Genomic DNA, 57671 nt, shown 5'->3' with positions numbered 1-57671 from the left:
TCTAAAATGACTAAGTCAAAATGATGCTCAAGCGCGAGTTCAAGCCCTTGCTCACCTTGGCTAGCAAAATCAAAGCGATGTCCTTTTTGCTCCATGTAATCTGAAATATTTTGCGCGATACTTTGTTGGTCTTCAACGAGTAGTATGTTAAGTGAGGTTGCTTGAGTGGTCATATCATTTTCCAAAGTTCTATATTTGGCTCTATCTCAATTACGATGAAAAAGCGGAAACAGTGGCTGTTTCCGCTGGATGTTAAACGCATTATAAGGATATTGTCTTTAACATGTCTAATGCGGGTTTGTAATCAGGTTTTGAGGCTAATAGTTCATTCAATGTCGCTTTAGCTGCCAGCTTGTGACCTAGGTGATGTTGTGTTTTCGCTATTTTTAAATCTAACACCGGATTGTTGATAGCTTTTTGTGCGACCGTCATTAACGCCAATGCGTTTTCCAACTGAATATCGGTTTCGGCTATTTTCAAGTAATAAAAGCCATAGGTACCCACCAGTGGTAGGTGGTATTGCTCAGTGTGATTTGCCAGTGTTGTTATTGCTGATTTATCACCGGCTAGAAACTGAGCGATAATAGCTAAGGTGTGGTCGTCTTTATCCAGTTCGTTCGCAATAGGTGTTAGCCCTAACGCTTTGACTAATGCAGTCGCAACACCGACAGTGGAAGCCGGGTTTTGTCCGGTAATTAATCGCTCGTCAACAGCGACATGACTCAACATAATCTCACTTGATTGAAACTTAGCGCCGCGTTCGATTAATTTATCTTGCAACATAAAATCAAACTGGCTAATCCATTTTTTGCCAAAAAGGTTTTCTTCCTGATTAGTAAAACCATTCACCGCCTTATTTGCGACTAAATAGCTACCATCATTTAACGTAACATCGACTAATGCTGCTGGGCCGTGACAGACGGCTGCAACTGTGCCTTGTTGTTGATAAATATCAGCAATTAATGATTGAAGTGCTGTGTCCTTTGGTAGGTCAAACATTGCTCCTTTACCGCCAACAATAAAGATGGCGTCGTAAGCTTTAGCCTCTAAGTTTCTAATTGATAAGGTATTATTTAACTTGGTCATTATCGCTTTATTGGCCAACACTTTTGCGTTGAATGGCTTTTTTGCGTCGAACTTGTCGGCTTCTACTTTACCGCCTTGTGGACTAGCAATATCGACACGAATGCCATTGGTGTTAAAAACGGTATAGGCTTTGGAAAACTCGTCAAATTCATAACCGGGCTTTTCTTCTCCCTGTTGTTGACCATAGCCACTGAGAACCATCAGCACTTTCTTGTCGGTCACAGAGGCTGCGACCTGACTCGACAGTGTGATTAATACCAATAAGCTCATCAGTTTAGTTAATGTTTGTTTAATGTATTTCATTGCTTTCCTCCTAGTAATTACACACATGATGACAACGTCGTTGTGAAACAGATGTGAAATGGTTATGTCTCAGCCATTAATTGTTTAATTGAGCTGCGCAGGCTGTTTCTACTGGCATAAATACCTAAGCTAGTCACCAAGGATAAAATGAGTGATAGGGTGAGTATCAACCAAACAAGATCAGGTTTATAGGTTAAAGAAAACTGTGATTGGTAGATTAATAAGCCCGCGATATAGGTCCCTAATATAGCGCCCATCGCTGTTATACTCGCGGTAACTAGCCATTCAATGATATTTAACTTAAGGCATGTTGAGCGGGTAAAACCAAAACTCATGATGATACTATTCTTTTTCTTTTCCTTAGGCTCTAACGCATTGATAGAAGCTAAAATGACGATGGCTGCGAGTATCACAATCATCACTGAGAAGCCGCTAATGACTTTGGTGATCATGGCTAGGATACTGTCAAATCGCTCTGTCATTTCCTTTAGTGAAATCATGCGTAATGTTGGGAATTTTTGCCACAATGTGGCGAGCGTTGGCCATTGCTTGTCATCGAGTTCAATGCTCGCCATGTTGTAGTGTGGCGACTGCACGTGCTTTAACGCGCTAGGCGGCATCTGAACCCAAAAGGTAATAGACCCTGCACCCGGTTTGAACGCGTGACTAGCGACTATCTGAAACTTGGTTGTTGACCAATAAAAAATGTTAACCAATCTCCGAGCACCAAGCCCAAATCTGTCATCACTTCTTGTTCTATTGATATTTGTTGCCACTTCGGAGTGTTAGTCTCCCACCACGTGCCATCAACTACTTGATTATTTAACGGGATAGCATCAGTCCAATGTAAGCGAATAGAACGACTGAAGGTGGCAAGACTGTCGCTAGGTTTGTCAGTAAACTCAGCTAAAGATTGGTTGTTGATTGCGATCAATTTTGCGTGCATATACGGCTTAGTTTGACGTATGGCAATATCTTTATCACTAGCCCAGTGCTCAATAAACTCCATTTGAGGCTGTGTCGCTTGAGACACCATGACATTGCCGTCGTGCTGGCGTTGGTAAGACGACATTGTTTGGCCAAGATCTTTTAATAGCATCAGGGTAAACAGTAATAGAAAAGCGCATAGGCCAACGCCTAATATCTGAGTACTTTTGTTGATTAAGCGTTGCTTCATCATGAACAACGAAAAGGGCACTAAACCTGAGATGTTTTGGGTTAATTTTTCCCCTAGGGTTAACGAACTCCAACTGATGACAATCATTAGAGCAATGGTGATCACTGTAGCTGTCACCATCATTAAGGTTAATAAGCCATTATCAGAATAGGTCAGTGTGACCCCGGTCAGAACCGCGATACTGCTTAGTTTGCTAAACCAGTGGCTAAAACCTTTGTTAACGCCGCTAAATAACTTAGCAACGGAGTTATTTTTCAATGACAGCCACACAGGGGCATGAAAGATAGCGAATACAGCAAGCAATGCAGTCAATGACTTAGCTATTAATGGGTAATTGATTTGCCATTGCAACGCGGAAAATGTTCCACTTAACCAATCAATGATTAGCCAGTGGAATAGGGCTGATAATATCAATACGACTGGAACTAATAACAATAGGCTGATTAACCATTTAAACAGCGACACTTGAATTCCTGTAGTATTTGAAGCTCCAAGACTCATGCAGATGGCTGAGAAGTATTGATCTTTTTTCATGTGAACTTGAGTGAGCTGTTCAATGGCTATTGCAGCCATAAAAAATAAGATAATCGAGGCTAATCCCATGAAGTTTTCTGTTCTTTTCCAGAACAGTGACAGAGGGTGGTTTCCCTGTTTATGAAATATTTCTGCAGCAGGTAATGTCTGTTGCTGCCATGTTGTAAGCTGCTCTATTTGCGCTGAACTTGCAGCGATAAGGTAACGAAAGTGAATCAAATCCGATGAAAAGTTTAGGCGCTTCATATCAAGCTGATTAATCATGGCGCGCATGTCAACGGTATGACCTTCCATTAATCTATCCGGCTCATGTTGTAGAATCCGAGAAACAATTAGTTGTTGATTGGCTACTTGAAGGGTCTCGCCCATCTCAACTGATAAGCTGGCAAACAATCTGGCATCGAGCCAAATATGGCCTTGCTGTGGACCTGAAGCGGTGACTTGTCCCTTATCTTGTAAACTCGCGGAGGTTAGCAATTCGCCTTGCAGTGGGTATTGCTGGCCAACCGCTTTAAGTTTGACCAGTTGCCATTGGCCATTATGGGTCAGGGTTGTTTTTACTTGTTGGGTGGTAACGACTTTGCTAGATAGATTTGCTATGTCATTATGCTGCTCTGCGGTAAGTGCTTGCTGTTGACTGAGCACGGCATCAGCCCCGAGTAGCCCTTGTAAATTATCGTTTAAATAGGTTTGGATGTTAGCGCTTGATTGGCTTAGCGTGATAATAAACAGCATTAAAGCGCCCTGAGTCCAGCGCAATAATCGCTGGTGGGAAAAACGGTACTCTTGTTGGTAAAAATGCCAAGCAAGCTTTACATTGTTCATTAACATGAAGCCACCTCTAACGTTTGATTCGATTGTTGGTTGAACTGGCCATCGATCAATGAAAACTGATGTGTTGCCCGATTAGCTAACGCGTCACTATGGGTGACGACCACTAGCGCGGCATTGTTCTCTTGACAACAAGTAAATAAAATATCGGCGATTTCGATGGCGCACTTTTGGTCTAAATTGCCAGTAGGTTCATCGGCAAAAATAAACTTGGGCTGAAAAACGAGGGCCCGTGCTATGGCCACGCGTTGTTGCTCACCACCACTTAACTCACTTGGTTTATGGTTAATGCGATCATTTAGTCCAACCTTGCTTAGCCAAGCGGTTGCTTTTTTTATCGCATCTTTATCGCCCCGAAGTTTTAGCGGCAACGCAACATTGTTTAATGCGGTTAACTCGGGTAATAAATGAAATTGTTGGAATATAAAACCAATATCACTTCTTAATTCACTTAATGCTTTGCTTTGACCCGCATTTACATAAACACCATGTCCCGTTGACGGTTGCTCTAATCCTGATATCAGCGTTAACAAGCTCGATTTTCCTGCTCCAGAAGGTCCAGTGATAGCATATGACTCACCTTGGTGAACGGTTAAATTGAGGTTGTTAAATAAAGTGACCTGGGTATCGTTGGTTTGAAAGGACTGGCTGGCGTTTTTTAACTCAATGTAACTGGGCATAGTGTTTACTCGTGATTATCCAATGTATGGTTTAATTTAATCGACGAGGTGTGAAATAGATGTGAAACGGTGAAGTAATGAATTTGGTTAAGAGTGTAAAAGGCATGCGTGACGGCGACAGGTATAAGTTTAATATCAAATATATAGACTGTTTTGTAAAGCTAACTTGATAACATTTTTAGCTTATCTTTTAATCTGGTTACTCGCTCAACCTAGCATTAATTGTTAATTTGAAGTAAAGTTAAATGATAGCGCTGTCATTTTTGTTTGATTGCGCCTGACTATATAGTGCTCAATAGCGGTTTTTAAGTACTAAGATAGTTACAATAACTACAACTAACACAAGAAGAATTTTATGGAAGCGACAGCGGAAATCGAACAAAAACCACAACATAGTATATGGCTACCTATGGTATTAGCCGGCTCGATGTTCTTTATTTTAGGGTGTATCACTTGGCTTAACGGTGCCATTACTCCCTTTTTACAACAGATGCTTGAATTAACACCACTGCAAGCCTCTTTTATTATTTCATCGTTTTATATCGCGGTAACTATCGCTGGTATTCCTTCTGCGATGTTGATTAAGCGTGTCGGCTATAAAAATGGTATGGCAATTGGTTGTACTATTATGGCTGCCTCCGCTTTGCTATACATCCCAGCTGCTAAAATGCAGATGATTGAAATTTTCTTATTTGCACAATTGCTCATTGGTGTTGGTCAAACGGTTTTACAAACAGCGGTAAACCCGTATGTGGTTAAGATGGGCTCAGAGAAATCTGCTGCGGTACGTGTTTGTATCATGGGCTTATTAAACAAGTTTGCTGGTGTTATTGTACCAATCGCTTTTGCTGCTGTTGTAGTAAGCGGTGTGGTTGCTGACGGAGAGCAATTATCGCAAGCGCAAAAAGATGCGATGGCAAATAGCTTAATTTTACCTTACATTGCGATTGCTGGTTTGATTTTTGTATTTGCTTTATTTGCTAAATTTTCACCACTACCTGACCTAGTATTTGATGAAGGTGAGAGCAGTGGTAAAGGTGAAATTAAAGAAGCATTATCACATCCACACTTAGTATTAGGTGTAATCGGTATCGCGCTTTATGTAGCGGTAGAAGTTATTGCAGCCGATACAATCGGTTCATACGCTTTAGCGATTGGAATTGCGGATTATTCTGTCATGACCTCATACACAATGGCGTGTATGTTAATTGGTTATGCCATTGGTATTGCTTTGATCCCTAAATACATGTCACAACAAAATGCTTTAGTAATGTCTGGTATTGCCGGACTTGTTACAGTGGCGGCTGTTATATTGGGTTCAAATGATTCATTTGTCATCGCTAACTTAGTCTTAGTACCATTTGGTGGTCCACAATTACCAGACCCATTACTGTGTATTGCTCTACTTGGTTTTGCTAATGCGATGGTATGGCCTGCAATTTGGCCACTAGCGCTTGCTGGTCTAGGTCGTTTAACTGGTACTGCTTCTGGTTTATTAATCATGGGTATTGCTGGTGGTGCATTAGGCCCATTGCTTATCGGTTTAGGTAATGTTGCTGGTTTGGGCGCTCAAGGTGCTTACGCAGTGATGATCCCAAGTTACTTATTCATCTTATTCTATGCACTTAAAGGTCATAAAATGAGAAGTTGGAAATAAGTTAAGGCTTATTTCATAAAGAAATATTAGGCCCCGTTAGTTAACGCTAGCGGGGCTTTTTTATTATATATGGAGGTTCTCACTTCAAAGCCAGCTTTTCAATGAGATCATCGCATATTTGAACAGATGGACTATACTTTAGTATAAAGGTTGATTTTGGAGCAGTGAATGGGGGCGAAACAACTTAAACGTTTGAGAAAGTTAAACAGTACTTTGCACCCTTGCAAGGTTGTTGGTCGTAGAGCGTTTGGCGTATTTAATAACGATAATTTGTCTAAGGGATGTGACTTTGCTGGTCAATTATCCCGATGTTTAACCTAGGGCGAAAATCCACTTACCTTAAAGGCTGTGTTGTTGTCTTTATTGTACTCAGCTTGTTTCATCATCAAACAAGTTCAGCCTTTAACCGACCAATCTATGAATATGGACAAACACTTGATCAACAAGAGACTATAGATTGGTTGTGGCAACAGGCTCAGAAATTGTCTGGTATCGAATCGATTTACGATAGCCACAGTCCAACACACCTGCCTATCTACATTGTATCCAACCACTTCATGAGCTCTGAGATTTGTCCTACAGATCCTGAAAACTGTCGAAATTTGATGGGAGCCTATGATACTCAGGCAAAAAGGATTTTATTACTCAGCAGTTTGGTTCCGATAGAGGAAGAAATTTCAGCCTCCTTTTTAGTGCATGAATTTATGCACGCGCTGCAAAATGAAAAACGTACCGATGATGAAATGTTTGGTGATTGTTCACGTTTAAAACATTCGGAACAAGAAGCTTACCATGTACAAAATGCCTTTTTAAAATCCCAGGGAGTACTATTTACAGCAGGTTCTGGCTTGCGGATGATGTTTTGCCCGACAGAGAAGTAATGACCTCGGTAGCTTTTTCCCAGTTCACTCATGGCTTTAAGCTGTGCTTTTTTTAACTTTTGGGGGGTAATGTTACTGACCATTGAACTCGCAGGGAGATTGTGTGATTAAGGTAATGTTGCCATAACAACAGCATTTATCTTGAGTCAGCTTACCAATAGGGAAGGGTTATCAATAGAGTACAGATTAATCAGTACTAATGTGACTAACCATGTCATTGTTAATCCAAAATTGCAGACGTTTAAGTGCTTCAACAGGAACCTGCTCTTCATGACAATAGTCGGTTAATAATTCACAAGCATGGCTAAAGTCATTGCCATCGTTAAAACTTTGCCATAACACTTGGCTGATAGGGTCAATATTGGCGAACTCTGTCAAACGTTGCTCGTTACGCCACACTAACCAGAAAACTCCAAGCGGGTAATCTTGTGCTGGAGGGGGAGCTGTATCAGTTTTTAATGCTTGCCATGACTCAACAGCATTGGTGAGCTGAGTGAACAATCTACAACTGGGATGAAAAGTGAGTTTTATATCAGGCCACCGATCAATTTCAATGTTCGACAAAGCGTCCATTTTGGCTACCGGCTTATCTGCGGCGTCAAATGCATCTAAAAGGGTTCGTTCGAACTTTGCTAAATCAGTTAATATTGGGTGTGATGAAAATGGTCGCTGTGTGGCTAAATATTGAGGGATGTTGTGACAAAAGTGACGCAGCGATCTAACCTTGGACGGGTAAGTGGCTACATAACCATCCACAAGCGCATCATACAGTTCATCGCCTAAATATTTACCAAGTTGCGGATGATCGTTATCAATTGTTTCACGAAGGCGCATTTTATAAGCATTTTTATAAATACCAAGGCGGGTATCTATTGTCACAGGTGGCTGGTTTATGACGTTGTCAGAAAATGAATTACTCTTTCCTTGTAAGTAATCTAAAAATTGTTGCTGGATTAATGCTAAGTCAGGCATTGATGATTTCCTTATCAGAGAGCGCTAAGCTAGGGATGTGTTTCGCCGCAATTTTTCTAGCCATATCAAGTTCATTAACTAACTCATTGAGAGAAGGGATATTATCGTCACGCTCTATCATCGTGCTGACCTTCCCTAAGCGTTGAACAGCGCTTTCATAAAGTGACCAAACTGGGTCACAGATAGGGTGGTCATGCGTGTCAATCACATAGTCGCCGTAGTCCTGATGGCCAGCGAGGTGGATTTGTCGAACACGAGTTTTATCGATGGCATTTAGGTAATCTAAAGCGTTAAATTGATGATTACGTGCGCTAACGTAGATATTGTTGATATCAAGCAGCATGTAGCAATCGGCGCGTTGGCACACTTCGTTGTAAAAATCCCATTCTGACAATTCAGAGCTTTGATAGGTTAAATAGCTGGAAACATTTTCGAGTAGCATCTGTTGGCCAAGAGTGTCTTGAACTTGCCGTATACGCGCTGCAATATGGTCGATAGCCTCTTCGGTATAAGGCATAGGTAACAGATCATGACTATTGACATTGCCCGCTTGGCTAAAGCACAAATGATCGGAAATCCAACGGGGCTTTACATGGCTAATCAACTTTTTTAAGTTGGTTAGATATTGCTGATCAAGCGGGGTTACGCTGCCTACTGACATTGATACACCATGCATCACAATAGGGTATTGTTCCGCGATAGCGTCTAAATAATAGCGAGGCTTACCACCGTCAACCATAAAATTTTCGGAGATTATTTCGAACCAGTCAACCTTGGGCTTGCTCGATAATACATCTTCGAAGTGTTGTGTTCGAAGGCCCAAACCAAAACCTAAAAAGTGATCATGATGCGTCATAGTCGTTACCGATAATAAGCATAATATAAGAAAACGAGAGTACTTATATTATGCTAATAACTCCATTAATGTGGGTGGTGAATGTACTAGGCGTCAGTATTACCACCAATATCCTTACATGAAGCGGCGGTTGTTGCGACAAAACCTAGCCCTTGACATGATGCCATGCCTTTACATGCGTTGGTTGCTGTTTTGCAATCATTATGGCCTTTACAGATATTAACGCCGTAACAATGTACTAAATCGACTTTGGTTGTTTTTCCTATCCAGTTATCTTTAATGTTGCCACCGACGTCCATACAGGCTTGACTTGGCATAGCGACGAAACCGTGACCTTTACAGCTTGCCATACCTTTGCAACCATTACTTGCCGTTTTACAGTCGTTATGCCCTTTACAGGTGTTTACACCGTAGCAATGTACGAGTTCGACTGTACTACTAGCTGCTTTCGAGGCGGCGTTATTTGCAGTTGTTTCTGTAGTGGCTTGGCAGCCCATTAGGGTCGCTGCAGCCATAGCAAGGGTCGCACCACCAATTTTTGTCTTTAATTGTGAGCTCATTGAGGTATTCCTTTTGTTAGGTTCTATCATATAGACCGATTAAGCGATAAAAACTTTCACCGCTAAATAAAAAGCTTACTAGTTTAGTGTAATCGCTTTTTTTAAAATTGTAGTAATAACTCGCTACTGGTCTAGACTTTCCGTTATGGAAAATAGTAACTTGCCATGTTGGAAAGTCTGTATTACATTAGTTTCCAACATGGAAACTAAGGAAGCGAAAAAAATGACCATACCAGATAAATCAATTTCAGCAGCGGAAGCAAAGTCAGCACTCGCCGCATTAGAAAAAACAAATAGCAATTTAATCAAGACTTGTCGTCCTCCGATTGGCCTTGCGCTAGTGGCGGCATTTTTAATCGGATTAGAAACATTGGCGATTTCATTAGGCATGGCAAGCGATGGCTGGCGATTACTGATGTTTAGCTCAGCAATCGGTTTAGTGGTGACTTTATTTTTATGGGTCAAGTCTTTACGAAAACATGGCGTGGCCATGCAACTTTGTCCAAAAACGACAGCGGACCGAATTTTTGGCGCGTTGCAAGCGGTGTTTGTGATTATCATGATGATCGGCTCACAGCTTTTATTTAAACAAGGCATTGAGTGGCCAAGCTACGTTGCCGCACTGATTAATGCCGTGTTTTTATTGTATATAATGTATTATCATCCAACAGGCCGTTGGGTTGAGAAGCAAGGAGAGGGCGAATGAGCGAAGGATTTGATCCATTAATCCATGCACCAAACCGTTTAAAAGTTTGTGCGCTGCTAGAAGCAACTTCTGCGATGGAATTTAAAGCGGTTAAAGATCACCTTGAAGTGAGTGACTCCGTCTTATCTAAGCAGATAAAGCAACTGGAGGAAGTAGGTTATGTCATTGTCGAAAAGCGTCAACAAAATGGTCGAGTGTATACATGGTTACAGCTATCAACATTAGGCCGCAGCGCCTTTCGTGGCCATGTTCTAGCGCTGAAACAAATTGTTGGAGAGATGTAAGGGGCTAAATAAGATAAGCTAGCCCGAACGCGAATAAAATAGCGCCTGTCACCTTACTAAACGCTGCCCATGGCAGCGTTTTTTCTAATATAACCCAGAAGGTTAGAATGATGATGGCTGTTATGCTCATCACGCCAGTGACAAATAGCGATGACCATTGCTATAACCCTGCGCCCATCAGTAAAGCCCCGGTAAAATATTGGTTATTATTGACCATCATCGCAAATAACAGTGCAGCATGATGCAACCCCCACTGACACAAAGTGATAGCCGCTGAAAATAACAGGCACATGAATAAATAACCGACAAAAAAATAGTGGGCAGGGTTATATGTAGGCTTGTCTTTAGGCGATAGTCTACTGATAAATAGCGTGATCGAGGTTGCAGAGGGGAGCATCACACCTATCATCTCATCGTGTCCATAAAGTGTGTTAATGAGGAGGAGGCATTTCTTTATCGTCATCCTGAAAGTGTTTTATTCAGGATCTCGTTGTTTGGTTTGGGGGAGTGTTAGCAGTAAAGTGAAATCCTGGCTAAAAGCCTGCCGGACTGACAAAGATTGAGATATTAGCGTATAAAAAAGCCCTTATCACCAAGGTGATAAGGGCTTGTCGACGTAAAAAAGAATTACTTGTCTTTTTTAGCTGCTTCTAAATTACCTTTATGGTCAATTTCAAATGTTGGCATTTCTTTACCACCATTTTTCAGGTAATGATCCATCCAGCGCATCATACGGATAGTGTAATCGTATTTTGCTGCTACACGCTTGTTACCATGGCCTTCGCCTGGGTAGTAAACTAGACGTACATCTTTACCTTGCACTTTCATGTAGCGGTATAGCTCCATTGATTGTGCAGGGTGAACACGTGGGTCGTCTTTACCGTGCATAATTAATAGCGGTGTCTCTGACTGACCAGCCCAGTAGATAGGGCTGCGTTCTAGGTACCATTGCCATTTATCCCAAGGGTAAGAACGAGCGTGTACTAGATGCATTTCGTTTGAAATATCCGTAGTACCGAATTTTGATAATTGGTTAGTTACACCAACAAACATTACACTTGTTGCAAAGTGCTTAGTAAGTTTAGTTGCAGCCCAAGCCGATGCATAACCACCGTAAGAACCACCAGTAATACCAACACGCTTAGTATCAACTAAGCCCATGTCAACAAGGTGCTCTTTAAAATCAACTAGATCGTCGAATTCTTTACCAGCGTAATCGTTTTGACCAAGCTTAGAGTAGTCTACGCCTTTACCGGTACTACCACGGTAGTTTGGATAGAATACAGCGTAACCTTGTGTCGCAGCCATTTGACCCGGACGAGAGTAGTTTGTTACCCAACCGTCTTTGTCATGGCTTTCAGGACCACCATGCACTGACATAATCAGTGGGTAGCGTTGACCTTTTTTGTAATCGATTGGGTAAACTAATACACCACCGATCTCGACGCCATCACGTGCTTTAAGCGTAATTTCTTCTTGCTTAGCCAGTACTTCATCATTTAACCATTCGTTAGAGTCAGTTAAACGTGTTTGTTTGTGGCTACGACCGCGAAGCATATAAACTTCAGTTGGATGCTGTGAAGTATGTGCTTTAATTGCAATAGTTTTATCTGAATCAGAAATACTTAAGTTACTTGCGATGAATTTACCCGCACGTACGACTTCTTTGAATTTCTTTTTACCAGGCTTGATCGTTGCAACAATTGACTGAGCGTTAACGTTAGTCACTAAGTACAATTTGTTTTCGTCATTGGCCCATTCAAAATCAGCAACATGACCTAAGTGGTTCGGTAACCAATCAGTCACTTCGCCGGTCTTTGTATCACCTAAAAATAGACGACCTGTGGCAGGGTCGTGCTTGTCTTCAGCACCGTGAATAGCTACGTAACGACCATCGTGAGAAAACTCAGCTGCACCTAATTTACCTTCAGTAACAAACGATGTTAATTTCTCTTGGCTAGATGCATCAACAATATGCCATTGTGACTTCATGTATTTGTCATCAATGAGCGCTGTTGGTTGTGTTTTAACTAATAAGCTGTTGCCTTTAGGTGACCATTGAACGTCAGAAACGTATGTGTCAATGTTCCAAGCTTCTGGTGTTAGTGGCTTGTCAGCTGCTTTTAAATCAACAACGTATAATTGTTGATTAGTTAAATCTTCTTCATAAACTTCAGCTTTAAAACCAAGTTTCTTTAATTCTTTGATAGATTTATCTTTAGCTGGCTTCGCTAAAATAGCAATTTTCTTGTTATCTTCACTTAATGCGTAGCTTGAGATGCTAGTACCTTTAAGAGAGATAACTTTACTCGCTTGGCCGCCATTAAAAGGGATTTGATAAAGCGAAGTGAATTTATCGCCTTTCATTTTTGCTAGGAAATAAATAAGTGAGCTGTCAGCTGACCACTGCACTTTTCGAACGTTTACTTCACCTGTAATGTAAGGGCGCTCAACACCTTTATCATCGACTAAATGTAATTCGCCCCAGTTTAACCCATCTTTATCAAGGTATAATTTACGCGGCACAGAGCGAACAAATGCAACACTTTCGCCATCTGGGCTAACTTGAGCGCTGCTCACTTGTTGAATCGTTGCAACTTCTTCAGCAGTTAAAATGTTAGTTGCTGATGCAGAAAAGCTCAACAAACCAACCGCCACAGCTAAGGCATGCTTAACGTGTTTAATTTTGTTATTCATGTAATCTCTTACTCCAAATTATTTTTATTCCAATAGCGCTAATCCCACTTTTGATTAATAGACTTTTAGCGATATTGGAATAGCCCACCGATCCTAACCAGCATATAACCTATTGTCTAGTGTTAAACGATATTGGAATAAAGCTTTTAACAAAGTTCGGGCATCTCTTTTATAGATAAAATAATGACTTGTTAGATAAGTTTGTATAGTTGTTCAATGTTAGGTTAAATCTGATTGGGTGTTTTTACAGCAATTTAAGACTAGACAAAAGTTGAAGGCTGGTTTAGCTTGGATTGTATTAACAACGGACGATCTATTGTTATTACTTTATCAAGGAGATTACTATGGCGATTATTTACGGTGTTCCAGCATCACCATATGTTCGAAAAGTGATGTTGGCTCACGCCTTTAAACAGGTGAATTATGAATTAAAAGTCACGATGCCCGGTAGTGAGGATGAAGAGTTTCGTCAAGCTAGCCCGTTTGGCAAGGTACCTGGGTATCGAACCGATGATGGTTTTTCATTTTGTGATTCATCCGTTATCATCGCGTACTTAGAAAAGACAACTACAGACCATAAACTCTATCCCGACAATGCAAACCAACTCGCTAAAGCATTATGGATAGAAGAGTATGCTGACACTAAAATGATGGAAGCAACCGCCGCTCTTTATTATCAGCGTGTTATTGGTCCTAAATTCTTTGAGCACCAAACCGACCCTGAGCGAGTAAAAGAATTGATTGAAAAAGTTATTCCGCAAGCACTCAACTATATTGAATCTCAGCTGACTACTAGCTGGGTGATTGATGAGCTATTTAGCATTGCAGATCTAGCTGTTGCAGCCAATTTAATAAACTTGTTCCACGCAGACTTTGATATAGATGTGAATCAATGGCCAAAACTGTCAGCTTATGCAGACCGGATTCTTGAGCTTGAAATAGTTCAACAACAAATGGGCATTGAAACGAAAATGTTTAGTTAATTAGTGTTTCCTTAGCATTAGCCCCGACTTTAATCGCTCGATTTAATACACTTACAATGTGAGAAAGGGCGATTATATTTTTTAACTTACTAATTAAAAAGAGAAATAAATTAGACCCTTTACTCTTTTTATACTATTATCGCGCTGGATTTTGATTAACGATAATAATATAAAAGGAATTTATCGATGTTTAAGTTTACCAAAGTTGCTGTTGCAGTTACCACGTGTTTAGCATTAACGGCTTGTCTTGAAGTTGAAGACAATAGTAATGATGCTCTAGTTGAAGAGCTACGAGCACAAAACGAAATCTTGCAAAACCAACAAAAAGCAGAGCAAGGTTTAGTGTCGCTGTATGGCCAAATTGTCACCGCTGGAAGTGCAGACGGTATGGCTGCAACAATTAAGGTTAAGGCTGGGTCGACATGGTATCCGGAAGTCACGACGACAGATGGTCATTTCACGGTCCCCCAATTGCCACCTTACACAGAGTTTGTTGTCGTTATTACAGGTGAAAGTAATTACCTGGAACGGGCATACTACGGCCGCACATTAAATGCAGGGGCTAATCAGAGTTTTCAGCAAGCATTAGGTCAAATTGAGTTATACGAAGCTGAAGAGTTTACATTTAAGGTTGCAGATGAACAGTCAGGGGAGTTGTTAACCAATGCAACGGTAAGTGCTGATATCTCAGTTAACGCTGACGCCCATAGCTTATTTGCAGAGTTAAATTCATACAAACAAGAAGCGACTGTCAACCCCGATACTGGCTTATATACCATTCTCGCTGCAAAAGGGTTTGGTTTAGTACTAGAGTTCAATCTTGACTTGGATAAAGATGGGATTGCAGATCATGCATTGGCTAACCCAATGGACCCGTATTACCCGGGGCGTAATAAAGTACGCTTTGACAGTGTAAACTTAGACAAAGAACAGACTATTTACACGAATGAAAAAGCTGGCTTGCGTGAGCTTGAGATAAGAGTAAGTGTACTTAATGATGACTTAGAATCTCTTAATGACCTCGATTTTTTTGTAAATACTACTGACAGTACAAATAGTGCAAGGGAAAATTTTGTCTTTGATACAGACACACAGCAATATGTAGCAGTTGCAAAATCGAGTAATTACTTTTCTATTACCTTACCAGCTTTTATTGCCAATGGAATCAACTATAAAAGTTTGCGAACAAGCCTAGACCTTCAGGATGATGGCTTTTATAGAGTGTACTCAAACTATCATAACTCGTATGATGTTTATGAAAAAGATGGTGTGGTTGACATAGTCATAAAACCAGAAATAAATTTTAATATTTCAACGCTTTCAGTCGTCGCTAAAACAGAACGATTAAACTATTTGACTGATAGTTTTAAATTATTTTATTCATCGCCAATTGAGCTTTTATCTGATTCAGTGTTACTTTCGCAGGTCGATAAACTTTCTATTATTCCAGGAAACGCTGTTGCCGATGATAGTACTCCAAATGGAACGACGAGAGTAAGTTTTAATGAAGTCGAAGTTGAAGCAACGAGCAACTTAGGGCTCAATGATACCTTCCTTACAGTAACACCAAGTGCCCCAATGATTGCTGGTGAAGAATATAAATTATCGCTCGGTTACATCAATGACGCTATCTTTAATGTTCGAAAGGATCTTGCTCAAGATGATTTTTCTTTAAAAGCGCCATCGCAGGCAGTGTTTTCTATTGATGATGTCTTTGTCGATAATTTTAATTACTCAACCAACGGCCAACTAACGCACGCTACAAATACTGCTGGTGAGATGGGCTTTTCTCATGGTGAAAACCCTATCAGATTTGTATTTCCGAAATCAATTGATTCGCTTTATAATTTAACAATGACGATAACCGAGTCGACTCGTAATGGTGTTAAGAGCGCTCAGTCAGAATCCTATACCCCTGTGCATGACGGTTCACCTTATGGTTTAGAGAAAGCGATTACTTTAGCGTCTTCGAGTGCCGAAAATATATTTGTTGATCGTAGTGAACAGAATCAGTATTTTCATGTTTACTCAGGTACGGCTGAAAACTATGCGAAGAGCTATCTAGAGTATATTCATTCTATTCGTTTAAATGATCACACATCTTCATCAGAAAACAGTATTAAAGTCACATATAGCTATAATCTTGCTGGTGGCGAAGAAGTGACCGGTGAAAAAGTTTTCCTTATTAGGTGATAAGCGTTTTCACGGAAAAGATTGCCTTCGGTCGAATGATCAACAGCTAAGTAAATGGTTGTCGACGGAAGGTGATCATGAAAAATCAGTAGACTATGTTGACTACTGATTTTTTATCAAGCTAAGCCAAGTTTTGGCGCTTTGGACAGTTCTATCACTGAAGAGTTTGCTAGATAATTACATTACTCTCGCCAGATTTTATTCGAGAATGTTTAATTGATCCTACCATTAGGACAGCTTGAAATGCCGACTGCGATGGTATCGTTTGCGAACGCCCCATATCAACAACTTGTTGTGCTCCTTTAGCCGTTCGTATTACCGGAAAGTAGCTATTGTAATGGACGAGATACTAGTAATCCCCCTAGAGTTTTACAATTTTTTATAGAGTGAGAAAGGGGATATCCTAGAGCAGTAAAAGTGCTTAGTGATTACTTAACTAAAACACCGAAATTTTCAAAACACTCATACTGACAATATTATACCTGAAGACTACTTCCTAATTCACAACGAAAAAAAACACTATTATAAATAGATAATAAACTATTCTTAGCAGCTACAACTTGTTTTATAATTAAGTTTTAATTACTTGGGACGTTTTAATGTTGAGAAGTCACGTCATGATTAAGCGATATATTGTACTTTTGCTTCTCTGCAGCTGTGTTTGTTTCTCTGCTGTGCATGCTAGCGAAAAATATCCTACCTGGTTCCAAAAGGTTTTATCAAAAGCGGATAAATTGAATGATTTAAACCCTGAGTCCGCTCTCACTTATATAAAACAGTTTGAGCAAGACAATACTCAAGCATTAAGCCAAATGCAGCAGGCAGAAATAAGTTCGCGTAAGGCAAGCTATCTTTTGTATATTGGTAAAAGCGAAGAGTCTTTAGCGCTAATTAATCGTCTCTACTTATTGCTACCTAGCTTTGATAGTCAACTCGGCGTTGATGTCTTACTGACACATGCTAGTTTACTTGAAGGTAAAGCCGAGGTTGCCGCGGCAATGCTCAAGATAGAGCAAGCAATCACTATTGCAAAAACGCTTAATGAAAGTAACTATCTCGCCTATGCTTATACCGCGTTAGCAAATATTCATTTATCAAATCATGACGATATTGAGGCATTAACTTTTTACCAAAAAGCGTTTTATCTTATTCAAGAAGTAGGTGATGAGATAGAAATGGCTTATCTAAAATATCAGATGGCACGTGCCCATGCTTATTTAAAAGATAGAGACAGAGCTGTGGAGCTTTATAAAGAGGCGATAAAAACATTTAGTGACCATAAAATGACATTTGATGAGATGCGGGTACAAGATCTGCTTGGTTTAGTGTATCTGGAACAAAAGAAGTACCAGCAAGCAATCATTGCCTTTGAACGGGTATTAGCAATCTCAAAAACTTTTAATTCTAAAGCGCAAACATACTTGGCCTATTTTAACTTGTCAATTACATACAAAGAGTTAAAACAATTAGATAAGGCTTTCTCGCATTTTGAACTAGCACGGCCGCTACTTATTGAAGTTGATGATGTATTTACAAAAGGGACTCACCATTTAACAGAGGCTCAATTGTATATACATTTTGACAAGCCAATACTAGCGAAAGAGGCATTAGCCAATTCTCTAAAGTATTACAAAACCTTTAAAGTCGATGATATTTTGAGCTCTATGGTGGCTTATTACGATACCAACGCCGACTTGTTTGTGCTTACCAATAATTATGAACAGGCTTACCAAAATCAGAGCAAGGCTAGAAAATTAGCTGCAAGGTATAATAATGAAAATCGAGAAGAGGCTCGTTCAAAATATAAGGTCATGTTTGATACTGAGCAAGCTGAATTGAAAGCGAAATTCTTAAAGCAACAAGAACATTTAAACCAAGTTGAACTTGATAATATTAAGACAAAGAACCAACTACAGTTTTTATTAATTATTTCAGCATTGATTGCAATCGTGCTCTTGGGGTACTTCTTTTACCGTCAAGTGTTAACCAGCAAAACACTTAACAGATTAGCCAACTCAGACCCTTTAACTAGGTTAGCAAATCGTCGTTATATCTTTAATTACGCTAATATCGCTTTTAAACAGTCAATCATTGAACAAACATCGCTAGCTATTATTGTGTTTGACATTGATTACTTTAAAAAAGTGAATGACAGCTTTGGCCATACAGCAGGGGATGATGTGCTTGTCGAACTCGCTAAATTGGCATCAGAAATAGTTAGGAGCCAAGATAGTATCGCTCGGATCGGTGGAGAGGAGTTTCTGATTGTATTACCGCAAACGGAACGGCAACAAGCCATCGAAGTTGCAGAACGTATCAGAGAAGAAATTGAAAGGAAAACCATAAACTTTGATGATAGAAAGATTCAAGTCACTTCAAGCTTTGGTGTCGCGCAACGAACAACAACTGATACGGAGTTCTTAACGTTATTTAACCGAGCCGATATAGCCTTGTATCGCGCAAAAGATCACGGACGAAATCAAGTCATGGCTGACGATGTCTAATGCTGGCAATATTTAGAACGGATTTTGATATAGAACAAAGTTGGAGTGATTCACTACTTACTCCCTGCTAACTCAACTAAGAATCGACTACACTTTAGTTATATTATTAATTGATGGTCCTCGAAGGCGGTGTAATCAGGGGCAAAATTGAGAGGTGCAAGATGAGTTCCGGAAAATATATAGTTGGCGTTGATGGCAGTCAATGGAGTGAGCGAGCAGTTGAAAAGGCGGTACGTCTTGCTGGTGACACAGGCGCTCAAGTAAAAATATTGTATGTCCTTGACTGGTCCTCATTACAGCCGATCGTTGCTGAAGGCGTTGTTCCTCCACCTATTGATGCCAAAACAGAAGAGAAACGTATTTTTGAGGATGTTTTGCAGCCTTTGGTAGATAAGTACCAAGCTGGTAAAGTATCGGTTAGTACTGATCTGATTTGGGGGGAGCCTGTGGATGTACTTCATGAACAAATAAAACAAGAGCATGCCACAATGCTTTTTGTGGGGCGTCGAGGCCGCTCTCGCTTTGTCGATATTCTACTTGGCAGTGTTGCGAATAAATTGGCACACCGTGTCGGTGTGCCCATCGTGTTGGTTCCTTAGATGCTAAGCCTTATAGCTTAGTTGCAAAGAGACAGAGTCTGCGAACCTAAGTGCATGAGGTTTATCTATTTCGACCTCAGCATAGGTTACCCAATCGTGTTCACTGGCAATCGCGAGTACGTCATGAGTCATCTTTTCAAGTAAGCCAAAACGGTTGTTTTCAACAAGAGCAATTATTTTCTTTGTAATAGTGCGGTAATTGAGAGCATCGTCCATATTGTCACTTTGTTGCGCTTTGTCAGCAGGATAATGGATGACAACATTGATAATGACATCTTGGCGGTTGGCTATTTCATCATCGTTAATGCCAATGAATGTGCGTAAACGTAAATTTTTTATTCGAATAATAGCTAATTCACTACTCATGGGGCTTCCTTTTGTGTGTTATTGATTCTATTAACGCTGTTTGTTGTTGTTATTGCAACCATAACTGGTTAAATTACAGATAATTTCTTACTAGTGTGGTTTTATTGTGAAAAGTGCCCCCATGAGTTCTACCTTCAAAACGATGGTATTGTTAGCTGCAATTGTAATTGTACTGGCAGGAATAAAGGCAGCCAGTGTTGTATTAGTGCCTTTTTGTTTATCCGTATTTATTGCAATTATTTGTAATCCAATTTTATCTGCGTTGGTTAAACGCAATGTACCTAAAGGCGTTGCTATAACATCAATCATTGTAATTGTTGTCCTAGCAGGTATGTGGTTAACTAATCTAGTCGGTAAGGCTGTTAATGATTTCAGCAGCCAATTACCACTTTATCAGCAACAGCTGGGAGCACAATTTAGTGGTATTGCGCAGCAGTTAGCACAATACAACTTGCCGATCTCTGTTAATCAAGTGATTGAATATTTTGATCCAGGTGCAGCCATGGGGGTTGCAACTACGATTGTCGGCGGTTTTGGTGGGGTTATGGCTAACTTCTTCTTAATTTTGTTAACCGTTATTTTTATTCTAGCTGAAGCGGACACTTTTTCTCGTAAATTACACTTTGCGCTTGATGATCCTGACATGCGAATGGCACAAATTGATCAATTTCTAAGTTCAGTAAACCAGTATATCGCCATCAAAACAATGGTTAGTATTGCTACGGGCGTAGTGATAAGTTTAGCCCTCTGGCTTATTGGTCTGGATTATTGGGTGCTATGGGGTGTGTTAGCATTTTTGCTTAACTATATTCCTAATATCGGTTCGATCATTGCTGCGCTTCCTGCTGTTTTACTCGCTTTAGTTCAGCTTGGGCCTGCGTGGGCGGGCGGTGTTGTTGGCTTGTATGTCACAGTTAATCTAATCATGGGTAATGCGGTCGAACCCAGGTTCTTAGGCAAAGGGTTAGGTTTGTCTACTCTGGTTATTTTCTTATCACTGATATTTTGGGGCTGGTTATTAGGCACTGTCGGTATGTTGCTGTCAGTACCACTAACAATGATTGTCAAGATAGCTCTTGAGTCTAACAGCTCTTCACGTTGGTTAGCATTGTTATTAGCAGGAGATATTGAAAAACTGGAACCTGGTATTGACCCTAGTAATGTTGTTCCTCCTGTTGGCATGAATAACAATCGACTAGAGCAACCTCCTGAACGCTAATAATTATTGTCGAGTTCACCAAGAGAATTTTTGCTGATAGATAGAGAAGGGCGTTGATGTTCGCTATAATCAACGCCCTTTTTTCTTTCGGCGTTTAATTAATGCAACTATTGTTATCTATTTTACAACAAACCGAGTTAGGTTCTGACAGTAAACGTCTATTCCATGGTCGCGGAAAGTGTTACCCAAATTTTGAGCAGGTCACCATTGATTGGTTTTCCCCTGCAATATTCATTACTCTTTTTTCTGAACATAGTAGTGAGTTTGAGCAAGAGTTACTTGCTACAATTGGTCATGCTTACCCTGACTTTGTTGGTCCGCTATTGATTCAGCGACGTTATATTCACGGTGCGCCCGTTGAATTGGTACGGGGCGAATTACCCCAACCTCATTTAGTTCAAGAGCAAGGGTTAACTTATCAAGTGAAATTACTTGATGGACAAAACAACGGTTTGTTTTTGGATATGGCTAATGGTCGTCAGTGGGTAAGAGAGCATGCTTCAGGACGAAATGTTTTAAACTTGTTCAGTTATAGCTGTTCATTTTCTCTAGCTGCGATGGCTGGTGGTGCAGAGTCTGTCATTAATATCGACATGAGCCACGGCGCATTAAAACTTGGTAAAATCAACCATAAGAATAATGAAATCGCTCTGGATAAGGTGAAGTTTTTCCGCCACGATATTTTTAAATCATGGGGGAAATTGAAACGTTACGGCCCTTATCAAACGATTGTTATCGACCCGCCGAGTAATCAAGTGGGGAGTTTTGTTGCCGCTAAAGATTATCAGCGTTTATTACGGAAAATCCCAGAGTTAGCTTCTGAGCAAGCGGATATACTGGTTTGCTTAAATTCACCAGAGTTAGGCAAGGACTTCATTGAACAGCAAATGGGGGAATATGCACCTGATTGTCAACTAATTGCTCAAGTTAGGAATCCAGAAGTTTTTGCTGAAATCGATAGTAATAAAGGCTTGAAGGTTTTTCACTATCGCTATCTTGGCACAAAAGCATGCCAAGCGTAGAAAGGCTTGTTTATCAAAGTTTAAAAAACCGGTACACATTTTCAATGTACCGGTTCGACGAGTTCAAAATGTAGTTAACGAATTTTCGTTACTTATCATTCATCGCTTGAGATATCTTTTGGTCTGTTTTGTATTGACTTAATGCATAAACCGACCAAATTGCTGCCGGAATCCAACCGATCAAAGTAATTTGTAAAATCAAACACACCACACCTGCCATTGGGCGACCGATAGTGAAAAACTGTAGCCAAGGCAATAGTAAAGCTAATATTAAACGCATAATTATTTCTCTTTATCAAAACATAGCCATATTATGAGTCAATAGCGACTAAAAACCAATGGGTTAATCTGGCAATTTATAGTAAATATTGAGCATAACTAATATTTATTGAAATGTAGGCCAGTAGAATGAGTAACTGGAGTGAACGGGCACAACAGATTGAGTCCTTCAAAGTGATGGACTTATTGTCTAGAGCTAATGAGTTAAAGGAGCAAGGGCGAGATATTATTTCTATGGGGGCGGGGGAGCCTGATTTTTCGACGCCGCCGTTAGTTGCCAAGGCGGGTATTGATGCCATTGTTGCCGGTGAAACTAAATATACCCCATCGACTGGTATTCCTGCGCTACAACAAGCAATTGCTCATTTTTACCTGCAGCGCTATCAGCTCACCATCGCGCCAGAACGTATCGTGATAACCAGTGGTGCGTCAGCAGGGCTGTTAATGGTATTTTCCTTATTGACTGACGCAAACGATAACTTCTTACTCGCCGACCCTGGCTATCCTTGTAATAAACAATTTTTGCGAGTGATTGAAGCAAAAGCGAAAAATATTGCCGTCTCTAAAGAAGATAACTTTCAATTAACAGCTAAACATATTGATCTGGCCTGGGACAAAGACACTGCTGGCGTATTAATCGCCTCACCTGCAAATCCCACAGGGACTATGTTAACGAAAGAACAACTCAGCTCGTTAAGTGCAAGTGTTCGAGCAAAGCAAGGTTATCTTGTTGTTGATGAACTCTATCATGGTCTAACGTATGAGGAGGATGCCCATAGTGTGCTAGAAGTTGATGATGATGCCTTTGTAATTAATAGCTTTTCAAAATACTTCGGGATGACGGGTTGGCGTTTAGGCTGGGTTGTTGCTCCTAAAGGGGCAGTATCATCCCTTGAACGATTGGCTCAAAACCTCTTTATTTCGCCATCGACCATTGCCCAGCATGCCGCATTGGCGGCATTTCATCCCCAAACATTACTTGAGTTAGAACGTAGACGCTGGGAGTTTAAAGCTCGCCGGGATCTGTTAGTTGCAGGCCTTGAGGAATTAGGTTTTAAAATTGAAGCACAGCCACAAGGTGCATTTTATTTGTATGTCAATGCTTCACGTTTTACTGATGACAGCTATACGTTTTGTTGGCAGCTATTGGAAGACGATGGCATTGTGGTGACACCTGGGATTGATTTTGGTACGAATCAGTCGAATCAGTTCATTCGCTTTTCTTACACGACCAGTATTACCGATATAAAACGAGTGTTACGACGCTTAAGTATACGGCTTGATCAACCTTTACACTTGGAGTAATCGGCCCGTGTTGAATTAGACTAATACCACGTTTGGCTACTGCAAGCTTGTTAACATCGTGTTATATTCACTAGCCTTGATTTCACGATGTTTTGAAAAGTTATTAGTATGTTACCCAAGCTTAGTTATGACCAGTTAATTCCAGAAACTTACCTTAAATTTCTTACTCAAGTTGAGCAATCATCTTTCGCCGGAGATGTCGAGCAGGATTACGGTGCGCGACTTGCTGTGTCCACGGATAACTCAATTTATCAAAACTTACCACAAGGGGTGGTTTTCCCTAAATCAACTGCTGATTTATTAGTCTTAACAAAGATTGCTAATCAAGATGAATTTAAATCGATCACTTTTAGTGCTCGTGGTGGTGGCACTGGCACTAATGGTCAGTCACTGAATAATGGCGTGATTGTCGATCTATCACGCCACATGAACAATATTCTTGAAATTAATGAACAGGAAGGCTGGGTTCGTGTGCAAACTGGGGTGATTAAAGATCAACTCAACCAGTTCCTAAAGCCTTATGGCTATTTCTTCTCACCTGATTGTTCAACCTCTAATCGTGCGACATTAGGCGGGATGATTAATACAGACGCCTCGGGTCAGGGTTCATTAGTCTACGGTAAAACTTCCGATCACGTTCTTGAGTTAACCTCGGTATTAGTTACAGGTGAGCTTTTAGATACTAAAACTGAGAGCCATAACCACATTGGTGCTGATGAACAGGGACGCACAAAAGATATTGTTAGTGCTGTTGCTGGTATCTGTCGAGATAATCGTGAATTGATTGTTAAAAAGTTTCCACGCCTTAATCGCTTTTTAACAGGTTATGACTTAGAGCATGTATTTGATGACTCTCTGAGTGAGTTTAACCTTAGCCGTATTTTAACGGGCTCTGAGGGGTCATTAGCTTTTATTACTGAAGCAAAATTAAACCTAACGCCCATTCCTAAATTACGGACCCTAATTAATATCATCTACGACAGTTTTGACTCGGCGTTACGTGATGCACCACATTTAGTTAAAGCAAATGCGACTTCGGTTGAGACAGTAGATAGCAAAGTATTAGGTTTGGCCAAGCAAGATATTGTCTGGACTACCGTGAGTGATTTAATCCCTGAGCGAGAAGATCAAATCACGGACGGGTTAAATATGGTTGAATATGCAAGTAATGATGCTAACGAACAGCAACAACGTATAGAAGCGCTGACTCAACGCCTGGAACAGGATATCGAGCAAGGCAATGGCGGGATTTTAGGTTATCAAATCTGTAGTGAACTCGGCCAAATCAATCGTATTTACACCATGCGTAAAAAAGCGGTGGGTTTATTGGGGGCGACTAAAGGATTTACTAAGCCGTTAGCGTTTGCTGAAGATACTGCAGTGCCTCCGGAAAAATTAGCGGACTTTATCGTCGAATTCAGAGCATTATTAGATTCCCATAATCTGCACTATGGCATGTTTGGTCATGTCGATGCGGGTGTGTTGCATGTGAGACCTGCGATGGATATGTGTGATGAGAAGCAAGAGCTAAAGCTTACTCAAATCTCCGATCAAGTCGTGGCATTGACTGCAAAGTATGGCGGTTTAATGTGGGGGGAACATGGTAAAGGTTACCGAAGTGAATACGGCCCGGAGTTCTTTGGCCCAGAACTCTTTAAACAACTACGTGTGATTAAAGGCTTGTTTGATCCTGATAACCGCCTAAACCCTGGTAAAATATGTACACCAATCGATAGTGACGCAACGTTAGTTCGAGTTGCTGATACAAAGCGCGGTGCTTTTGACCGTCAAATCCCAATCGATGTTCGCACGAGTTTTATGCCTGCAATGAGTTGTAATGGTAACGGCCAATGTTTTAACTTTGATGTCGACTCACCAATGTGTCCATCGAGTAAAGTGACTCGCGATCGCCGCCACTCACCTAAAGGTCGAGCGACTATGGTTCGAGAGTGGTTACGCCTATTGAGTAACCAAGGCGTTGACCCTGTAGCACTTGAACAAAACGATTGCTCGGCAAGCTTACTCGAACGTGTTAAAAATTCATGGAAAAAATCACAAGGGGAGTATGACTTTTCTCATGAAGTGATGGATGCCATGAAAGGTTGTTTAGCGTGTAAAGCGTGTGCCAGTCAATGTCCAATCAAGGTTGATGTACCGGGCTTTAGAAGCCGTTTTATTAATCTATATCATCAACGTTATTTACGCCCAGTCAGTGACCATGTGGTGGCTAATGTTGAGTTGTCGTCGCAATTGATGGCTAAAGCACCTAAGTTGGCAAACTTAATCATTAATAACCCGGTAAGTAAAGCGCTTATAAAAGCGACCGTAGGTATGGTTGATAACCCTGAGCTTTCTGCTCCCACACTTAAAGAACGCGTTGAAACGCTGCCGAAATTAAGTGGTGTGTTACGTTTTGATTTGGACTATTTACGGAATCTATCGACCGAACAGCGTGAGCAGTATGTTTTGGTTGTTCAAGATCCCTTTACCAGCTTCTACGATGCGGCGGTGGTTGAAAGTTTATTATTATCGATTAAAAAATTAGGCTTTGAGCCAGTGTTATTACCGTTTAAACCAAACGGTAAGCCAGCCCATGTTAAAGGCTTCTTAACTAAGTTTGCCAAAATGGCGCAAGATGCGAGTGATTTCTTTAATCAACTAGCCGCACTTGATATTCCACTAGTGGGCGTTGATCCATCATTAGTGCTTTGTTATCGCGATGAATATCAGCAAGTGCTAGGTGATAAACGTGGTGAGTTTAATGTTCAATTGTTCCAAGAGTGGTTGGTGCCACAATTAGCGAACCTTGATGTGAAAGCAACTCAGTCGACACAAGATTATCAATTATTTGCACACTGTAGTGAAAAAACTGCTGTTGCTTCAACACATAATGATTGGAAAAGAATCTTCTCTGAACTTGGTTTAAAGCTAGAGACTCAAGAGGTTGGTTGTTGTGGTATGGCGGGTACATATGGACATGAAAAACAAAACTTAGATAACTCGGCTAAACTATATGAAATGAGCTGGCAACCTAAAGTTGATAAGCATATACCTGCGCAAGTCCTAGCGACGGGCTACTCGTGTCGTTCGCAAGTTAATAGACAGGCAGGGTTTAAGCCATTGCATCCAGTGCAAGTGATTGCTCAGGTTTTGCCATAATATAACTAGGTAGGCAGACCATGATAGATATCTCTAATCTAGAACAAGCGGTAAATCAACTATCAGGTGAAGCTTACCCTCTTGAGCAATGGCACCCTGAACATTGTGGTGAGATGGACTTGGTGATTAAAGCTAATGGACAGTGGATTCATCAAGGCAGTGCGATTAAGCGTGATAAGTTGATTAAGCTATTTAGCAAAGTGCTAATTAAACAAGGTCAGGACTTTTTCTTAGTCACACCAGCTGAAAAAGTTAAGATTAAGGTGGATGACGCGCCATTTTTGATCGTCGATTTTAGTCTCTCGGTTAATCAGCACAAGCAACAAGTCATTACATTGCATTCAAATATTGGTGATGATATCCCTTTGGCTAGGCCATATTCACTCGAATTAAGGGGAGGGGAACAGCGCCCTTATATTAACTTGTGGCGCGGCTTAGATGCGTTGATTGAGCGAAATACATTCTATCAATTAATTGAGTTAGCATTAGCTCAACAGGGGGAAACCTCTGATGATGTCGAGCTGTCGACACTGATGTTACATTCTGGTGATGAAAAGTTTAGCCTTGGGTGTATCGAATAGCTAGTAAAAGGTAAACATAACTTAATGACACAAAAAGATTATAAGTTCTGGGTTAAGTTTGCCAGCCGCGCAGCGTTGGTTATCGTTACTGTCATTGTATTGAGTAAAACGTGGGCTTGGCTCTTTTCTGGCTCTGCGGCGATGCTTGGTTCATTAACTGACTCTCTCCTTGATTTAACGGCCACTTCCATTAATTTCTTTGTCTTGCGTTACGCTTTACTCCCTGCTGATGACGACCATCGATTTGGTCATGGTAAAGCCGAGTCTTTAGCAGGGCTTGCTCAAGCAGCCTTTATTTCAGGCAGTGCATTACTTCTGGCGTTTCATGGAGTTGAGCGTTTAGTTCGCCCTGTAGAACTCTCCGTAAGTGGAAATAATTTAACGATCTATGTCAGTGTGTTGGCGATAGCGTTGACCTTTGTTTTACTTTATATCCAACGACTTGTCATTAGCAAGACTGGCTCTGTTGCGATTAAAGCCGATTCACTTCACTATCAAGGGGATTTATTGCTCAATGCCAGTGTCATCATTGCTATGGTTCTTGCTGGTATGGGCTGGCAAAGTGCAGATGCGAGCTTTTCGATATTAATTGCATTGTTTCTACTTTTTAATGCTTGGCAAATCGCGGTAGAGAGCAGCGAGCATCTGATGGATAAAGAGCTGGCAGAGACAGAGCGACAAGAGATTACGACTTTAATTGAGTCGCATCAAGCGGTACATGCTGTGATGGCTATGCGAACAAGAAAGTCAGGCCAAACTAAATTTATTCAATTTAATTTGGCCCTAGACGATAGCCTATCATTAGTTGATGCTCATCAGGTGGCCGATGAAATAGAAGCATTACTAAAACAACGCATTGAAGGGCAGCTTGATGTGGTGATACATCAAGAGCCTCGGTCACTTTGTTAGCTGTCTTTTTTACTTTCTTGATTATCGTTAAAACGCAGCCATAATTTTGACAGTTTCCCTTTAATCTTTATGGCATGCACAACAACAAAACCATAGTTATCAAATAAATATACATCTTGCTTATCAGGATAGTTAGCAGACGTTTTTAGCCATAACCCGTCTTGGTATTCAATGTTAAATTCAGCCGTTCTAACAACGGAGGTGGTTGATTTCTCCGATTGTTTTGTGTGTGAACAACCGCCTAAGTCAGTCATACATTCGAATGGGGAAAAGTGGTAATTAATAGCCGTAGTTAATACTTGTTCAGATCGCTTTAGCACCTTGCCATTAAGTGTGCGGTGCTCAAACATAGCACCTAAAACACGCGAACTATGGAGCGCGAATTTAGCTGTTTCACCTTCAATACCTTTAAACTCATAGTGTATGACTTTACGAGGCGTCGCTGCACTCATCAAGTAGAAATTATATGAAGAAGGTAATTGTCTGAGGTCAATGTTGCTTGCTTTTTTTGGAGTTAGATATTGTCCTTCAAGTTCTTCTTTACGTTTAGTAAATATTTCCTCAAGCTTATCGTTATAGTGAGATAATTGCTGTGAATTTATCTTAAATATGTTGTCGACCGCTTTGCCGATAGCTGCTGTTCGTTGGGTCGGAGAATTAACTCGGCTTAAATCTATTCCGTCTAAAATAGAGGTGTTAGGCGAACTATTTTGCTCCGTTTGATTGGTTGCTAAGGTTTTTTTTGTTTGACAGTCTGCGGGCTCAGTTTTTAAGAAACACTGTGTTTTGTTTTGAGAGAAGTCTGACAGGAATGTGACTTTTAACTCTTTGGGTTTTGCGCCTTTAATCACTTGCCCTTTAAAATAAGCATGAACGTTATCTTTAGCAAAATCTGAGTTCAAAGGTATAACTCTAAAATCCTTAACATTTGCATTGTTAATGAGCTTTCCTTGATAAAATACGTGTTGCTTATCCCGAGCATAATCTAATCTTAGGACTTTTAATTGCTTATGGTTGATACCAGTAATCTTTTCACTCTTATAGTAAGCGTTATTTTTATCATAAGCATAAGAGCGACTTTTGGTTCTAAATGACTTAGCATCAGCCCCTTCGATTTTTATTCCGTTATAAAACACACAGTGTTTATCTTTTGAAAACTGTTCATCACCAAGCACTCTAAAACTGTCTATAGCACAAGGTGTGAAGTTTTTAGCCCCATGATTAATGATGACTTTTCCTTGGCTTAGCGCATAATTGTTATCCCATGACCAATCACTAACCTCAAGCAGTTTTATATCTTGAGGTGAAGCGCCTTTCACAACCCTAGCGTTAAGGTAGACATGGTTTTTATCAGCATAGTATTTGCCATCAAGGTGTTCAAAAGTTGTGGGATCGGCGAAAGCAACAGTCTTTCCATGATAATACACAAAGTTTTTATCTTTAGCGTATCCAAGGTGATTTATTGACTCAAAGCTTGCAAAGTCAGCGTTTACGAGCGGCTTACTGACAACCTTTTGATTTAGAAAGCCAACACCTTTACCAAATAAGATACGGTTATGCTCTTTATCAATAGCGTAGCCATTTAAGGGGGCCGTTGTTTTGCAACCGGCAAGTAAGCTCACTAGCAGGATTGGTACAAATTTTTTCATGAATATTATCTCGAATTATATACTTTCGATAGGGTAGCATAGTAACTAAGTAGTTAATATTAAAGAAGTCACCGCTGTATGTATGCGATACAGCGGTGACTGTTGAAAAGAGGGTTTAGACTTTATAAGCATTGACTAAAGTAGCCAACTGCTCCGATAACACCTCGAGTTCATCACTTATCTCTGATGCCTGTTTAGCGGCTATAGTTGTATTTGAAGCTAAAGCGCCAATGTCGTTGGTGCTTTGTGAAATCGTTATTGCTGCTTCTTTTTGTTGTTGTGCTGCGACTGCTATGTGGTCATTCTTATCACTAATTGAGTCGATACTATTATTTATTTCGGTTAATGAGCGTGACGATTGCTCGATAGCATCTGTAGTTTTGTGCATGTTCGAACTGCTTTGTTCCATGACCAAAACGGAGTCATTAACGCCGGAAACAATTTTCTCAACAACTTCTTGTATTTCTAATGTTGATTCTTGCGTTCTTACCGATAAGTTTCTAACTTCATCGGCGACAACCGCAAAGCCACGACCCGCTTCTCCTGCGCGCGCTGCTTCAATGGCCGCATTAAGTGCTAGCAAGTTAGTCTGGTCCGTGATCGCTCGAATAACGTCAATCATGGAACTGATTTTTTGACTATCAACTTCCAGTTGCTTAATAACATCCGTTGCTCGTTCAATGTCTGATGATAGGTCGTGAATGATTGCACCTGTAGAGTCTGTTTGATATTTCCCGGTATGGGCAATATCTTGTGTGCTTTTCGCGTTTGCAGACACTTGCTCAACATCATCATTGACAGCACTAATTGAGCTGGCCATTTCCTCTACTGAGCTGGCGACGATATGTATGGCATCTAGCTGTGATTGACTGTTTTGTTCAGTGCATTTTGATAGCTGATTACTTTCTAATGCTGCTGTTTGTAGTTGATTTGTCACCTCAGTGACTTTAGTAAAGGATAAGCGTAGTTTTTCAACAAACGCATTAAACGAACGCGAGATGTCACTTAATTCGTCTTGACCTCGTTCGTCCAGTTTTACCGTTAAATCTCCTTCACCAGTGGCGATATTTTTCATGCGTCGGTTAATGCGTGATAAACGAAAACTAATATCGCGACTAACGAAAAATAGTGCGCCGAGCGTAAAAATAATAATCGCAACGGTGGAGATAACAGTGGTTGTTTTAATTTTTGTTTCGTAACTATCAATAATCGTCACGATCTCATCGCTGACTTGCTCGAGGATGATTTCTGATTGATGAATCGATTGACGAAGCTGACCATAGATGCCTTGTTCGTGTGTGAGTCCGAACTCTTGAAGAGCAACGACAATAGCTTTAAAACTTTGTTGGTAGTTTGTGACTGCTTGTTGCAGCTCAGGATTAGGTGTGGTTAATAAAATTGAACTGATGTTGTCTGACACTTGTTCAAAGTTTGTAACATATTTTAAATCGAGGCGAAGAAAAAAGTCTTTCTCGTGACGGCGCAGCTGTAGCAAGTAATATGAGAGCTCACTGGATTTATTATGTTTAGTGTATGACTCCGCTTGATGAGCAGCGGCTCTAAGTTTGCCAACAATACCACTGTCTTTATCTAAACCTATCTTTTGCATGATTTGGGACATTTGACCAAACTCAACAGCATAACTACCTATAATTTTTTTAAACTTGGATAGCTCGGCTCTAGAGTCGATATCATTTTCCAATAAAACATGCTCCAGTGAGGCTAGCAATTGATTTAGCCTGTTCATGCTTGCGTCAAAGTCTTTGGTATATTTTAAGTCTTTTCTGGCTAGAAAGTCTTTTTCGTATTTACGCAGTTTTAATTCTTCAATTTGAATTTGAGATACTAAATCACGGCTATGTTTTAGCGAAATGATTTTGTTTGTCGATAAATATGAAGAAAGCGATAGCAATACAAGAGACAAAGAAATTATTAAGGACAGGGCAAGTAGCTTTACTTTTATTTTCATCACTCTATTCCATTAGAAACACTGGTTAATTATCTAGATTATCATGTGAATTTTTTTGTTCAATGAGGATTTCGTTTCAAGATGTAACAAAAATGAAATATTAACCGGGGTTTCTGGGGCTAAACAAGATAACGCTGTCATTATGTGATGTTTTTTCTAGCAAATTAGTAAATAATGGTAGTTGTACAAATTCGTGAATAGTGACTGGTCGACTATAGAAAAAACCCTGAGCAAGCAGATCTGGGTATTGAGCCATTACTTGTTGGTGATGTTTACTTTCTATTCCTTCTACGATGACATGTAAACCTAATTTGTTTGCCATCGCGATAGTGGCTTCAACGACAATTTGGCTCTTATCAATATTGGTAATGAACGAGCGATCAATTTTAATCGTATTAATTGGCAGCTCATGGATATAGGCAAGTGAAGAATAACCAGTGCCAAAATCATCAATACATAACTTTACACCATGCTGGCAAATGGCTCGTAATCGCTTGACTATTTGGTGAATATTAAGCATGAATATAGATTCAGTAAGCTCTAAGCTTAAATACTTTGCGTCTAACCCCGTTTCTTTTAGGGTGCGACCTAGCATTTGGCTAAATTCATCGTTTAGCTGTGTTGCCGATACATTAACTGATAGCTTGAGTGGTTTTCCGGTTAGTTGTTGCCATTGGACACACTGCTGACAAGCCTTTTTTAAAATCCACTGACCAATCTCATTCATCGTTCCAGAGCGCTCAGCCTCTGGCACAAATTCGTGAGGGTTAACTGTACCAAGAATTGGACTGTTCCAGCTTAATAATGCCTCCATTCCAACGAGCTCTCCTGACTCAATATCAACAATAGGTTGATAAAGAGGGGTTAGTTGGTCATTGTTGATGGCATTTCTTAACCCTTGTTGAATAGCACTTTTTCGCTGAATTTCAATACTCATGGGTTCTATAAACTTTGCATATCCCGTTGAACCTTGCTCTTTTGCTTTATGCATTGCCGTATCGGCGTACATGATGAGTGATTCAACTTTGACTGCGTCATAGGGAAAGGTTGCAGCTCCAATACTGGTTGTAATTTGAATACTGTCGAGACATTTTATCGGCGTTGCAACCAGTTGAGCTATTTCGCTACTGACTTTATCGACTGAAGGTGACGTTTCAGTGATTGGAGTGATAACAATAAATTCATCCCCACCAAAACGGCAAATTGTATAATCTGGCGATAAGTCTTCAAGCAGTCGCTGGCTAATTACTTGCAGAGCTTTATCGCCTGCCACATGGCCAAGGTGATTATTAATAAATTTAAAACCATCTAAATCGAGTAAAAACAATCTAAATGCCAATTGCTCTTTACAATATTCATCCATGAAGTCCTTCAAGCCGTTACGGTTTAAGAGACCAGTGAGTTGATCATGAAAAGCTAAGTGCTTATAAGTGTTTTCACGTGTCTTGTGCTTAGTAATATCTTCTTGCGTCACTAAGTAGTGTGTGTCCGAATGTATCCATTTGACAATAAAATTAAACCAGCATATTCGCCCATTAACGATGACTTGACGTTCAACCTCAAGCACATTGGTATCATGCATTAACTCGGCAAGCTCGTTAAGCGGCATTTCGAGCAATTCAGCTAAGTCTACTTCCTCACTTTGATAGGTGGTAGTGAATTTTAAGTTTCCACTAAGAAATTGCCCGTGTTGGTCGAACAAGGAAGTGATGGTGTTCCCTTTTGCCACAAAGGAGGTGTCTCGTTCAGTGTCTTCTCTGGAGATGACAGACTCACAGAGTAATAAATTACGATGTAGAGTTGATGAGATATTACTAAAACGAATATAAACCTGTTTAGGTTGGTTATTCGGGTAAAGTGTCCACCACATTGCACTATGTTTTAGACGACTTTCTTTGGCTAGCTGTTGGAGTTGGTGATCGGTTGCTTTAGTTATATCGTGAGAGAGATCACGCTGACAGAGTTCATTGACACTTCGTGCATTCCACAGGGATAACGCACTTTGATTAGCCCAACAGACACGATAGTTTTCGACATCATATAGCCACATTGGCGTGACAATTAAGTCAAATAAAGACAGATCGTTGGGGATTAAATTGTTTGGTAAACTCACGTCACTAACATCCATATAGCAGATAAACCAAATTCCTAATTCATCTAACTATATGGTATTTTGTGAGATGTTTCAAATATCCTACTCGCGAGTTGCTTTTTTAGCATCAATAATAGAGCGAGCTAATTGGTCTGCAACAGTTGCTGTTTGTACATTCTGCGAATCAGCTTGTTTAAAGATATTTAATAACGTTGTGTAAATTTGTTCAACCTTCTCCGTTGATTTCTTAGCACAATAATCATTCTCAAAAGAAACGTTGATGATGCCGCCGGCGTTTATTACATAATCAGGGGCATATAAAATTCCCTTGTCACGTAACACATCACCGTGACGTGGTAATGCTAATTGGTTATTAGCACAACCAGCAATAATACTTGCTTTTAATTGTGTTATGGTTTGATCGTTTACAGTGGCTCCTAATGCACAAGGAGCATAAACATCGACGTCTTGGTGATAAATAGCATCGAGGTCAACAATAACCGCATTGAATTCTTCTGCAACTTTAGCGAGAGCTTGCTGATTTAAATCGGTCACAATAAGTGTAGCGCCAGCTTGGTGAAGGTGCTTGCATAGGTGGTAACCAACATGGCCAAGCCCCTGAATCGCTACGCGAATGCCTTGCAAACTGTCTTTTCCTAATTGGTGTTTTACCGCTGCTTTGATGCCTAAGAATGTTCCAAGAGCAGTGAAAGGAGATGGATCGCCACTTTTACCTTCTAGACCCGCCATATAAGGCGTTTCTTCATGTGCATACATTATATCTTGCGTATTAATACCCACATCTTCAGCACTATAATAACGACCACCTAGCGAATGAATTGCACGACCGAACGAGCGAAATAACGCTGGTGTCTTGTCACGGCGGGCGTCACCAATGATAACAGATTTACCACCACCCATGGCTAGCCCTGCAACAGCATTCTTGTATGTCATGCCACGAGAAAGGCGTAATACATCGGTTATCGCTTCATCATCCGAGGCATAATTCCACATACGGCAACCGCCTACAGCAGGGCCCAGTGTTGTGTCATGAATCGCAACAATTGACTTGAGGCCAGTTTGTTCATCGGTAAAAAATGTAACTTGTTCGTGGTTATCGAAATCGGCTAGTTCAAAAAACGCCATTTAACACTCCTTCGGTGCAGCTTTTATTATTATTTTTGGCTGAAACCAGTTTATAGACCAAACCCAATTCCGCGTATTTTTTTTCGCATTTTCACGAGTTAAATAAGTGTAATTGGTATATTTTTTCTGAACGATACCACTAGAAAAAAAATCAAGCTACAAAAAAACGGCAAAAAACTTTTGTGCCGTTGTAAAGATATATTGATAGCAGGAGAGAATGTTGCTTTAAAAGCGGACTTGGTTGATGTGGCAGCTTGCATGACGACGAGGAATGCCTGCTTTCATAAAAACTTGACCTTGAGGTTCAAAACCAAAACGAGTGTAAAATTCAAGGGTTTCTAATTTGGCAGAAAGAGTAATGGTTTCTAAATCATTACCTCTTGCTAGTTTAACGAGATTCTTTAACACTAAGGCACCAACGCCTTGCCCTCGGTAACCGGGGAGAACACAGATACGGCTAATGACACCCGTTGTCGTAATCCGGCCACAAGCAACAGGTTGCTCACCATCGGTGATCAAAATATGTTGTGATTGAGGATCTTTAACATCAAATTCTGTGCTACGCGGTGTGCGCATTTCCATGACATTAACTTTATCACGCAAAAATTCGAGTTGATGTTGGTGTTGCTGCCATGTGGCAGCAACTGCATGTAATGTACTGTTCAATGTTACTCCTGAAAATACCAGTACCCTGCATTTATTAAATCGACTAGCAACTGGCAAAACGATTGTTCGTGTAGCCATGGTGCGAGCTGTTCATATGATAATTCAGTATTATCAGCTAATAACGTTAATGCAGAGTGAAGCTCTCTTTGAAGAGTAAATTTTTCTCCATTAATGTAAATACTACCTATGGCTACATCAGAATCAAAATATAGACACCTTAAGCCGCCTAATCTAATGAGAACATCTTGTTGGTTCAGTATTTCGTTAAACTCTTCAAGGCTAATTGTTTCTTGTTCTGGGTCGATTGCTAAGTCATGCTTTGCCTGCGATAAATGTTGACCAAAGAAGTCAGTTAATTGGTCTTTATCTTCGAGCATTTCATGTAAGGCTGAAGTTAACTTATTTACATCACAATCGGCGATTAAGCCCGGCGTTGTTGTGATTTGACGCTCTGGATCAACGACCATCTCTTTACCTTGTTGATTATCAATCAGGTAATCAGCGAAATGACTAAATAGGTTGGCTTTTGCCGTGGTACGAAAGCCCACTGAATAACTCATTGAGGGCTCAACGGCAACCCCTTGGTGTGGGAACCCCGGTGGGATATATAAGATATCTCCTGGCAATAATTCAGCATCTATAATTGGGCTGAATCGTTCAACATGGAGCAGGGCAGAATGCGCAACAACTTCTTTTAATTCAGTATTACTACCGACTTGCCAATGACGCTTACCACTACCTTGGATGATAAAGACGTCGTAGTTGTCAACGTGAGGGCCTACACCACCACCGGGCGTGGCAAAACTTACCATCACATCGTCGATGCGCCAGTTGGGTAAAAAGCGAAATGGACGGATAAGTTCAGCGACTTGCTCGTCCCAATGATCTACGCCTTGGATTAATAATGACCAATCTTTATCGCCGAGGTGGCTATAATCTTCAAAAGGTCCATGTTCTGCTTGCCATTCGCCGTCCTCTTGCCAAACCAGACGGGACTCTATTTGCTCTTCCATGGCTAAACCCGCAAATTCATCTGGTGAAATAGGGTCGTCAAAATCACTAAGACCTTGCCTAATTAATAGCGGCTTCTTTTGCCAGTATTCATCCAAAAAATGTTGCGGGGTTAGGTCGTTTAAATTAATGCTATACATAAGCTCACTTAATAAAAAAGGCAATGATAATCTAATATTATCATTGCCTTGGAGACAAGAAATTGCGCTAGTTCAAACTAGTACAATAATTGTTGAATCGAATTATGCGATATCATCAACAAATGCAACAGCACGGCCAATGTAGTTAGCTGGTGTCATTGCTTTTAATTGCACTTTAGCGTGATCTGGTAACTCTAGACCATCGATAAATACTGCAAGGTCTTCACTGTTGATACGCTTGCCACGCGTTAACTCTTTTAGTTTCTCGTATGGCTTTTCGATAGCGTAACGACGCATTACTGTTTGTACAGGCTCAGCTAGTACTTCCCAGTTTGCATCTAAATCTGCTAATAACGCTTCTTCATTAAGTTGAAGTTTGCTTAGACCTTTAAGCGTTGACTGGTAACCGATTACTGAATGCGCTAGACCTACACCTAGATTACGTAATACTGTTGAGTCGGTTAAATCACGCTGCCAGCGAGAAACTGGAAGCTTTTGAGCTAGGTGAGACATGATTGCGTTACCTAAGCCTAAGTTACCTTCAGAGTTTTCGAAATCAATCGGGTTAACTTTGTGTGGCATAGTTGATGAGCCAATCTCACCAGCGATAGTCTTTTGTTTAAAGTGACCTAAACAAATGTAACCCCAGATATCACGATCAAAATCAAGTAAGATGGTGTTAAAACGTGCAACAGCATCAAATAGTTCTGCAATGTAATCATGCGGTTCGATCTGTGTTGTAAACGCGTTCCAAGTTAGACCTAATGACGTTACGAATTCTTGTGAGAACGTGTGCCAATCAACTTCTGGGTACGCACTTAAGTGAGCGTTGTAGTTACCCACGGCGCCATTAATTTTACCTAAAAGTTCAATAGCTTGAACTTGCTTTAGTTGACGTTCAAGACGCATGTAAACATTGGCAAACTCTTTACCCATCGTTGATGGAGAAGCTGGTTGACCGTGAGTACGTGATAATAATGGTGCCGCTTTATATTCAATAGCCTGAGCTTTGATTTCGTCAAGAAGCTGTTGACCGTATGGTAAGATTACATCGTTGATACCCGCTCGTAACATCAATGCATGAGATAAGTTATTAATGTCTTCTGAAGTACATGCAAAGTGGATGAACTCATTAACCGCATGTAATTCAGCGTTATTAGCAACTTGCTCTTTTAAGAAGTACTCAACCGCTTTTACATCGTGATTAGTGGTACGTTCGATTTCTTTACAGCGCGCTGCGTGCTCTTCGTTGAAGTCTGTCACGATAGCATCAAGGAATGCATTCGCTTCGTCACTAAACGCAGGAACTTCAGTAATTGCAGGAGTTGCTGCTAATTTTTGTAACCAACGTACTTCAACTTCAACGCGGTATTTGGTTAAACCAAACTCACTAAAAATAGCGCGAAGTTCTTTAGTCTTACTACCGTAACGACCATCGATTGGAGAAACTGCGGTTAATGCAGAAAGTTCCATGGGGGTATCCTCAATAACTGTATTTAAAATTGATTTAATTGTAGCTTGGCATTTTTAACCATATCTTTACGGTTAAAAAACAGGTGACGACGCTTGCCGCCTACTTGACGCCATAACACCGCGGCTCTAACACCTGCGAGTAACAATGTACGTATTTTTTGTTGAACGGCTTGCTGTTGCAACTGATTTGGCGAGCCACTGACTTGAATTTTGGCCCCAAGGGGGCTGATGATGTCGCTATAAATACTAGCAAAGTTGGCAATTACCGCGTCATCATTGATAGTGAAGTGATGTAATTGACGTTTTACTTGATCTAAACGTTGTCCCATCATCGACATAGAGTTACCTGATTTAGTGAGCTTACGCTCTAATGAAATCATACCCGCAATATATTTAGTGATTTCAACACTTCGGCCTTCACCACTATCTGATAATTGTACGATCAAGGTTTTAAAGCCTAAGGCTAACTCATGCTTGGGTGTATAAATATCCATCGCTGAATCTGGGTCGGTACAAACAAGGCTATTTACACAAACTTCCCACTTCGCACTATCGATTAAACCGGTACGTGCTATATCGTGTGCCAATTGAGCACACTGTGCGATGGCAGCAAACGCCATCACTTGATGATTAAGGTTATCAGTTGCCATAATAATTAATCTCGAATGACTTGGTCGATGATTGCGCCGCCAAGGCAGACTTCACCTTGATAGAACACTGCAGATTGCCCCGGCGTTACAGAGCTCTGTGGTTCGTCGAAAATAACTCGAACTTGGTCAGGGCCAGCAGGGTAAAGAGTACAAGGGATATCAGTTTGTCGGTAACGAGTCTTGACCGTTAACTTGGTGATTTGTTGAGGCCCTTGACGATCCGTCCAGTGTAATTGACTGGCTAATAAGCCATTTGAAAATAGGCGAGGGTGGTCGCTGCCTTGCCCAACGATTAATACATTACGTTCGAGATCTTTATCTACTACATACCAAGGGGCTTCACCATGATTAGCTAGTCCACCAATTTGTAGGCCCTTACGTTGACCAAGGGTGTGATACATCAAACCGTCATGTTTACCAATAACTTCACCTTCACAGCTCTCAATATTACCAGGCTGTGCAGGGAGGTATTTAGCAAGGAAGTCTTTAAACTTACGTTCACCGATAAAACAAATACCGGTTGAGTCTTTCTTATTATGGGTAACTAAGCCTTGTTCTAACGCAATTTCACGGACTTCTGGTTTATCTAGCTCACCGACAGGAAATAACGTTTGAGCGACGTGCTCACTTCCTAATGTGTATAAGAAGTAGCTTTGGTCTTTGTTATTATCTAAACCGCGTAATAGCTGCCATTGGCCATCGACTTCACGGCGACGAACATAATGGCCTGTTGCAATATAGTCAGCACCTAAAGCTTCTGCAGCAAATTCTAAAAATGCTTTGAACTTAATTTCTTTGTTACAGATGATATCAGGGTTAGGAGTTCGACCAGCTTTGTATTCTTCTAGGAAGTATTCAAAAACGTTGTCCCAATACTCTGCAGCAAAGTTAATACTGTGTAATTCGATACCTAATTTTTCACATACCGCTTGCGCGTCGGCTAAGTCTTCTGAAGCTGAGCAATACTCGTCGGTGTCATCTTCTTCCCAATTCTTCATAAACAAGCCTTCGACTTGATAGCCTTGTTGCTTTAGAAGATATGCTGAAACGGATGAGTCAACACCGCCGGAAATTCCAACGATTACTTTTTTGCTTGCCTTGTCTGACATGGTGTACCTTAATGCTAAACGTGATGTTCATCATGTTAATTGCTGTTACTGTTTAAAAGCTGTGACCAAGTTAACAGATGAATGGTATTTTTCGGGCGCAAAGTTTACCACAGTGTCGCAGTGAGTGGTAGTGATGTTTACTGGCTACAGGGCTGTTAAATTTAGACTATTGTGTGACGTAGTATGATGAGAGCAGCGCTGCGGCTTGAACGGTTCCGTGGTTGAGGTAATCAGTGATTGATTGAATAACCAATGGACTGCGTAATGACGCTGTTTTTTGTTTAATTTGATCGAGCGTCAGCCAGTGTGCGGCGATAATATTTGGATCGTGGGGACGTAACTGTGGTGCAGCAGTTAAGGGTAAAGCGAAAGTAAAACGCACATATTGCTTATCGCCAACGAAATATTGGTAGATAGCAATCAATTCGGTTAACTCGGCTGATATTCCTGTTTCTTCGCGTAATTCCCGTTGCGCAGCTTCCGTGATGGTTTCATTAGCTTCAAGATGGCCTGCTGGTTGATTAAAAGTGATGACTGGCTCATTTCCAACGGCCCTTTCTTCAACCAATAGATATGTATCTTGATAGTTCACAACTGTCGCTACGGTTACAAAAGGTTGATAGCGATTTGTCATGGTTAAACCCTCTCTTTAATTTTTCGCCACTCACCATTGGCTAGACCATCAAGTGTCCAGTTACCTATACGATAACGAATCAATCGTAATGTAGGGTGGCCTATATGTGCTGTCATACGGCGAACCTGACGGTTTCGGCCTTCTGTGATAGTTATTTCAAGCCAACTAGTTGGAATGGCTTTTCGCTCCCTGATCGGGGGGACGCGCGGCCATATTTGGTTTGGCTCATCAATCAATTTTACTTGTGCAGGTAAAGTAACCCCATCTTTTAACACTACGCCTTGGCATAAATCCTGGATAGCCTTGTCTGTAGGAATTCCTTCTACTTGCGCCCAATACGTCTTAGCGGTCTTTTGTTTGGGTTGGGTTAGCCTAGCTTGGAGTTTTCCGTCATTGGTTAATAAAAGTAACCCTTCACTATCACGATCAAGGCGACCTGCAGCATAAACTTCTTTTTCACTAATGAAATCAGCTAGAGTCTGGCGACCTTGATTATCGCTAAATTGACATAGTACATCGAACGGCTTGTTAAATAGTACTATTTTTTGTTCAGTGACGGCTGATGAAGGCTTGTGCTGTATCTTTTGTTTTTTTTTGGCGCTTTGCTGCTTTTTTGTGCTGTGACGTGCTGATAAAGAAAGTGTTTTTGTTCGACGTAATGAGGACATAAAGCGTAAGGTCAGTGGTTAGAGAATTAATGTACGATTATAACAACGATTAGAATGGTGGGGAAATAAGTTTTGGAATAAAAAACCGCAAGATGAATTGCGGTTTTACAACATTGTTCTCTTAAATACTGAGATGGGCGTTAAATAACGGGGCTGATTTTCTCTGCGTGAGCACCTTTAGGGCCGCTCTGTAGTTCATACTGCACTTCTTGGCCAGCTTTTAGGGTACGATAACCTTCCATCTCTATCACTGAGTAATGAGCAAAAATATCTTCACCACCACTATCAGGGCAAATAAAACCAAAACCTTTTGCGTTATTGAACCATTTTACTGTGCCTGTTGCCATATTCTGTATTCCCTTAACTAAATTATTATGAAGTTCCGTCTCAATCAAATATATATTAATATAATAACAAAGACAGATTGTCTCTTTACCAAGAATTAATAGTAAAATATTTAAACAATTTAAATAAACAGTCAAGAACAATTATTGCTAATTTATATAAAAATTGTTCTTTCTGTCACACGACGAATAAATAGGGTCTAAAATTAAGATATGAGTGATTCGATAGATTTTGATTTTGTACTTGAGAAAAGCACTCAAAAACAAGCACTAAAGCCGCCTTCCTTGTATAAGGTTGTGCTAAATAATGATGACTATACACCGATGGATTTTGTTGTTGAGGTGCTGAAAGTTTTTTTCGCCAAGGACGAGGAAGCAGCATTTCAGATAATGATGACAATTCATCAGCAAGGCAAAGCGAATTGTGGTACTTATAGTCTTGATGTTGCTGAGACTAAAGTTCAGCAAGTGAATGAATGTGCAAGGGATAATGAGCATCCACTTTTGTGTACAATGGAAGAAGTTTAACCGTTTAGCGGTGGTGAAGTTACATTAAGGGGAAACTTATGTTGAATAAATCACTAGAATTAACGCTCAATAACGCATTTTGTGAGGCGAGAGCGAAACGCCATGAGTTTATGACCGTTGAGCACCTCCTATTAGCCTTAACAGATAATGAATCGGCTAAAGAGGCGCTATTGGCCTGTGGAGCTAAACTTGATACTTTGAAGCAAGAAATCGTTGCTTTTATTGAAGAAACGACGCCATTAATTGCCGTTGATGATGAAGAGCGCGAGACACAACCAACACTTGGGTTTCAACGGGTGTTACAACGTGCTGTTTTTCATGTTCAATCATCTGGCAGTAATGAGGTAACAGGGGCGAATGTTTTAGTCGCCATTTTTAGTGAACAAGAGTCACAAGCAGCTTATTTACTAAAAAAATCTGATATTACACGTTTAGATATTGTTAACTTTATTTCTCATGGTGTTACTAAAGATGAGCACCATGAAGCAACTCCTGGGATTGAGCAAACAGATAATGGTGAAGAAGCCTCTCAAGCAACACCATTAACTAAGTACGCTACTAACTTGAACGAAGCGGCTGTCGCTGGGCATATTGATCCGCTCATTGGTCGTGAGAATGAGGTTGAGCGAACGATTCAAGTTTTATCGCGTCGTCGTAAAAATAATCCATTACTGGTGGGAGAGGCTGGTGTTGGTAAAACAGCCATCGCAGAAGGCCTAGCATATCGTATCGTTAAGGGAGATGTTCCTGAAATCATTCAAGATCATGTCATATACTCTTTGGACATGGGGGCAATTCTTGCGGGAACTAAATACCGTGGAGATTTTGAAAAGCGTTTCAAGTCGGTGTTAAAAGAGTTTGAAAAAGAGCCGGACGCTATTTTATTTATTGATGAAATTCATACGATTATCGGTGCTGGTGCAGCATCAGGTGGTATGATGGATGCGTCGAATCTGTTAAAACCGCTATTATCGAGCGGCCAATTACGCTGTATTGGTTCGACAACATATCAAGAATTTTCTGGCGTGTTTGAAAAAGATCGAGCATTAGCGCGTCGTTTCCAAAAGATTGATGTAATAGAGCCAACCATTGAAGATACTACTGAAATCTTAATGGGTTTAAAGCAATGTTATGAAGAGCACCATAATGTTAAATACACACGCCAGGCAATGCAAGCTGCTGCGAAGTTGTCTTCAAAATACATCTTAGAGCGTTTCTTACCGGACAAAGCGATTGATGTTATTGATGAAGCGGGTGCTCGTTTAGCCATGACACGTCAGCCGACAGAGGAAACTGAAATTGAACAGGTGATTGATGTTGAGCAGATTGAAGCAATAATTGCGAAGATTGCACGTATCCCGGAGCAATCAGTATCATCATCAGATCTTGACCTCTTAAAAAGCTTAGATCGCAACCTTAAACTGGTTGTTTTTGGACAAGATCCCGCCATTGATAAGCTCACCTCTGCTATTCGTTTATCTCGCTCCGGTTTGGGTAATGAAGATAAGCCTATTGGTTCATTCTTGTTTGCAGGCCCAACGGGTGTTGGTAAAACAGAAGTGTGTAAACAATTAGCTAAATGCCTAGGTGTTGAACTTATTCGTTTTGATATGTCTGAGTATTTAGAAAGCCATACCGTCAGTCGCCTTATTGGTGCGCCTCCTGGTTATGTAGGTTATGATCAAGGTGGTTTATTGACCGATGCTGTTCGTAAACATCCCCACAGTGTTGTTTTACTTGATGAGATAGAGAAAGCACACGGCGATGTTTATAACTTGTTACTTCAAGTTATGGACCATGGTAGCCTGACAGATAATAATGGCCGTAAAGCGGACTTTAGAAACGTGATTGTGGTGATGACAACCAATGCGGGTGTGACAGAGACTGAGCGTAAATCTATTGGTTTTAAATTGCAGGATAACTCAACGGATGCCATGCAGGAAATCAATCGTCTGTTTTCACCTGAGTTTAGAAACCGGTTAGACTCGATTGTTTGGTTTAATAATCTTGATGTTAGTATTATTGAACAAGTGGTTGATAAGTTTATCGTTGAAGTGCAAGCACAACTTGATAGTAAAGGTGTCACACTAGATGTGTCTAAAGATGCCCGAGCTTGGTTAGTGGAGCGTGGCTACGATAAAGCGATGGGGGCACGGCCAATGACACGTGTCATTCAAGATAACTTGAAGAAGCCAATGGCAAATGAACTGTTGTTTGGTGAATTAGCACATGGTGGTATTGTCAAAGTCAACGTTAAGAATGATAAGTTAGATTTTACGTACATTGCTCAACCACAAGCTGAGCCGATTGATTAATGCCTGAGGTATTACTCACAGCAACAAAAAAGCCCATCATGTGATGGGCTTTTTTGTTTAAATACTTTTGTAAAGTGTAGCGAGATTAAAGTGCAACGAGAGGTTGTGTCTCTGCTGACTTTGAAAAACCTAACTTTAGGCCATATTTAATCCGTTGTGATTAACGTGCACGGAATACGATACGACCTTTAGAAAGATCATAAGGTGTTAACTGTACAGTTACTTTATCACCAGTAAGAATACGGATGTAGTTTTTACGCATTTTTCCAGAAATATGCGCGGTTACAACATGACCATTTTCTAATTCTACACGGAACATCGTATTAGGTAATGTGTCTAATACGGTGCCTTGCATTTCAATGTTGTCTTCTTTAGCCATTAAGACTTATTCCTGTCGATTTTAATTAAAAATTGTATAAATATTAAACAATTTAATTGCTGATAATTTATGGGCGCAAATAATGACGTAAATAGCGAGCTGTGTAAAGCTTTGCCCGCTATTTTTTGACTTTTATCCATTGATTATTGATAAAGCGCTCGTTTGGTACATAGTTTTGTTTGTAGTTCATTGCAGTGCATTCATCTATTTGAAAACCAAGGTAGACAAATTCACGTTCCAGTTGCTTCGCAATTTCTATCTGCTGCAATATATTGAGTTTTCCTAGAGAGCGTTTATCAAATTCTGGTGCAAAGAAAGTATAGACCGCAGACAATGAGTTTGATAGTAAGTCACACACAGCAACACTGACAAGTTGACCATCTAAGTAGCCCTCGATAAAGATAATGTCGAGCCAATGGCATTGACTGAAGCTTTGCATAGTTTCGATAGTCGGAGGGTACATACTACCTGTTCGATGCCGTTGGCTAATATAACGACTGTATAAGTCGAAGTATTGTGACTTCTCTTGGTGCGACACCTTAAATTCAATATCTTTGTTTTTATTGATAATGCGGCGTTGACTGGTGGTTGGCTTAAAGTCATTAACTTTAATACGTAGACTCTGACAGGCTTGGCATTGGGGACAGTTTGGGCGATAAACTTGATCACCACTGCGACGAAACCCTTTATTCATTAATTCTTCATAAAGTGGAGCACTAGCTTGTTCTAAAGGGTAAACCACAAGCAATCTCTCTGATTGCTGTTCTAAATAGCTACACTCAAATTCTGGCGTAAGGCCAAGCGAAACATGGCTTAAATCAATCATGGCAGAGCTCTCGTGAAGACCAATCGATTGAAATGTTTGATGTCGAAGAGCTCTTAAGGTGGTTTAAAAAGTCAACACGTGGAATGGATTGTGCGCCTAGTGATAAAAGATGATCATTTTCAACTTGGCTATCAATCATTTTAACGCCATGTGCTGATAAAAATTGACATAGCGTGTAAAGCGCTTGCTTTGATGCATTCGCCTCTAACGAAAACATCGATTCACCACAGAAAACGTTATTGATAAACAATCCATACAAACCGCCGACCAATGTCTCGTTATGCCATACCTCGATACTATGGGCTACCCCTTCTTGGTGGAGTTGGTTATAGGCTTGCATCATATTAGTATTTATCCAGGTCCCATCTTGTTTCTCACGCGGGAGGGTACAATGAGCAATAACTTGTTTAAACTGTTGGTTTAACGTGATTTTAAATGGAGATTTCTTTAAAAATTTCTTAAAGCTTTTACTGGTATAAAACTGATCGGTAAAGAAAACACATCGTGGGTCGGGTGACCACCACAAAATTGGATCATCGTCGTTATACCACGGAAAAATACCTTGTTTATAGGCACTGATTAGCCGTTCAGTAGTTAAGTCACCACCAATAGCTAATAAGCCATTGGGCTCACTTAGGGCTAAATTAGCAGGTGGAAATATTGTATTATTGTCATCTAACATGATAAGTTGCGACATGGTATTGATAAAAGTAAATATTTATTAGTAGTTACTGTTATCATATACTAGAACGTGAAAATATCACATGGAGAATAGAATGAAGTGGTTAGTTTGTTTATTCAGCCTGTGCTGTATGTTGGGGGCTTCTGTCTACTCTCCAAGTACCCATGCAACTGAGCAAACCATCAGCATTACTAAAGTTGAATCTGCTGTTGTGCTGAGTATTCGTAAGTTGAGTGAACAAGATTTGCAACGGGATCAGGGGCGAGGTTGGGCGCTGTTTGGTAAAGCACTATTGGGCGGTGTCTTAGGCTACCAATATGGTGAAGGATCAGCCGTTGATGTGAAGAGTGTGTTGGACACTATTTTACGTCATAACCAACGTGTTCAAATGGGCAATGAATTAGAGAGCGCCGATAAAATTCGTTTGATCGAGTTGCAAGTTACATTAAATAGCGGTGCGCGTCAGGCAATTATTTTGTCGATGAGTAAGGATCAAGTTTTTCGAGCGAATGATAAAATTAGGTTGGTTCATTTTGAAACCGGTGTTTTTATTGACCTAGTACTATAGTGGCTAGCAATATCAGATAGAATAATGTTTCGACTGGTTATTAGATAAACCAAAAAAAGCCGTCAAATATCACTTTTGACGGCTTTTTTGTGTTTAGATGCTCAGTATGACTATTGTGCGTCTAAGAAGCGCTCAGCGTCTAATGCAGCCATACAGCCACTGCCCGCTGAAGTGATTGCTTGACGGTAATGTTGGTCAAATACATCACCTGCTGCAAATACACCCTCAACCGAAGTTTGTGTTGCATTACCAGCAAGACCAGATTGAACTTTAAGGTAACCATTATCCATTTCTAGTTGACCTTCAAATATACCAGTATTTGGCTGGTGGCCGATAGCGATGAAGACACCATCAACAGCTAGCTCGCTGTCAGTGTTACCATTAGTCCCTTCAAGCTTTAACCCAGTAACGCCCATTTGGTCACCAACGACTTCGCTTAACGTTGAGTTTAAGTGCAACTCAATATTTCCGTTCTTAGCTTTTTCCATTAAACGGTCGCTTAATATTTTCTCACTACGGAATGTTTCACGGCGATGAATAACGTGTACTTTTGACGCAATGTTCGCTAGGTATAATGCTTCTTCAACAGCTGTATTACCACCACCAACAACAGCAACTTCTTTACCACGATAGAAGAAACCATCACAAGTTGCACATGCTGATACGCCACGGCCCATAAACTCTTCTTCAGAAGGTAGGCCGATATATTTAGCCGAAGCCCCAGTGGCTAAAATCACTGCATCAGCTGTGAATACTTGATTGTCACCTGTGAGCGTGAAAGGGCGTTTTGAAAAATCGACTTTATTGATATGGTCAAAAACGATTTCTGTATCAAACTTTTCAGCATGCTCTTTCATACGGTCCATTAATGCTGGGCCAGTAAGATCGTTGGCATCACCCGGCCAGTTTTCAACTTCAGTCGTGGTGGTTAATTGACCACCTTGTTGAATGCCAGTGACTAAGACTGGTTTTAAGTTAGCTCGTGCCGCATAAACAGCAGCAGTGTAGCCGGCAGGGCCTGAGCCTAAGATAAGTAATTGGCAATGTTTTACGTCGCTCATGAAGAAACTCCTGAAAATAATCGATTCATTACTGCAATGCGCAGTATTTGCTAAGCAATATAGAGATTGATGGGGTCAAGTACAAGTATTACAAGTGTCTTATCACAAATATCTGACCAGTTTAGTTGGTTTTAAACAAAAAAGGGAAAGCATTTGCTTTCCCTTGGGTATCTTTGTTTGTGCTTTTAATTATGCGATAGCAACTTCTGGTGCTACGTAATCAAAACCTAGTGCATTTGCAACACTTTCACAGGTCACTTTACCATCGATAACATTTAAACCGTTTAAGAAATCTTTATTTGATAAAAGTGCTTCTTTGTAGCCTTTGTTCGCTAGTTCGATGATGTACGGTAAGGTTGCATTGTTTAATGCAAACGTTGATGTACGAGGTACAGCGCCTGGCATGTTAGCAACACAGTAGTGAACTACGTCATCAACGATGTAAGTAGGATCTTGATGAGTTGTTGCTTTAGAGGTTTCAATACAACCACCTTGGTCGATTGCAACGTCAACAATAGCCGCACCAGGCTTCATTGCAGCGATGTGCTCTTTGGTCACTAGTTTAGGTGCAGCAGCACCAGGAATTAGTACGCCACCGATAACTAAGTCAGCCGCTAATACTTCTTTCTCTAGCGTGTCAGCTGTTGAGTAAAGTACTTTAGCAGTGTTACCAAATTGAACGTTTAAACGACGTAACGTATCGATGTTACGGTCAAGGATAGTAACCTCAGCACCTAGACCTACAGCCATTTGTGCAGCGTTGTTACCAACCATGCCACCGCCGATAACCACAACTTTAGCTGGCTCAACACCTGGTACGCCACCTAATAACATGCCGCGACCAGCATTTGATTTTTCAAGGGCTTGTGCGCCAGCTTGAATAGACATACGGCCAGCAACTTCTGACATTGGTGCTAATAGAGGTAAACCACCGTTACGATCAGTGACTGTTTCATAAGCAATACATACTGCTTTTGAGTCAATTAAATCTTGAGTCTGTGGCAAGTCAGGGGCAAGGTGTAAGTAAGTGAATAAGATTTGGCCTTCACGTAACATAGCACGCTCAACGGCTTGTGGCTCTTTTACTTTAACAATCATGTCAGCTTTAGCGAAAATATCTGCAGCTTCGTTTTCGATTGTTGCGCCAACTTCAATGTAATCAGCATCAGAGAAACCGATACCACTACCAGCATTTGTTTCAACAACAACACTATGACCATTTTGGATAAGCTCACGCACACTAGCAGGAACCATACCTACGCGGTATTCGTGATTTTTAATTTCTTTTGGTACACCGATAAGCATAATACGACCTTTGTTTAATTAGTTTTAATTGGCGGTAATTATAGGTCAATTATTTTGATATTTTCGTCTTTAATTTTGATGCTCTTGGTGATTTTGTAGTGAATTAATCTATAAAAAATATTATTATTAGTGAAAAATTCTGTTTGTGTTGGTTGTGGTAGGTTATGGAACTTGATCGTATTGATAAAAACATTCTTCGTGAGTTACAAAAAAACTGTAAGATCTCAAATGTTGAGCTGGCAAAGAGGGTCGGTTTAAGCCCTACACCGTGTTTAGAGCGAGTAAAACGGCTAGAAAAGAACAATGTTATTTTACAATATACTGCATTACTCGATCCCAGCGCACTGAATGCAGCCTTATTAGTGTATGTTGAAATTAAATTGCATCGAACAAGTGCGGATGTATTTGACCGTTTTAACTTAGCGGCTGAGCAACTCGATGCTATTTTAGAATGTCATTTAGTGTCTGGTGATTTCGACTATTTATTGAAAACACGCGTTTCAGACATGTCGACCTACCGTCAAGTGCTCAACGAGACTTTACTGTCCTTACCTGATATTAAAGACTCACGAACATATGTGGTGATGGAAGAAGTGAAATACTCTACCCAGATAAATATAGAAGCTTAGTTAAAATCTAAACACTTAGGTACTATATACATAGAATTATTGGTTTAAATTTTGTATGGTTGAGCCTCGGTGAATAAGCGATCGCCATTTATTTTTTCTGTCGTATTAATTCAAGGTAAATATAGTCAATGTATGATGCAATTGAATGCGCGTATTGCGGCTATTAAGTTACAAAACATTTTTAAAGGAAGTAATTTTTGTCTTCAGAACCAATGCCTCACCAAGAGCCAGAACATGCCAATGAAGATGCACCTTCTGTCCGAGTAGTGACAGGGATGCAACGTGTGCTAGAAGCGTCTATTGTGACGACAACTTTACTGTCACTCTATTTGTTACTTGCACTTTATAGTTTCGACCCAACAGATGCCGCTTGGACTCAAGTGGCAATCTCTGGTGCCGCAGGAAATTGGATGGGGCATACAGGTGCTTACCTAGCAGACATCTTATTTTTCAGTATTGGTCATTTAGCTTATGCAGTGCCTTTTTTGTTTGCTGGTTTAGGTTATGTGCTGTTTAAAGCTCACCATAAATTACGAAGTATCGACTTTTTTACCTTAGGACTTCGTTTTATTGGCTTCTTTTTGTGTTCTTTTGGTGTCTTAGCCTGTGCGAGTATTAATTTTGATGACTTGCATCAGACTTTTTCTTCTGGTGGCGTTGTTGGAGATATGATTTCCAGTGCCATGTTGCCGAACTTTAACTTTCTAGGCACAACACTATTGCTGATTTGTTTTATTGCAACGGGGTTGACACTCATGACGGGTATCGGTTGGATGCAACTCACGGAGTATATCGGCAGTGTTGTAATCAAAGGGTCTATATGGCTGTGGCAATTCCCTGAACGCTACGCACGCTACTCTGAGGCAAAGCGCGAACAAGCCGCTGGTGATGCATTAACACAAGAGCGCTACGCTGAGCAAGACGACGAGCCTGAGAGAGCCCCATTAACAGCTGACACTCAAAAAACTGATGTGGTTGAATCAGAAAAGATGCCATCGTTAAACGATGTGATGTCCTCTTCGAGTTCAATGGAAACCCCGACGGTTTCTGTTGAAAGCTCAGAACTTGATGATCATACCACAATGCCATCATTTTCTGCCGTTAAAGAAGATGAAATAGAGATTGATGACTTGTCTGAGTATCAGCGCCCTATCACTAATCAACAACCAAATATTGATGAGCGCATTATTGAAGATGAGTTACCGCCGGTAGAGTCAAGTACCCACGAATTGGCTCAAGCAATTGCGGCTGTGCAACAAAAAACGGTAGCAGTGCCGAATACTGAACCGATGAAAACAACTAAGCCTCAGGGGGCATTAACTGCCATGCCATCATTAGAGTTACTTGATGCACCTAAACGTTTAGTTAACCCGATTGAACAAGAAGTTTTGGATCGGGTATCTCGTTTAGTTGAAGCGAAACTATTAGATTTTAATATTCAAGCGACGGTCGTTGATGTTTTTCCAGGGCCTGTGATCACGCGTTTTGAGTTGGATTTAGCGCCTGGTGTTAAAGTCAGTAAGATAACTGGTTTGTCGAAGGATTTAGCACGTTCGCTGTCAGCATTGAGTGTACGTGTCGTTGAAGTCATTCCGGGAAAAAGTGTAATTGGTTTAGAGATCCCAAATGAAAACCGTGAGATCGTTTACCTGCGTGAAAACTTGGCGTGTGATAAATTTTCACAGTCTAAATCTGCCTTGACCATGGTATTAGGGAAAGATATAGCGGGTGATCCTGTTGTCGTTGATTTAGGTAAAATGCCACATTTATTAGTTGCTGGTACCACGGGTTCAGGTAAATCAGTGGGGGTTAATGCGATGATTTTATCACTGCTATATAAATCAACCCCCGAGCAGGTAAGGATGATTATGATCGATCCTAAGATGCTTGAATTATCCGTTTATGAAGGTATCCCACATTTATTATCGGAAGTAGTGACCGATATGAAAGAAGCGGCTAATGCGCTACGTTGGTGTGTGGGGGAGATGGAGCGACGCTATAAGTTGATGTCAGCAGTTGGGGTACGTAACTTAGCGGGTTATAACGCTAAAGTGTCGGCTGCGATAGCTGCCGGTGAGCCGTTAACCGATCCGTTATGGCAACCAGGGGATAGTATGGATCAAACGCCACCAGAGCTAGAAACACTCCCGAGTATCGTGGTTGTGGTTGATGAGTTCGCTGACATGATAATGATTGTTGGTAAAAAGGTCGAAGAGTTGATCGCACGGATTGCGCAAAAAGCCCGTGCCGCTGGTATTCACTTAATCTTAGCAACACAGCGTCCATCAGTTGATGTTATAACGGGTTTAATAAAAGCCAATATTCCGACTCGTATCGCATTCCAAGTCTCATCACGTGTTGATTCCCGTACTATTTTAGACCAACAAGGTGCGGAACAACTCCTTGGACAGGGTGATATGTTGTATTTGCCCCCTGGTACGGGTGTGCCAACACGTGTTCATGGAGCGTTTGTTGATGACCATGAAGTTCATAAGGTTGTCGATGACTGGAAACAACGCGGTGAACCGAACTATATCAGTGAAATATTGTCTGGAGAGAGTAACGAGTCAATTTTATTACCAGGAGAAGCCGCCGAAGGCGATAGTGAAAATGACGAGTTTTACGATGATGCAGTAGCCTTCGTCACCGAAACAAGACGTGGCTCTATTTCAAGTGTACAACGTAAGTTTAAAATCGGTTATAACCGTGCCGCTCGTTTAATCGAGCAAATGGAAGCCTCGGGTGTGGTTAGTTCACCTGGCCATAATGGCACTCGAGAAGTATTAGCGCCGCCACCGCCAAAGCATTAAGTTTTAGTTCATGAGCGATTGCTACGCTAGTAAAGCGACACAGATTATAAAGAGTAAATATATAATGATAAAAAGTGTATTAAAAAAAATGGTTGTCCTAACGACTAGTTTGTTAGTCATGACCCCAGTGGTAGTATCAAGTGCACAAGCCACTACCACGTCATCAGTGATGGCGATTACAGACAATGAAGCTATTGTTGAGCTACGCCATAAGTTACAACAAATGAAGCAGTTTTCAGCGAATTTTCAACAGCAAGTATTTGATGCTAAGGGCCAAGAAATTCAGCAAGCTACTGGCAGCATGAAAGTACAACAGCCGAATAAGTTTCGCTGGGTGACTAATGAGCCAGATGAATCACTGATTGTTTCTGACGGTGAAGCGGTGTGGATATATAACCCATTTGTTGAACAAGTGACGGCCATGAGTCTTGATCAAACAGTACAACAATCTCCACTATGGCTTATTGCCAATCAAAGTGAAAACGCATGGCAACAATTCAGTGTCGCTCGAAGTGCAAAAGGTTATATCATTATGCCTCACGATCGTAAGAATCTAACTCGTAAGATTGAAATGCGCTTTAAGGGGGGCAACCTCAGTGGATTATTTATTGAAGACCGTCAGGGGCAATCGAGTAACTTTGTTTTCAGTGATGTTGATGAATCACCAAGTTTAAATGCCGATACATTTATGTTTAGTTTACCAGCCGGTGTCGACTTCGATGATCAGAGAGAGGCGAAATAAGCATTAGTGAGCACTTTATCGTTTGACTTTTCCCCTAATTTTGAACCATTGGCCGCACGTATGCGGCCTCAAACCTTTGAGCATTATATTGGCCAAGAGCATATATTAGCTAAAAATCAACCATTACGTATTGCTTTAGAATCTGGCCGTGCGCACTCGATGATTTTATGGGGGCCACCGGGTACAGGAAAAACGACGTTAGCCGAACTCATTGCGCATTATGTTGACGCTCATGTTGAGCGTATTTCCGCGGTGACGTCTGGTGTTAAAGAGATCCGTAATGCGATTGAACAGGCGCAGCAAATTGCTCAATCTCAATCCCGTCGTACCTTATTGTTTGTGGATGAAGTTCATCGTTTTAATAAATCTCAGCAAGATGCTTTTTTACCTTACATCGAGGATGGTACTGTTATTTTTGTTGGTGCCACTACTGAAAATCCATCATTTCAACTCAATAATGCATTATTATCACGAGCTCGTGTCTATTTATTAAAACAGCTGAGTCCAGAAAATATCATGTCACTACTAAATCAGGCGCTTAATGATGAAGAGCGAGGATTAGCTGATAGCGGGGTGGTATTAGAAGATGGCGTAGCTTCAGCGTTAGCTAACATCGTTCAAGGTGATGCCCGCATGGCACTTAATTACCTTGAACTACTTAATGATATGGCACCGGCGCATTCGGCGGCTAATGGTGAGGTTATTAAGTCGATTAATCTTGATATGCTTACCCAGGTATGTGGCGATAAAGTGAATCAATTCGATAATAAAGGTGATCTTTATTACGACCTAATTTCAGCGCTTCATAAATCTGTGCGTGGTTCCTCGCCTGATGGCGCACTCTATTGGTATTGTCGGTTGTTGGCTGTTGGGGGGGATCCTCTTTATGTTGGTCGTCGACTACTGGCTATTGCCTCAGAAGATATTGGCAATGCAGACCCTAAAGCCATGCAAGTGGCTTTGAGTGCGTGGGATTGCTATCACCGCGTTGGTCCAAGCGAAGGGGAACGGGCTATTGCCCAAGCAGTTATTTACCTTGCCTGTGCACCGAAGAGTAACGCGGTTTATAGTGCGTTTAACCAAATGAAAGCATTGGTTAAACAAGAACAAGACTACGCCGTTCCTGAGCATTTACGCAATGCGCCGACAAAACTGATGGCTGACTTAGGTTATGGCGCTCAATACCGTTATGCACACAATGAAGCCAATGCTTTTGCCGCTGGTGAATGTTATTTGCCACAAGAGCTCAAAGATCTTAGCCTTTACCAACCCACTAATCGTGGCTTAGAAGCCAAAATTAGCGAGAAATTAGACTATCTAAAGCAATTAAACCAACACAGTGATATGAAACGCTATGAATAATCTGTTATTAATTGCGATTGGGGGGGCATTTGGTGCAGTTTCTCGCTATGGACTCGCATATTTAGCAATTAACCTATTTGGTAAAGGCTTTCCTTTTGGTACACTTATCGCCAATTTCGTTGGCTCATTTTTAATGGGGTTACTTTTTGGTCTGGTTGAATCGGGTCAATTGTTACCTCAAGCACGAATTGCATTAGGTGTTGGCTTTTTAGGGGCGTTAACAACCTTTTCTACTTTTTCGTTGGATACCTTATTGTTGTTACAACAGGGTGAATGGATGAAAGCACTGCTCAATGTGCTATTAAATGTGATATTAAGTTTAGCTGCTGCGTTTCTCGGTTTGTGGCTAATCACTAAATAATTAAATATAAGTTTTTGGATAAAAAATGTTAGATTCTAAATACCTCAGAACTGAACTAGAGCAAACAGCAGAGCGTTTAAAGCAACGCGGCTATGAATTAGATACAGCGCAACTAGCGCAACTTGAAGAGCGTCGTAAAGTATTACAAGTATCGACACAAGAGTTACAGGCACAGCGTAATACACGCTCTAAGTCGATTGGCCAAGCTAAAGCGCGTGGCGAAGATATCGCGCCATTATTAGCACAAGTTGGCGAGTTAGGCGATCAGCTTGAAAATGCGAAAGCTGAACTTGCTCAGCTTTTAACTGACATCGATAACATCACCATGGGTGTACCAAATTTACCTGACGCTGAAGTACCTTTTGGTAACGACGAAGATGATAATGTGGAAGTTTTACGTTGGGGTACGCCGCGTGAATTCGATTTTGAAATCAAAGATCACGCCGATGTCGGTGAAGCCATTGGTGGCATTGATTTCTCTGCGTCAGTTAAGTTATCAGGTTCACGTTTTGTGGTACTGAAAAAAGACATCGCCCGTATGCACCGTGCACTAGCCCAATTCATGCTTGATTTACACGTTGAAGAACACGGCTATACAGAGACTTACGTCCCTTATCTAGTAAACGCAGATAGCTTACGTGGTACGGGGCAGTTACCAAAATTCGGTGAAGATTTATTCCACACCAACCCTGCAAATGAAGAAGGTACTGGCTTAAGTCTTATTCCAACAGCTGAGGTGCCACTCACTAACTTAATGCGTGATGAAATCGTTGATGAATCACAATTACCGCTTAAGTTTACTGCGCACACGCCATGTTTCCGTAGTGAAGCTGGCTCTTACGGTCGTGATATCAAAGGTTTAATTCGTCAACACCAATTTGATAAAGTTGAAATGGTACAGTTAGTTAAACCAGAGCAGTCAGATGCAGCACTAGAAGAATTAACTGGCCACGCTGAAAAAGTACTACAATTATTAGAACTTCCATACCGTAAAGTTTTACTTTGTACTGGCGATATGGGCTTTACCGCAGCGAAAACTTACGATTTAGAAGTATGGTTACCGACACAAGGCTGTTACCGTGAAATATCATCGTGTAGCAACACACGCGACTTCCAAGCTCGTCGCATGCAAGCGCGTTTCCGTAATAAAGAAACCAACAAACCTGAGCTGTTACACACATTAAACGGTTCAGGCTTAGCTGTAGGCCGTACTTTAGTGGCTATTCTTGAGAATAATCAACAAAGTGATGGTTCAATTACTGTTCCTGAAGCATTACGTCCATATATGCGTGGTATTAGCTCTATCGGCTAATCGTTGATATATGCGTGATGATGACGAGTGGCTAAAACGCCTGCTGTATCGTAGTATGTTAATGGTTTTTGGAAGTTTACTGTTTATTATTTTGTATGAAGTGATAATCATTGTTGCCGAAAACACGTAACAGTATTTAAGTTAATGAAAAGCCAGCGTTTACGCTGGCTTTTTTGTATCTGAAATTTATCACTGACCGTCGTTCTGAAAGTGTGTTATTTAGGGGCTCGTTAGTTACTGATATACAATACGAGATTCCGGCTAAAAGCATGCCGGAACGACACATTGGTGAGGCGCTCTCTTGCATCGTCGTCCTGAAAATGTGTTATTCAGGACCTCGTTAGTTGCTGTTATACAGTACGAGATTCCGGCTAAAAACCTGCCGGAACGACACATTGGTGAGGCGTTCTCTTGCATCGTCGTCCTGAAAGTGTGTTATTCAGGACCTCGTTAGTTGCTGATATACAGTACGAGATTCCGGCTAAAAACCTGCCGGAACGACACATTGGTGGGGCGCTCTCTTGCGTCGTCGTCCTGAAAGTGTGTTATTCAGGATCTCGTTAGTTGCTGATATACAATACGAGATTCCGGCTAAAAACCTGCCGGAACGACACATTGGTGGGGCGCTCTTTTGCATCGTCGTCCTGAAAGTGTGTTATTTAGGGGCTCGTTAGTTGCTGATATACAATACGAGATTCCGGCTAAAAGCATGCCGGAACGACACATTGGTGGGGCGCTCTCTTGCGTCGTCGTCCTGAAAGTGTGTTATTCAGGGGCTCGTTAGTTGCTGATATACAATACGAGATTCCGGCTAAAAACCTGCCGGAACGACACATTGGTGAGGCGCTCTCTTGCATCGTCGTCCTGAAAATGTGTTATTCAGGACCTCGTTAGTTG

General features: G+C 40.8%; 52 protein-coding genes (1 of these 52 running past the window's edge). 23 read left to right on the top strand and 29 right to left on the bottom strand.

Going from position 1 to position 57671, the window contains the following annotated elements; translation table 11 throughout:
* From Q8W26_RS12215 to Q8W26_RS12195, 5 genes are all read right to left on the bottom strand, one after another.
* Window positions 1-173, bottom strand: partial view of a response regulator transcription factor gene (locus tag Q8W26_RS12215; RefSeq protein ID WP_101212323.1) — the 5' end (the start) only. The gene continues 520 nt to the left of window position 1, outside the view; only the first 173 of its 693 coding nucleotides appear in the window; the start codon lies at window positions 171-173; its stop codon lies beyond the left edge, outside the window.
* Between the two features lie 88 nt (window positions 174-261).
* The gene (locus tag Q8W26_RS12210) at window positions 262-1389 is read right to left on the bottom strand and encodes a type 1 glutamine amidotransferase domain-containing protein (protein ID WP_101212325.1); all 1128 of its coding nucleotides are present in this window, start codon (window positions 1387-1389) and stop codon (window positions 262-264) included.
* Between the two features lie 62 nt (window positions 1390-1451).
* Window positions 1452-2009, bottom strand: coding sequence for an FtsX-like permease family protein (locus Q8W26_RS12205; RefSeq protein ID WP_305473521.1), 558 nt, complete (start codon window positions 2007-2009; stop codon window positions 1452-1454).
* A gap of 53 nt (window positions 2010-2062) precedes the next feature.
* Window positions 2063-3931 (bottom strand): ABC transporter permease, encoded by a 1869-nt coding sequence (locus Q8W26_RS12200; RefSeq protein ID WP_305473519.1) that lies wholly within the window; start codon window positions 3929-3931, stop codon window positions 2063-2065.
* Window positions 3925-4611: an ABC transporter ATP-binding protein gene (locus Q8W26_RS12195; RefSeq protein ID WP_101212327.1), complete on the bottom strand. Its 687-nt coding sequence runs from the start codon at window positions 4609-4611 to the stop codon at window positions 3925-3927. The genes Q8W26_RS12200 and Q8W26_RS12195 overlap by 7 nt, the downstream gene beginning before the upstream one ends.
* A 355-nt stretch (window positions 4612-4966) precedes the next feature.
* Here Q8W26_RS12195 and nagP point away from each other — a divergent pair, with 355 nt between their 5' ends.
* Window positions 4967-6268 (top strand): N-acetylglucosamine MFS transporter NagP, encoded by a 1302-nt coding sequence (nagP, locus tag Q8W26_RS12190; RefSeq protein WP_101212329.1) that lies wholly within the window; start codon window positions 4967-4969, stop codon window positions 6266-6268.
* 308 nt (window positions 6269-6576) lie between these two features.
* Window positions 6577-7149: a hypothetical protein gene (locus Q8W26_RS12185; RefSeq protein ID WP_101212331.1), complete on the top strand. Its 573-nt coding sequence runs from the start codon at window positions 6577-6579 to the stop codon at window positions 7147-7149.
* 186 nt (window positions 7150-7335) lie between these two features.
* On the opposite strand, the gene Q8W26_RS12180 is transcribed toward Q8W26_RS12185, so the two are convergent.
* From Q8W26_RS12180 to Q8W26_RS12170, 3 genes are all read right to left on the bottom strand, one after another.
* Entirely contained in the window at window positions 7336-8121 is a 786-nt protein-coding gene (locus Q8W26_RS12180) for a DNA-binding domain-containing protein (protein WP_101212333.1), read from the bottom strand.
* Entirely contained in the window at window positions 8114-8977 is an 864-nt protein-coding gene (locus Q8W26_RS12175; RefSeq protein WP_101212336.1) for a DUF692 domain-containing protein, read from the bottom strand. Before Q8W26_RS12175 ends, Q8W26_RS12180 begins: the two co-directional genes overlap by 8 nt.
* A gap of 86 nt (window positions 8978-9063) precedes the next feature.
* A complete protein-coding gene (locus Q8W26_RS12170; protein ID WP_101212338.1) occupies window positions 9064-9537 on the bottom strand; it encodes a hypothetical protein in 474 nt (157 codons plus the stop codon).
* A 223-nt stretch (window positions 9538-9760) separates the two neighbouring features.
* Here Q8W26_RS12170 and Q8W26_RS12165 point away from each other — a divergent pair, with 223 nt between their 5' ends.
* Both Q8W26_RS12165 and Q8W26_RS12160 read left to right on the top strand, forming a co-directional pair.
* Window positions 9761-10243: a hypothetical protein gene (locus Q8W26_RS12165; protein WP_101212340.1), complete on the top strand. Its 483-nt coding sequence runs from the start codon at window positions 9761-9763 to the stop codon at window positions 10241-10243.
* Window positions 10240-10527 (top strand): transcriptional regulator, encoded by a 288-nt coding sequence (locus tag Q8W26_RS12160; protein WP_101212342.1) that lies wholly within the window; start codon window positions 10240-10242, stop codon window positions 10525-10527. Before Q8W26_RS12165 ends, Q8W26_RS12160 begins: the two co-directional genes overlap by 4 nt.
* Window positions 10528-10687: 160 nt before the next feature.
* Here Q8W26_RS12160 and Q8W26_RS12155 read toward each other — a convergent pair whose 3' ends face one another.
* Window positions 10688-10936, bottom strand: coding sequence for a DUF2182 domain-containing protein (locus tag Q8W26_RS12155; RefSeq protein ID WP_305473514.1), 249 nt, complete (start codon window positions 10934-10936; stop codon window positions 10688-10690).
* Window positions 10937-11154: 218 nt separating this feature from the next.
* The gene (locus tag Q8W26_RS12150) at window positions 11155-13224 is read right to left on the bottom strand and encodes a S9 family peptidase (RefSeq protein ID WP_101212346.1); all 2070 of its coding nucleotides are present in this window, start codon (window positions 13222-13224) and stop codon (window positions 11155-11157) included.
* A gap of 344 nt (window positions 13225-13568) precedes the next feature.
* On the opposite strand from Q8W26_RS12150, the gene Q8W26_RS12145 reads away from it, so the two are divergent.
* From Q8W26_RS12145 to Q8W26_RS12130, 4 genes are all read left to right on the top strand, one after another.
* Window positions 13569-14207: a glutathione S-transferase family protein gene (locus Q8W26_RS12145; protein ID WP_101212348.1), complete on the top strand. Its 639-nt coding sequence runs from the start codon at window positions 13569-13571 to the stop codon at window positions 14205-14207.
* A 186-nt stretch (window positions 14208-14393) separates the two neighbouring features.
* Window positions 14394-16400 carry a hypothetical protein gene (locus Q8W26_RS12140; protein ID WP_101212350.1) on the top strand — a complete coding sequence of 669 codons (2007 nt, stop codon included), beginning with the start codon at window positions 14394-14396 and terminating at the stop codon, window positions 16398-16400.
* Between the two features lie 734 nt (window positions 16401-17134).
* Window positions 17135-18904 carry a tetratricopeptide repeat-containing diguanylate cyclase gene (locus Q8W26_RS12135; RefSeq protein WP_305473509.1) on the top strand — a complete coding sequence of 590 codons (1770 nt, stop codon included), beginning with the start codon at window positions 17135-17137 and terminating at the stop codon, window positions 18902-18904.
* A gap of 161 nt (window positions 18905-19065) precedes the next feature.
* Window positions 19066-19503: a universal stress protein gene (locus Q8W26_RS12130; protein WP_101212354.1), complete on the top strand. Its 438-nt coding sequence runs from the start codon at window positions 19066-19068 to the stop codon at window positions 19501-19503.
* A 3-nt stretch (window positions 19504-19506) separates the two neighbouring features.
* On the opposite strand, the gene folX is transcribed toward Q8W26_RS12130, so the two are convergent.
* Window positions 19507-19869 (bottom strand): dihydroneopterin triphosphate 2'-epimerase, encoded by a 363-nt coding sequence (gene folX / locus Q8W26_RS12125; RefSeq protein WP_101212356.1) that lies wholly within the window; start codon window positions 19867-19869, stop codon window positions 19507-19509.
* Window positions 19870-19990: 121 nt separating this feature from the next.
* Here folX and Q8W26_RS12120 point away from each other — a divergent pair, with 121 nt between their 5' ends.
* Both Q8W26_RS12120 and Q8W26_RS12115 read left to right on the top strand, forming a co-directional pair.
* On the top strand, window positions 19991-21088 hold the full coding sequence (locus Q8W26_RS12120) for an AI-2E family transporter (RefSeq protein WP_101212358.1): 1098 nt from the start codon (window positions 19991-19993) through the stop codon (window positions 21086-21088).
* A 101-nt stretch (window positions 21089-21189) separates the two neighbouring features.
* Window positions 21190-22110, top strand: coding sequence for a class I SAM-dependent methyltransferase (locus Q8W26_RS12115; RefSeq protein ID WP_101212360.1), 921 nt, complete (start codon window positions 21190-21192; stop codon window positions 22108-22110).
* Between the two features lie 88 nt (window positions 22111-22198).
* On the opposite strand, the gene Q8W26_RS12110 is transcribed toward Q8W26_RS12115, so the two are convergent.
* On the bottom strand, window positions 22199-22390 hold the full coding sequence (locus Q8W26_RS12110) for a YqaE/Pmp3 family membrane protein (protein ID WP_101212362.1): 192 nt from the start codon (window positions 22388-22390) through the stop codon (window positions 22199-22201).
* Window positions 22391-22518: 128 nt separating this feature from the next.
* On the opposite strand from Q8W26_RS12110, the gene Q8W26_RS12105 reads away from it, so the two are divergent.
* The 4 genes from Q8W26_RS12105 to Q8W26_RS12090 all read left to right on the top strand — a co-directional run bounded on the left by Q8W26_RS12105 (window position 22519) and on the right by Q8W26_RS12090 (window position 28343).
* Entirely contained in the window at window positions 22519-23694 is a 1176-nt protein-coding gene (locus Q8W26_RS12105) for a pyridoxal phosphate-dependent aminotransferase (RefSeq protein ID WP_101212364.1), read from the top strand.
* A 108-nt stretch (window positions 23695-23802) separates the two neighbouring features.
* Window positions 23803-26853: an FAD-binding and (Fe-S)-binding domain-containing protein gene (locus Q8W26_RS12100; RefSeq protein WP_101212367.1), complete on the top strand. Its 3051-nt coding sequence runs from the start codon at window positions 23803-23805 to the stop codon at window positions 26851-26853.
* Between the two features lie 20 nt (window positions 26854-26873).
* A complete protein-coding gene (locus Q8W26_RS12095; protein WP_101212369.1) occupies window positions 26874-27434 on the top strand; it encodes a DUF1285 domain-containing protein in 561 nt (186 codons plus the stop codon).
* A gap of 24 nt (window positions 27435-27458) precedes the next feature.
* On the top strand, window positions 27459-28343 hold the full coding sequence (locus Q8W26_RS12090) for a cation diffusion facilitator family transporter (RefSeq protein WP_101212371.1): 885 nt from the start codon (window positions 27459-27461) through the stop codon (window positions 28341-28343).
* Here Q8W26_RS12090 and Q8W26_RS12085 read toward each other — a convergent pair.
* The 12 genes from Q8W26_RS12085 to cspD form a co-directional block, all read right to left on the bottom strand.
* Window positions 28340-29992 (bottom strand): DKNYY domain-containing protein, encoded by a 1653-nt coding sequence (locus tag Q8W26_RS12085; RefSeq protein ID WP_101212373.1) that lies wholly within the window; start codon window positions 29990-29992, stop codon window positions 28340-28342. The genes Q8W26_RS12090 and Q8W26_RS12085 overlap by 4 nt on opposite strands.
* 115 nt (window positions 29993-30107) lie before the next feature.
* Entirely contained in the window at window positions 30108-31961 is a 1854-nt protein-coding gene (locus Q8W26_RS12080; protein WP_101212375.1) for a methyl-accepting chemotaxis protein, read from the bottom strand.
* Window positions 31962-32061: 100 nt separating this feature from the next.
* Window positions 32062-34074, bottom strand: coding sequence for a bifunctional diguanylate cyclase/phosphodiesterase (locus Q8W26_RS12075; protein ID WP_305473501.1), 2013 nt, complete (start codon window positions 34072-34074; stop codon window positions 32062-32064).
* Between the two features lie 81 nt (window positions 34075-34155).
* On the bottom strand, window positions 34156-35199 hold the full coding sequence (locus tag Q8W26_RS12070; protein WP_101212379.1) for a Glu/Leu/Phe/Val dehydrogenase: 1044 nt from the start codon (window positions 35197-35199) through the stop codon (window positions 34156-34158).
* Window positions 35200-35424: 225 nt separating this feature from the next.
* Window positions 35425-35865, bottom strand: coding sequence for a GNAT family N-acetyltransferase (locus Q8W26_RS12065; RefSeq protein ID WP_305473497.1), 441 nt, complete (start codon window positions 35863-35865; stop codon window positions 35425-35427).
* 2 nt (window positions 35866-35867) lie between these two features.
* Complete coding sequence (locus Q8W26_RS12060) at window positions 35868-37016, bottom strand: cupin domain-containing protein (RefSeq protein ID WP_101212383.1); 1149 nt, start codon at window positions 37014-37016, stop codon at window positions 35868-35870.
* Window positions 37017-37118: 102 nt separating this feature from the next.
* On the bottom strand, window positions 37119-38489 hold the full coding sequence (gene purB / locus Q8W26_RS12055) for an adenylosuccinate lyase (protein WP_101212385.1): 1371 nt from the start codon (window positions 38487-38489) through the stop codon (window positions 37119-37121).
* Between the two features lie 23 nt (window positions 38490-38512).
* Window positions 38513-39139 (bottom strand): high frequency lysogenization protein HflD, encoded by a 627-nt coding sequence (gene hflD / locus Q8W26_RS12050; protein WP_101212387.1) that lies wholly within the window; start codon window positions 39137-39139, stop codon window positions 38513-38515.
* Between the two features lie 5 nt (window positions 39140-39144).
* A complete protein-coding gene (gene mnmA, locus Q8W26_RS12045; RefSeq protein WP_101212389.1) occupies window positions 39145-40248 on the bottom strand; it encodes a tRNA 2-thiouridine(34) synthase MnmA in 1104 nt (367 codons plus the stop codon).
* 166 nt (window positions 40249-40414) lie between these two features.
* Window positions 40415-40882, bottom strand: coding sequence for an NUDIX domain-containing protein (locus Q8W26_RS12040; RefSeq protein WP_101212391.1), 468 nt, complete (start codon window positions 40880-40882; stop codon window positions 40415-40417).
* A 2-nt stretch (window positions 40883-40884) separates the two neighbouring features.
* Window positions 40885-41550 carry a 23S rRNA pseudouridine(2457) synthase RluE gene (gene rluE, locus Q8W26_RS12035; protein ID WP_101212394.1) on the bottom strand — a complete coding sequence of 222 codons (666 nt, stop codon included), beginning with the start codon at window positions 41548-41550 and terminating at the stop codon, window positions 40885-40887.
* A 140-nt stretch (window positions 41551-41690) separates the two neighbouring features.
* A complete protein-coding gene (gene cspD / locus Q8W26_RS12030) occupies window positions 41691-41897 on the bottom strand; it encodes a cold shock domain-containing protein CspD (RefSeq protein WP_101212396.1) in 207 nt (68 codons plus the stop codon).
* Between the two features lie 210 nt (window positions 41898-42107).
* Here cspD and clpS point away from each other — a divergent pair, with 210 nt between their 5' ends.
* A complete protein-coding gene (clpS, locus tag Q8W26_RS12025; protein WP_101212398.1) occupies window positions 42108-42422 on the top strand; it encodes an ATP-dependent Clp protease adapter ClpS in 315 nt (104 codons plus the stop codon).
* A gap of 38 nt (window positions 42423-42460) precedes the next feature.
* Window positions 42461-44737 carry an ATP-dependent Clp protease ATP-binding subunit ClpA gene (gene clpA / locus Q8W26_RS12020; RefSeq protein WP_101212400.1) on the top strand — a complete coding sequence of 759 codons (2277 nt, stop codon included), beginning with the start codon at window positions 42461-42463 and terminating at the stop codon, window positions 44735-44737.
* A 160-nt stretch (window positions 44738-44897) separates the two neighbouring features.
* Here the strand turns inward: clpA and infA are convergent, their stop codons facing one another.
* The 3 genes from infA to aat all read right to left on the bottom strand — a co-directional run bounded on the left by infA (window position 44898) and on the right by aat (window position 46639).
* The gene (gene infA, locus Q8W26_RS12015; protein ID WP_016401030.1) at window positions 44898-45116 is read right to left on the bottom strand and encodes a translation initiation factor IF-1; all 219 of its coding nucleotides are present in this window, start codon (window positions 45114-45116) and stop codon (window positions 44898-44900) included.
* 118 nt (window positions 45117-45234) lie between these two features.
* A complete protein-coding gene (locus Q8W26_RS12010; protein ID WP_101212402.1) occupies window positions 45235-45942 on the bottom strand; it encodes an arginyltransferase in 708 nt (235 codons plus the stop codon).
* Window positions 45935-46639 (bottom strand): leucyl/phenylalanyl-tRNA--protein transferase, encoded by a 705-nt coding sequence (aat, locus tag Q8W26_RS12005; RefSeq protein ID WP_101212405.1) that lies wholly within the window; start codon window positions 46637-46639, stop codon window positions 45935-45937. Before aat ends, Q8W26_RS12010 begins: the two co-directional genes overlap by 8 nt.
* 79 nt (window positions 46640-46718) lie before the next feature.
* Between aat and Q8W26_RS12000 the strand changes: the two genes are divergently transcribed.
* On the top strand, window positions 46719-47192 hold the full coding sequence (locus tag Q8W26_RS12000; protein ID WP_101212407.1) for a hypothetical protein: 474 nt from the start codon (window positions 46719-46721) through the stop codon (window positions 47190-47192).
* 110 nt (window positions 47193-47302) lie between these two features.
* Here the strand turns inward: Q8W26_RS12000 and trxB are convergent, their stop codons facing one another.
* Together trxB and ald are read right to left on the bottom strand one after the other, a co-directional pair.
* Complete coding sequence (gene trxB, locus Q8W26_RS11995) at window positions 47303-48253, bottom strand: thioredoxin-disulfide reductase (RefSeq protein WP_101212409.1); 951 nt, start codon at window positions 48251-48253, stop codon at window positions 47303-47305.
* Between the two features lie 189 nt (window positions 48254-48442).
* Complete coding sequence (gene ald / locus Q8W26_RS11990) at window positions 48443-49558, bottom strand: alanine dehydrogenase (RefSeq protein ID WP_101212411.1); 1116 nt, start codon at window positions 49556-49558, stop codon at window positions 48443-48445.
* A 164-nt stretch (window positions 49559-49722) separates the two neighbouring features.
* Here ald and lrp point away from each other — a divergent pair, with 164 nt between their 5' ends.
* The 6 genes from lrp (at window position 49723) to serS (ending at window position 56774) form a co-directional block, all read left to right on the top strand.
* Complete coding sequence (lrp, locus tag Q8W26_RS11985; RefSeq protein WP_101212413.1) at window positions 49723-50187, top strand: leucine-responsive transcriptional regulator Lrp; 465 nt, start codon at window positions 49723-49725, stop codon at window positions 50185-50187.
* 212 nt (window positions 50188-50399) lie between these two features.
* Window positions 50400-52997 (top strand): DNA translocase FtsK, encoded by a 2598-nt coding sequence (locus tag Q8W26_RS11980; protein ID WP_101212552.1) that lies wholly within the window; start codon window positions 50400-50402, stop codon window positions 52995-52997.
* Between the two features lie 64 nt (window positions 52998-53061).
* The gene (gene lolA, locus Q8W26_RS11975) at window positions 53062-53739 is read left to right on the top strand and encodes an outer membrane lipoprotein chaperone LolA (protein WP_305473479.1); all 678 of its coding nucleotides are present in this window, start codon (window positions 53062-53064) and stop codon (window positions 53737-53739) included.
* A gap of 6 nt (window positions 53740-53745) precedes the next feature.
* Window positions 53746-55101: a replication-associated recombination protein A gene (locus Q8W26_RS11970; protein WP_101212417.1), complete on the top strand. Its 1356-nt coding sequence runs from the start codon at window positions 53746-53748 to the stop codon at window positions 55099-55101.
* The gene (crcB, locus tag Q8W26_RS11965; RefSeq protein ID WP_101212419.1) at window positions 55094-55462 is read left to right on the top strand and encodes a fluoride efflux transporter CrcB; all 369 of its coding nucleotides are present in this window, start codon (window positions 55094-55096) and stop codon (window positions 55460-55462) included. The genes Q8W26_RS11970 and crcB overlap by 8 nt, the downstream gene beginning before the upstream one ends.
* Window positions 55463-55487: 25 nt before the next feature.
* Window positions 55488-56774, top strand: coding sequence for a serine--tRNA ligase (gene serS, locus Q8W26_RS11960; protein ID WP_101212421.1), 1287 nt, complete (start codon window positions 55488-55490; stop codon window positions 56772-56774).
* Window positions 56775-57671: the final 897 nt, after the last annotated feature.

The organism is Psychrobium sp. 1_MG-2023 (assembly GCF_030689115.1).
Taxonomy (GTDB): Bacteria; Pseudomonadota; Gammaproteobacteria; order Enterobacterales; family Psychrobiaceae; genus Psychrobium.
Note: the sequence above shows the minus strand (reverse complement) of the source record. Positions and strands in the feature narration are given on the sequence as shown.

What these genes read in the sequence shown, in the direction of transcription:
- Q8W26_RS12185 (WP_101212331.1), top strand. Translation starts at nt 6,577, where the DNA reads ATGTTTAACCTAGGGCGAAAATCCACTTACCTTAAAGGCTGTGTTGTT.
- Q8W26_RS12100 (WP_101212367.1), top strand. Translation starts at nt 23,803, where the DNA reads ATGTTACCCAAGCTTAGTTATGACCAGTTAATTCCAGAAACTTACCTT.
- infA (WP_016401030.1), bottom strand. Translation starts at nt 45,116, where the DNA reads ATGGCTAAAGAAGACAACATTGAAATGCAAGGCACCGTATTAGACACA.
- serS (WP_101212421.1), top strand. Translation starts at nt 55,488, where the DNA reads ATGTTAGATTCTAAATACCTCAGAACTGAACTAGAGCAAACAGCAGAG.
- lolA (WP_305473479.1), top strand. Translation starts at nt 53,062, where the DNA reads ATGATAAAAAGTGTATTAAAAAAAATGGTTGTCCTAACGACTAGTTTG.
- Q8W26_RS12150 (WP_101212346.1), bottom strand. Translation starts at nt 13,224, where the DNA reads ATGAATAACAAAATTAAACACGTTAAGCATGCCTTAGCTGTGGCGGTT.
- Q8W26_RS12145 (WP_101212348.1), top strand. Translation starts at nt 13,569, where the DNA reads ATGGCGATTATTTACGGTGTTCCAGCATCACCATATGTTCGAAAAGTG.
- Q8W26_RS12040 (WP_101212391.1), bottom strand. Translation starts at nt 40,882, where the DNA reads ATGACAAATCGCTATCAACCTTTTGTAACCGTAGCGACAGTTGTGAAC.
- cspD (WP_101212396.1), bottom strand. Translation starts at nt 41,897, where the DNA reads ATGGCAACAGGCACAGTAAAATGGTTCAATAACGCAAAAGGTTTTGGT.
- Q8W26_RS12115 (WP_101212360.1), top strand. Translation starts at nt 21,190, where the DNA reads ATGCAACTATTGTTATCTATTTTACAACAAACCGAGTTAGGTTCTGAC.
- Q8W26_RS12010 (WP_101212402.1), bottom strand. Translation starts at nt 45,942, where the DNA reads ATGATTGATTTAAGCCATGTTTCGCTTGGCCTTACGCCAGAATTTGAG.
- Q8W26_RS12110 (WP_101212362.1), bottom strand. Translation starts at nt 22,390, where the DNA reads ATGCGTTTAATATTAGCTTTACTATTGCCTTGGCTACAGTTTTTCACT.
- Q8W26_RS12000 (WP_101212407.1), top strand. Translation starts at nt 46,719, where the DNA reads ATGAAGTGGTTAGTTTGTTTATTCAGCCTGTGCTGTATGTTGGGGGCT.
- Q8W26_RS12060 (WP_101212383.1), bottom strand. Translation starts at nt 37,016, where the DNA reads ATGTATAGCATTAATTTAAACGACCTAACCCCGCAACATTTTTTGGAT.
- lrp (WP_101212413.1), top strand. Translation starts at nt 49,723, where the DNA reads ATGGAACTTGATCGTATTGATAAAAACATTCTTCGTGAGTTACAAAAA.
- trxB (WP_101212409.1), bottom strand. Translation starts at nt 48,253, where the DNA reads ATGAGCGACGTAAAACATTGCCAATTACTTATCTTAGGCTCAGGCCCT.
- folX (WP_101212356.1), bottom strand. Translation starts at nt 19,869, where the DNA reads ATGAGTAGTGAATTAGCTATTATTCGAATAAAAAATTTACGTTTACGC.
- clpS (WP_101212398.1), top strand. Translation starts at nt 42,108, where the DNA reads ATGAGTGATTCGATAGATTTTGATTTTGTACTTGAGAAAAGCACTCAA.
- purB (WP_101212385.1), bottom strand. Translation starts at nt 38,489, where the DNA reads ATGGAACTTTCTGCATTAACCGCAGTTTCTCCAATCGATGGTCGTTAC.
- Q8W26_RS12090 (WP_101212371.1), top strand. Translation starts at nt 27,459, where the DNA reads ATGACACAAAAAGATTATAAGTTCTGGGTTAAGTTTGCCAGCCGCGCA.
- Q8W26_RS12140 (WP_101212350.1), top strand. Translation starts at nt 14,394, where the DNA reads ATGTTTAAGTTTACCAAAGTTGCTGTTGCAGTTACCACGTGTTTAGCA.
- Q8W26_RS12070 (WP_101212379.1), bottom strand. Translation starts at nt 35,199, where the DNA reads ATGGCGTTTTTTGAACTAGCCGATTTCGATAACCACGAACAAGTTACA.
- Q8W26_RS12180 (WP_101212333.1), bottom strand. Translation starts at nt 8,121, where the DNA reads ATGCCTGACTTAGCATTAATCCAGCAACAATTTTTAGATTACTTACAA.
- Q8W26_RS12170 (WP_101212338.1), bottom strand. Translation starts at nt 9,537, where the DNA reads ATGAGCTCACAATTAAAGACAAAAATTGGTGGTGCGACCCTTGCTATG.
- Q8W26_RS12120 (WP_101212358.1), top strand. Translation starts at nt 19,991, where the DNA reads ATGAGTTCTACCTTCAAAACGATGGTATTGTTAGCTGCAATTGTAATT.
- Q8W26_RS12080 (WP_101212375.1), bottom strand. Translation starts at nt 31,961, where the DNA reads ATGAAAATAAAAGTAAAGCTACTTGCCCTGTCCTTAATAATTTCTTTG.
- Q8W26_RS12165 (WP_101212340.1), top strand. Translation starts at nt 9,761, where the DNA reads ATGACCATACCAGATAAATCAATTTCAGCAGCGGAAGCAAAGTCAGCA.
- crcB (WP_101212419.1), top strand. Translation starts at nt 55,094, where the DNA reads ATGAATAATCTGTTATTAATTGCGATTGGGGGGGCATTTGGTGCAGTT.
- Q8W26_RS12085 (WP_101212373.1), bottom strand. Translation starts at nt 29,992, where the DNA reads ATGAAAAAATTTGTACCAATCCTGCTAGTGAGCTTACTTGCCGGTTGC.
- Q8W26_RS12095 (WP_101212369.1), top strand. Translation starts at nt 26,874, where the DNA reads ATGATAGATATCTCTAATCTAGAACAAGCGGTAAATCAACTATCAGGT.
- Q8W26_RS12195 (WP_101212327.1), bottom strand. Translation starts at nt 4,611, where the DNA reads ATGCCCAGTTACATTGAGTTAAAAAACGCCAGCCAGTCCTTTCAAACC.
- Q8W26_RS12130 (WP_101212354.1), top strand. Translation starts at nt 19,066, where the DNA reads ATGAGTTCCGGAAAATATATAGTTGGCGTTGATGGCAGTCAATGGAGT.
- rluE (WP_101212394.1), bottom strand. Translation starts at nt 41,550, where the DNA reads ATGTCCTCATTACGTCGAACAAAAACACTTTCTTTATCAGCACGTCAC.
- ald (WP_101212411.1), bottom strand. Translation starts at nt 49,558, where the DNA reads ATGCTTATCGGTGTACCAAAAGAAATTAAAAATCACGAATACCGCGTA.
- mnmA (WP_101212389.1), bottom strand. Translation starts at nt 40,248, where the DNA reads ATGTCAGACAAGGCAAGCAAAAAAGTAATCGTTGGAATTTCCGGCGGT.
- Q8W26_RS12175 (WP_101212336.1), bottom strand. Translation starts at nt 8,977, where the DNA reads ATGACGCATCATGATCACTTTTTAGGTTTTGGTTTGGGCCTTCGAACA.
- aat (WP_101212405.1), bottom strand. Translation starts at nt 46,639, where the DNA reads ATGTCGCAACTTATCATGTTAGATGACAATAATACAATATTTCCACCT.
- hflD (WP_101212387.1), bottom strand. Translation starts at nt 39,139, where the DNA reads ATGGCAACTGATAACCTTAATCATCAAGTGATGGCGTTTGCTGCCATC.
- Q8W26_RS11980 (WP_101212552.1), top strand. Translation starts at nt 50,400, where the DNA reads ATGCCTCACCAAGAGCCAGAACATGCCAATGAAGATGCACCTTCTGTC.
- Q8W26_RS12210 (WP_101212325.1), bottom strand. Translation starts at nt 1,389, where the DNA reads ATGAAATACATTAAACAAACATTAACTAAACTGATGAGCTTATTGGTA.
- nagP (WP_101212329.1), top strand. Translation starts at nt 4,967, where the DNA reads ATGGAAGCGACAGCGGAAATCGAACAAAAACCACAACATAGTATATGG.
- Q8W26_RS12205 (WP_305473521.1), bottom strand. Translation starts at nt 2,009, where the DNA reads ATGCCGCCTAGCGCGTTAAAGCACGTGCAGTCGCCACACTACAACATG.
- Q8W26_RS12200 (WP_305473519.1), bottom strand. Translation starts at nt 3,931, where the DNA reads ATGTTAATGAACAATGTAAAGCTTGCTTGGCATTTTTACCAACAAGAG.
- Q8W26_RS12105 (WP_101212364.1), top strand. Translation starts at nt 22,519, where the DNA reads ATGAGTAACTGGAGTGAACGGGCACAACAGATTGAGTCCTTCAAAGTG.
- Q8W26_RS12160 (WP_101212342.1), top strand. Translation starts at nt 10,240, where the DNA reads ATGAGCGAAGGATTTGATCCATTAATCCATGCACCAAACCGTTTAAAA.
- clpA (WP_101212400.1), top strand. Translation starts at nt 42,461, where the DNA reads ATGTTGAATAAATCACTAGAATTAACGCTCAATAACGCATTTTGTGAG.
- Q8W26_RS12155 (WP_305473514.1), bottom strand. Translation starts at nt 10,936, where the DNA reads ATGATAGGTGTGATGCTCCCCTCTGCAACCTCGATCACGCTATTTATC.